Here is a 55,090-nt window from a genome sequence, read left to right as displayed (position 1 = left end):
ACCCCCGCCTCGATTTTCTGGCGTCCCTTTACCACCCTCGTAAAGTTACCCCGGCCACCCTGGAGATTATTGATGTACCGGGATTGACCCGTGGCGCCGGGGCAGCCTTCCTGGCTGCCGTCCGGGAGGTAGATGCCCTGCTTCATGTCGTCCGTGCCTTTCAACGGGAGGACGTGCTCCATGTGGAGGGAAGCCTCAATCCGGTGCGCGACCTGGAGATGATCAATGCAGAACTCCTGCTGGCCGACCTGCAACTGGTGGAAACCAGGCTGGAACGCATTGCCGCCAGCAAGAAGATTAAGGGCGACCTGCTGGCCGAACAAAGCGCCTTACGCCGCTGCCAGGAAGCCCTGGAGGCGGAAAAGCCTTTATTGGAAGCCGGTCTTACGGCCGAAGAATGGCAGGTTTTACGGCATATGGGGTTTTTAACCACCAAGCCCATGATCATTGTGGTCAATATTGACGAAGAGCAGTTACGGGGAGGTCATTATGAGGGCCAGGAAGAGGTTGAGGCCTATGCTGCCGCCAGGGGCATCCCGGTTTTAACCCTTTGTGCGGCCTTGGAAGCCGAAATAGCCCGTCTGGAACCCGCCGACCGGGAAGTATTCCAAGTATTCCTGCAAGAAATGGGCATTACCGAACCCGGCATTGACCGCCTGGCCCGGGCCATTTACCACCGCCTGGGGTTAATCTCCTTCCTCACGGCGGGGGAAGATGAGGTCCGCGCCTGGACCATCAAAGAGGGCACCAATGCCCGGGCCGCGGCCGGCAAGATTCACAGCGATATCGAGCGGGGCTTCATCCGCGCCGAGGTGGTGAACTTCAACGACCTGGAAAGGCTGGGCGACATGAATAAAGTGAAGGAGAAAGGCCTGGCCCGCCTGGAGGGCAAAGATTATATCGTCCAGGATGGCGATATTATCAACTTTCGCTTTAATGTTTGATGACAATTACCCAGCCAAATCCCCCATACGGGGGATTTTTTATTTGGTAACCACCAGTGCAGGAGATACATAAAATACCTGGAGGGATTAAAAAGCAGGGGGTAAAAGGCCCGCAGCCTGGAGTGGCATCTGGCGGCCAGTATCTATTTTCAGAGGGGGTGGCATCATGGCTGAAGTCCAGATCCAGCCTGAAGCCCAGGTACGGGACATCTTTGCCGATGGCGGCCTGGTATTCCTTTTCCTGTTCCTGTTGATCGCTTTATTTATCTTCGTTTAGCCCGGTAACCTGCCGGGCGTTTTTCCAGGAGTGTAACCTCCTGGCAGGCAATGGCATAAGTTAAAGTAAAACCAGAAGAAATTGGAGAGGGGGCCACAAGATGGCAGACGGATTTGTTTTTGGCAACTGGGCTTTTATCCTCTTCCTGGTACTGATTCTACTGTTCTTCGGTAATTAACCGCCTATAACTACCGGAGAAAGGAGGAATAATCATGGGCGGCTTCTTTGGACCAGGTTTCTCCGGCAGCTGGGCCTTGATCCTGTTCCTGGTTCTCATCCTGCTCTTCTTCGGCAACTAGCGACCGCGGGGGAGGGGGCGGCTAGCTCCCTCCTCGCATACCAACTGGCAGGGCGTTCGTTATGCGGATACCCTTCAACACGCTGCTGAGCCCCTGGTTACGCCAACAGGCGCGGCCAGGGGCTTTTTATTTATTTTATGAATGGTTAGCTGAACGCCCGGTAGCTCTGAGTATAAGCCCGGCCCCGTCTCTGCAATACCAGGAGTGATAAAGACCTTCTAGTTCAAGTTTAAATTTCCAGGGCTACCTGATAATACTAAGGAAATGGTGCAGGATCCGGGCGGTGAGCCCCCAGATAATCCACCCTTCAAACTCGTAGAACAGCTCAGGCCAGGTGGCCCGGCGCCAGCGGTATTCCCGGCCACCGAGAATCTTATGGAAGGGAAAATCTGCCGGTGTTTGTACCTGCAGCGTAATTTCATGATACTCAGGGGTGAGCCTTAGGAGGCGGTCCAGCGGTGCAGTAAAGACTTCCTCCACCTCCAGGGGGTTGGGCCTGATGTTCTGGGGCTCGTGCAAGAAGCCGGGGAAGGGATAAATGATCTGCTGGAAGGGAGTAACCAGGATGTCCAGGCCGCCCCAGATTTCAATAGAATCCGCGGCCAGCCCAAGTTCCTCACAGGTTTCCCTTAAGGCTGCTTCTTTCTCACTCCTGTCGCCGGGTTGAAGGCGCCCACCGGGGAAACAGATCTCTCCTGGCTGGGTTTTTAAATTGCGGGAACGTACTTCAAAAAGGAGCGAGAGGGAACCGTCATTTTCTTTTAGCAGGGGTAAAAGGACGGCGGATTGAGCATACAGGCGGGCATCCAGGAGCCCGCTTTTGTGCTGTTTTACTTTAGCCTTTATACCTTCCAAACAAAAATCCCGCATTTAAGTATCACCTGCCTGCTATTTATCCAGCCAAAGTGCCGCGCAAAACCCTGTAACGGGCTTTAATCTTAAAATCCGTAAAAATTAGCTCCGGGCAATAAGGAGGATGCCGCCGATAATCAAGGCCAGCCCCACGACCCGTAAGGCCGGCAGGCTTTCTCCCAAGTAGAGCCAGGAGAGCAAGAAGACAAAGACATAACCCAGGCTGACCATGGGATAGGCATAACTTAAAGGGACTTCGGCCAGGACTTTTAGCCAGAGGAGGAAACTGGCGGCAAAGGCTACCAGGCCTCCCAGGATGTAAGGGCTGAATAGCAAGCCGGTGATCCCCTGAATATTAAACTTGAGGCTATCCAGCTGCAGGACACCGACTTTAAATAATACCTGGGCGCCGGCCCCAAGGAAGACGGACAAAAGGATTAATACAAGGACGGGCACGGACAGGCTTTCTCCCTTCATAAATTATAGTCAGATTTAAGTCTATCATATCCTTGTTTATGGCAAAAGCAACCTGTTACCGGAATTATTTTACAGTGCCAGGGTAATAATATACAGAGTACAAGCAGGAAAAGGCTAACCAATGTAGAAATATCTTTTGCGGATAGTACGCCCGGCTACGTGAAAGAGGCGCGGCGCAAGGAAAACGAATAGTAATGCTATTCTAGGAGGAGGCAAAACCACCCATGGCCAAACAAAAATTTGAACGCAAGAAACCCCACGTCAACGTTGGAACCATCGGTCACGTTGACCACGGCAAGACGACTCTGACGGCAGCCATCACCTTCTGCCTGGCCAAAGCCGGGGGGGCCGTACCCACGGCGTACGACCAGATCGACAAGGCGCCGGAAGAGCGGGAACGGGGCATCACCATTGCCACAGCCCACGTCGAGTACGAGACAGAAAAGCGGCATTACGCCCACGTCGACTGCCCGGGCCACGCCGACTACGTGAAGAACATGATCACGGGTGCGGCCCAGATGGACGGCGCCATCCTGGTAGTATCGGCAGCGGACGGCCCCATGCCCCAGACGCGGGAACATATACTTTTAGCGCGGCAGGTAGGAGTGCCCTACATTGTCGTTTTCATGAACAAGGTGGACCAGGTAGACGACCCCGAGCTGTTAGAGCTGGTAGAGATGGAAGTGCGGGAACTGTTAAGCGAATACGAATTCCCGGGTGACGAGATACCCATTGTCAAAGGCAGCGCCCTGAAAGCCATGGAATGCGGCTGCGGCAAGCGGGAATGCGAATGGTGCAGCAAAGTATGGGAACTGATGGACGCGGTAGACAGCTACATTCCGACCCCGGAACGGGACGTCGACAAACCCTTCCTGATGCCCATCGAAGACGTGTTCACCATTACCGGCCGGGGCACGGTGACAACCGGCAGGGTAGAGCGGGGCAAGGTGAAGGTAGGGGATGAAGTAGAGATTATCGGGCTCAGGGACCAGGTACGTAAGACGGTAGTGACCGGGGTAGAGATGTTCAGGAAGATTCTGGACGAAGCGGTAGCCGGGGACAACATCGGCACGCTTCTGAGGGGTGTAGAGCGCAAAGAAGTAGAACGCGGGATGGTGCTGGCCAAGCCGGGGTCCATCAAACCCCACACCAAATTTAACGCGGAAGTATACGTGCTGACCAAAGAAGAAGGCGGGCGGCATACACCCTTTTTCAACGGTTACCGGCCGCAGTTCTACTTCCGGACGACGGACGTGACGGGGGTAGTCAAACTGCCGGAAGGGGTAGAGATGGTGATGCCTGGGGACAACATCCGCATGACCATCGAGCTCATTACCCCCATAGCCATTGAAGAAGGCTTACGGTTTGCCATCCGTGAAGGCGGCCGCACTGTAGGCGCCGGCGTCGTAACCGGGATTATCGAGTAAATAAATATTGACAGGGTTTTATATTTATGGCAAACTAATAAGAGTGTTTAGCCGCCCCGGGGTAAAAACCCTGGAGCGGTGGAGAAGAGTTTTCTAGCAGGGAAATTTAAAGAAGTGGGAAGTGGAATTGACCCCCGGGGCAATTTTCCACCTCCCCACTTCTATCATAATGGAGGTGGCCGGCAGTGCGGGTGGGGATTACCCTGGCATGTACCGAATGCAAGCGACGTAATTATACTTCCAGCAAAAATAAAAAGAATGACCCCGATCGCCTGGAACTGAAAAAGTACTGCAGTTACTGCGGCAGGCATACTGTGCACAAGGAAACGAAATAGGATAGGGGTTTTTAAATGGTAACCAAGACCGTGGCCAAAACAGTTAATACCAAAACCAGTTTTAAAGAACAGGTTACCAAATTTTTCCGGGGGTCCTGGGCTGAGTTAAAAAAGGTCCACTGGCCGTCCCGTAAGGAACTGGTAACCTATACTTCCGTGGTACTGGTTTCAGTGCTCATTGTGGCGGCCTTATTATGGCTTTTTGACTCTGTCTTTAGTTTTCTGCTGGGCAAATTGATTTTGCGGTAGAGGTTAACATGGAAAAGGCCTGGTTTGTCATCCACACTTATTCTGGTTATGAAAATAAGGTTAAAGCCAACCTGGAAAAGCGCGTCGAGTCCATGAACATGGGCGATAAAATCTTCCGGGTAGTAGTGCCCATGGAAGACGAGATCCAGGTTAAGGACGGCAAGCGTAAAATCGTCAAACGGAAAATATACCCTGGTTATGTGCTGGTGGAAATGATTTTAACCGATGCCTCCTGGTACGTAGTGCGCAATACACCGGGGGTAACCGGTTTTGTGGGTACGGGTAATAAGCCCATACCCCTCCGGGAGGAAGAGGCCCAGCAAATCCTGCAACAGATGGGTGTCGAAGAACCGCGGCCGCGGATTGATGTAGCCGTGGGTGAAAATGTACGCGTTACCAGTGGTCCCTTTGAAAACTTTATTGGTTCGATAGAAGAGATCCAGCCCGATAAGGGTAAAATAAAGGTCCTGGTTTCCATGTTCGGCCGGGAAACGCCCATTGAGCTGGATATTAACCAGATAGAGAAAATCGTTTGAAGGAGGTGTTAAAAATGCCACCCAAAGCCAAGAAAGTCACGGCAGTGGTTAAACTCCAGGTACCGGCAGGCAAGGCTACGCCGGCGCCGCCGGTAGGTCCGGCCTTGGGCCAGCACGGGGTTAACATTATGGCCTTTGTCAAAGAGTTTAACGACCGGACAGCCAACCAGGCTGGCCTGATTATCCCCGTGGAGATAACTGTTTACGAAGATCGTTCCTTTACTTTTATTACCAAAACGCCACCGGCAGCCGTTTTGCTGAAAAAAGCCCTGGGTATTGAGACGGCTTCCGGGGAGCCCAACCGCAAGAAAGTCGGCAAGGTTTCCCGGGAAAAGATCCGGGAGATTGCCGAACTCAAGATGAAGGATCTCAATGCCGCCAGTATTGAAGCAGCCATGCGCATGATCGAGGGTACCGCCCGCAGCATGGGTGTGGAAGTAGAGGCTTAACTTAAATAGAGGCTGGTGGGAGGAGTAATCCGCTAGAACCACGAGGAGGAATGCCCAAATGCCCAAGCATGGTAAAAGGTACCGCGAGGTTAGTAAACTGGTAGACAGGCAGCAACTTTACGAACCCGGCGAAGCTATAGCCCTGGCGAAGAAAACGGCCAGCGCCAAATTTGATGAAACCATTGAGGTGGCGGTAAAACTTGGTGTCGACCCCCGTCATGCCGACCAGCAGGTCCGGGGAACGGTAGTCCTGCCCAACGGTACCGGTAAAACCCGGCGGGTGCTGGTCTTTGCCAAGGGAGAAAAGGCCAGGGAAGCTGAGGAAGCCGGGGCAGATTTTGTGGGCGCCGAAGACCTGGTAGAAAAAATCCAGGGCGGCTGGCTCGACTTTGATGTGGCCATTGCTACCCCTGATATGATGGGTATGGTCGGTAAACTGGGCCGTATTTTAGGTCCCAGGGGGCTTATGCCCAATCCCAAAGCAGGCACGGTAACCATGGACCTGGACCGGGCCATTAAAGAAGTCAAGGCCGGTAAAATTGAATTCCGGGTAGATAAGACGGCCATTGTCCATGCTCCTATCGGCAAAGCCAGTTTTGCAGAAGATAAATTGAAAGAAAATTTCCAGGCCCTGATAGAAGCCCTGGTAAGGGCCAAACCGGCAGCGGCCAAAGGCCAGTATTTAAAGAGCATAAGTATTTCTTCGACCATGGGGCCGGGGGTCAAAGTTAACCCCCTGCGGGCCGTAAGGTAAATAGCTAATACAGTTTAAAAACTTCATACGGTATTTACCGTAGACAGCAGGTGCCAGGTAGGCTTAATATCCTGCCGAGGTAGTTAAAAATTAACCTTCCAGGTTAAGGTTAATTATAATTATCTTTTGCCCTCGTTTGTCTGCGGGGGCTTTTATTTTTGGCAGAACGGAGGTGGGGAAATGAACAAACAGAGGGAAGCCAAGGCGGCGGTAGTGGCCGAAATAAAGGAAAAGCTGGGTAACTCCATTGTAACCATCCTGGCCGACTACCGGGGAATGAATGTAGCTGAAATGACCAGCCTGCGCCGTCAGTTACGGGAAGCCGGAGTGGAATTTAAAGTAGTGAAAAATACCCTCACGCGCAGGGCCGCCCAGGAATTGGGCCTGGATGCCCTTGAACCTTTCCTGGAAGGGCCAACTGCCGCGGCCTTTAGCTTAAACGACCCTGCGGCACCGGCCAAAATCTTATCGGAAGTAATGCGCAACAGCAAGACCTTCCAGATTAAAGCGGGCGTTTTGCAGGGCAGGGTTATTGGCTTGGATGAAATCAAGGCCCTGGCCGACCTGCCCTCCCGCGAACAGCTCCTGGCCAAAGTGGTGGGCGGCTTCCAGGCTCCCCTGGCCGGGCTGGTTAACGTCCTGGCTGGCAATATCCGCAATTTGGTCTACGTCCTGGAGGCCATCCGCAAAAAGAAAGAAGAAGCAGCCTAAGAATTATTTTCAAAGGAGTGACTCTCAATCATGAGCAAAGTTCAAGAAATTATCGATGCCGTCAAAGGTTTGACAGTCCTGGAACTCGCCGAACTGGTGAAGGCCCTGGAAGAAGAATTTGGCGTCAGCGCTGCCGCGCCGGTAGCCATGGCCGTAGCCCCGGGAGCAGCAGCCCCGGCTGAAGCCCCGGCTGAAGAGCAGACCGAATTTGACGTCATCCTGAAGTCCGCCGGTGACAAGAAGATTAACGTCATCAAGGTGGTCCGCGAAATTACCGCCCTGGGCCTCAAAGAAGCCAAAGACCTGGTAGACAACGCTCCCAAGCCGGTTAAAGAAAAGGTCAGCAAAGAAGAAGCCGAAAGCATCAAGGCCAAGCTGGAAGAGGCCGGCGCCACTGTGGAAATCAAATAGTTGCCTGCTGCCAGAAGCCGGGGAACCGACGCTCCCCGGCTATAATTTTTGTCCTTGACATTAGTCTCCCTTTATGCTAACATAACAAAATGCCATTAATTTGCCGTCACATGATTAAGTGTTTCCTGGGACGGCAATAATAGGTAGCAGGAACTTTAGAGGTCAAAAGCGAGGTTTTCAACACCTTGCTTTTGAATTTCTTGTGGGGGGGACCCAAGTTGGCTTATCCGGTCAAGGTTGGGACCAGGGAACGGTGGACCTTTGCTAAAATCAAGGAGACCCTGGAGTTACCAAACCTGATTGAAATTCAGCGTAACTCCTACCAGTGGTTCATTGATGAAGGTTTGCGGGAAATTTTGCGGGATATTTCGCCAATCCAGGATTTTACCGGCAACCTGGTCCTGGAATTTGTTGATTATTCCCTGGGCGAGCCCAAGTATTCCCAGGAAGAATGCAAAGAGCGGGATATGACCTATGCTGCCCCCCTGCGGGTCAAGGTTCGGCTTATTAACAAAGAAACCGGCGAAGTTAAAGAGCAGGAAGTCTTTATGGGGGATTTCCCCCTCATGACGGAAAAGGGCACCTTTATCATTAACGGTGCCGAAAGGGTTATTGTCAGCCAGCTGGTCCGTTCACCGGGAGCCTATTATACGGAAAGTAAAGATGCTAGCGGGACAAATGTATACGGCGCCACCATTATTCCCAACCGGGGTGCCTGGCTGGAGTTCGAAACCGACAATACCGAAAGCATCTATGTCCGTATTGACCGGACGCGGAAGATCCCGGCCACCGTACTCCTGCGCGCCCTGGGCTATACGACTAATGCCCGTATCCTCGAACTTTTTGACTTTGACCCGCGTATCCAGAATACCCTGGAAAAGGATAACACTGATTCGGAAGAGGAAGCCCTGGTAGAGATCTATAAACGCCTGCGTCCAGGTGAGCCCCCGACTGTCGAGAGCGCCAGGAACCTGCTGGAATCCCTTTTCTTTGATCCCAAGCGCTACGATCTGGGCAACGTCGGTCGCTACAAGCTGAACAAAAAGCTGGGTCATGGCGTTTTGACTCAGGAAGTTAACGGCCGGCAGGAGTATATTCGCTGCCTTACCAAAGAGGATATTATCTACGCTATCAAATACCTCTTGCGCCTTATGGATGGCGAGGTTAAACCCGATGATATCGACCACCTGGGTAACCGCCGCCTGCGTTCCGTCGGCGAACTCCTCCAGAACCAGTTCCGTATTGGCCTGGCCCGCATGGAGCGGGTGGTGCGGGAACGCATGACCATCCAGGATGTGGATGTCATTACTCCCCAGGTACTGATTAATATCCGGCCGGTAGTGGCGGCCATCAAGGAATTCTTTGGTTCCAGCCAGCTGTCCCAGTTTATGGACCAGACCAACCCCCTGGCCGAGTTAACCCATAAACGGCGCCTCTCGGCCCTGGGGCCCGGAGGCTTGTCCCGGGAACGGGCCGGTTTTGAAGTGCGGGACGTGCATACTTCCCACTACGGCCGCATGTGTCCCATTGAGACCCCTGAAGGCCCGAACATTGGCCTGATTGGTTCTTTAAGTACCTATGCCCGCATCAATGAGTTTGGTTTTATTGAAACCCCCTACCGGCGGGTAGATAAAGAAAAGGGCGTCGTCACCAACGAAATTGATTACCTGACTGCCGATGAAGAGGACAAGTACGTCATTGCCCAGGCCAATGCTCCCCTGGATGAAGAAGGCCATTTCTTAGAGAAGCGGGTTAACGCCCGTCATGCGGGGGAAATTGTAGTCGTGCCGGCCGACCGGGTTGATTATATGGACGTCTCCCCCAAGCAGATGGTCAGTGTGGCCACGGCCCTTATCCCCTTCCTGGAGCATGACGACGCCAACCGGGCCCTCATGGGAGCCAACATGCAGCGCCAGGCCGTACCCCTCTTAAGGACCGAAGCGCCCGTAATAGGCACTGGTATGGAATGGCGGGCGGCCCATGATTCCGGGGTGGTCGTCCTGGCGAGAAACAGCGGCATTGTGGAAAGGGTTACGGCCCGCGAGATTGTCATCCGCACCGATGCCGGAACCCTGGATACCTACCGCTTGCAAAAGTTCGTCCGTTCCAACCAGGGAACCTGCATTAACCAGAAGCCTATTGTCCGCAAAGGGGAGCGGGTAACGGCCGGGCAGCCCATCGCCGACGGCCCTTCCACAAGTGAGGGCGAACTGGCCCTGGGCCGCAATATCCTGGTGGCCTTCATGACCTGGGAAGGATACAACTATGAGGACGCCATCCTTATTAGCGAGAAGCTGGTTAAGGAAGACATTTTTACTTCTATTCACATTGAAGAATATGAATGTGACGCCCGGGATACCAAGCTGGGACCGGAGGAGATCACCCGCGATATTCCCAACGTCAGCGAAGACGTTTTAAAGGACCTGGACGAGCGGGGCATCATCCGTATCGGTGCCGAGGTACGCCCGGGTGACATCCTGGTAGGTAAAGTTACTCCCAAGGGCGAGACGGAGCTGACCGCCGAAGAGCGTTTGCTCAGGGCCATTTTCGGCGAAAAGGCCCGGGAAGTTAGGGATACTTCCTTAAGGGTGCCCCACGGGGAATCCGGCATTGTCGTCGATGTCAAGGTCTTTTCCCGGGAAAATGGCGACGAGCTGGCCCCTGGCGTTAATGAGCTGGTCCGGGTTTACGTCGCCCAGAAACGGAAGATTTCCGTAGGTGACAAGATGGCCGGCCGCCACGGGAACAAGGGCGTTATCTCCCGCATCATGCCGGAAGAGGATATGCCCTTCCTCCCCGACGGTACGCCCATTGAGATTGTGTTAAATCCCCTGGGCGTGCCCTCCCGGATGAATTTAGGCCAGATCTTGGAAACACACCTGGGCTGGGCGGCTAAAGCCCTGGGGATTAATGTAGCCACGCCTGTTTTTGACGGAGCTTCGGAAGAGGAGATTAAGGCTAAACTAAGGGAAGCCGGCCTGCCCGAAGACGGCAAGACCATCCTTTATGACGGCCGTACCGGCGAGCCTTTTGACCGTCCCATTACCGTAGGCTATATGTATATGCTAAAACTGGCCCACCTGGTGGATGACAAGATCCATGCCCGGTCCACCGGCCCCTATTCCCTGGTTACCCAGCAGCCCCTGGGCGGTAAAGCCCAGTTTGGCGGCCAGCGTTTTGGGGAAATGGAGGTCTGGGCCCTGGAAGCTTACGGTGCGGCCTATACCCTCCAGGAGATCCTGACGGTAAAATCCGATGACGTCGTCGGCCGGGTCAAGACCTACGAGGCCATTGTGAAAGGGGAAAATGTCCCGGAACCCGGGGTGCCGGAATCCTTTAAGGTATTAATTAAAGAACTCCAGAGCCTGGGTCTGGATGTCAAAGTCCTCTCGGAGGAAAACGAAGAAATCGAAATTAAAGAAGACGACGATGATGGTGTCGAAGCAGCCCAGGACCTGGGCCTGGACATCCAGGGCCAGCCTGAAACAGAGCCGGGAGAGGCTGCCGATGAAGCTGAAGAAGAAGACCTGGACTTTGATCCTGCCGACCTTGATCCCGGCGAACTGGAACTGGAGGTTGAAGGAGAGGATTTTGACAGTGATTTTACAGTTATAAAACCACGGGCAAGGGTAGTCCCGGGCGGCAAATATGACGAAGAAGAAATTTAAGGTCTTCAAGGGGGGCAGGAATAATGCTGGATGTAAGCAACTTTGAGCGCATGCGTATCGGCCTGGCTTCACCGGAACAGATCCGGGCCTGGTCCAGCGGCGAGGTGAAGAAACCGGAAACCATCAATTACCGCACCCTGAAGCCGGAGCGCGACGGCCTTTTCTGCGAACGCATCTTTGGCCCCACCAAAGACTGGGAGTGTCACTGCGGTAAATACAAGCGGGTCCGTTACAAGGGCATTGTCTGCGATCGCTGCGGGGTGGAAGTAACCCGTTCCAAGGTGCGCCGGGAGCGGATGGGCCATATTGAACTGGCAGCCCCTGTCTCCCACATCTGGTACTTTAAAGGCATCCCCAGCCGCATGGGCCTCATCCTCGACATGTCACCCCGTGCCCTGGAGAAGGTCCTTTACTTCGTCTCCTACGTGGTTATCGATCCTGGCGATACCCCCCTCTTGAAGAAACAGTTGCTCACCGAGGCTGAGTACAGGGAGTACCGGGATAAGTACGGCAACCAGTTCCGGGCCGCCATGGGGGCCGAGGCCATTAAGGAACTCCTCCAGGAAATCGATCTCGACCAGCTGGCCGCCGAATTGCGGCAGGAACTAAAGGACAGCAGCGGCCAGCGCAAGATCCGGGCCATCCGCCGCCTGGAAGTGGTAGAAGCCTTCCGGGCTTCCGGCAACCGTCCCGAGTGGATGATCCTGGATGTCATCCCGGTGATACCCCCGGAACTGCGGCCTATGGTCCAGCTGGACGGCGGGCGTTTTGCCACTTCCGACTTAAACGACCTCTACCGCCGGGTAATCAACCGCAACAACCGTTTGAAGAGGCTCCTGGACCTGGGGGCGCCGGACATCATTGTCCGTAATGAAAAACGTATGCTCCAGGAAGCCGTGGACGCCCTGATTGATAACGGCCGCCGCGGCCGGCCGGTGACCGGACCCGGTAACCGGCCCCTGAAGTCCTTAAGCGACATGCTCAAAGGCAAGCAGGGCCGCTTCCGCCAGAACCTTTTAGGCAAGCGGGTCGACTACTCGGGCCGGTCGGTAATAGTTGTCGGGCCGGAACTAAAAATCCACCAGTGCGGCCTGCCCAAGGAAATGGCCCTGGAACTCTTCAAGCCTTTTGTTATGAAACGGCTGGTGGATAAAGGCCTGGCTCATAATATAAAAAGTGCCAAGCGCATGGTGGAACGGGTAAAGAATGAAGTCTGGGACGTCCTGGAGGAGGTTATCGCCGAGCACCCGGTCCTGTTAAACCGGGCGCCGACCCTGCACCGCTTAGGTATCCAGGCCTTTGAGCCGGTGCTGGTGGAAGGCCGGGCCATCCAGATTCACCCCCTGGTTTGCACGGCCTATAACGCCGACTTCGACGGCGACCAGATGGCCGTCCACGTTCCCCTCTCGGCCGAGGCCCAAGCCGAGGCGCGCCTTTTAATGATGGCCGCCCACCATATCCTGAACCCCAAGGACGGCAAACCGGTAGTTTCGCCGACCCAGGATATGGTGCTGGGGTCCTATTACCTGACTACCGTAAGCCACGGGGCCAGGGGCGAAGGGCGAGTATTTTGCAGCTACGAAGAGGCCTATATGGCTTATCTCAACAAGGACATTGACGTCCACGCCCTGATCAAAGTGCGCATGGAAGACGGCAAGCTCCTGGAGACAACCATCGGCCGCCTGATATTCAACAAGGAGATCCCCATCCCCAAAGAGTTGGGTTACTACAACTGCGAAGTCGACAAAAAGAAGCTGACGGAGATCATCGCCCGTTGCTATAAACTCCTGGGTACGGAAGCCACCGCTACCTTGCTGGACGGTATCAAAAAAGTAGGCTTCCATTACTCCACCCTGGCCGGCTTTACCATTGGCATCAATGATATCGTCGTACCGGAGGAGAAAAAGGAGATAATCGCCGAGACGGAAGCGGCAGTAGAGAAAATTGACCAGCAATACCGTAAAGGTTTAATCAGCGAGGAAGAGCGTTACCAGAGAGTCATCAGCCTCTGGAATAACGCCACCGATACCCTGACCAAACAGCTCATGGCGGGTATGGATAAATTCAACCCTGTCTTTATGATGGCTAATTCCGGTGCCCGGGGTAATGTCCAGCAGATTCGCCAGCTGGCCGGGATGCGGGGCCTCATGGCCGACCCGTCCGGCCGGATTATCGACCTGCCCATCAAGGCCAATTTCCGCGAAGGCCTGACGGTGCTGGAGTACTTTATTTCCACCCACGGCGCCCGGAAAGGCCTGGCCGATACGGCTTTAAGGACGGCGGACTCCGGTTACCTCACCCGGCGCCTGGTGGACGTGGCCCAGGATGTCATTGTCCGGGAAGACGACTGCGGTACCACGGCCGGTATTGAAGTGGAGGAGATCCATGAGGGCAACCAGGTAATCGAAAAGATGGAAGAACGCCTGACCGGGCGTTATGCCCTGGAGGATGTCTACCACCCGGAAACCGGTGAACTCCTGGTAGCCGCCGGCACCATGATTAGTGATGAGGCGGCCCGGGCCATTGTGGCTGCCGGTATTAAAAAGGTAAAGATCCGTTCTGTCCTCACCTGCCGGACGCGCTACGGCGTTTGCCGCAAGTGCTACGGCCAGGACCTGGCCACGGGTAAGGATGTAGAAATTGGTGAAGCCGTGGGGATTATTGCCGCCCAGTCCATCGGCGAGCCCGGTACCCAGCTGACCATGCGGACCTTCCATACCGGCGGTGTGGCTGGTGAGGACATCACCCAGGGCCTGCCGCGGGTAGAAGAACTCTTTGAAGCCCGCAAACCCAAAGGCCAGGCCATTATTGCCGAGGTTAGCGGCACCATCACCGCCATCAACGAGGTCAGGGGCCGGCGGGAGAGGGAGATTGTAATCACCGACGCCAATGGTGAAAAGTTCTCCTACCATGTTCCCTATGGTTCCCGCCCGAAGGTTAACGAAGGCGACCACGTGGAAGCCGGTGATGAGTTAACGGAGGGTTCCGTTAACCCCCACGACCTGTTAAAGGTAAAGGGTGTCCGTGGCGTCCAGCTTTATCTCCTGCGGGAAGTGCAGCGGGTTTACCGCCTGCAAGGGGTCGACATCAACGACAAGCATATCGAAGTGATGATCCGCCAGATGCTGCGTAAAGTGAAGGTGGAAGATGAGGGTGATACCGATCTCCTGCCCGGCACCCTGGTGGACGCCTTTGAATTTGAAGATGTAAACCTGAAGGTCCAGGCCAGCGGCGGCAAACCGGCCACGGCCCGGCCGGTGCTGCTGGGCATTACCAAGGCCTCCCTGGCGACGGATTCTTTCCTGTCGGCAGCCTCCTTCCAGGAAACGACCCGGGTGCTGACGGAAGCAGCCATCAAAGGGCGGGTAGATCCCCTCCTGGGCCTGAAAGAGAATGTAATCATCGGCAAGCTGATCCCGGCCGGTACCGGCATGAGCCGCTACCGGCAGCTAAGGGTAATAACCCCGGAAGCTGGAGGGGAAGGAGAGGCTACGCCAGAATCTGTTGACACGGCTACCGGAAAATGATAGTATAAGAAAGTGTGACTGCCCAGGGGAGGTTGAATTATGTCCTACGAGCGTTTGCGGGTGGCCAAAAAACGAGTGGTAGGCACCAAACAGGTCACCAAAGCGGTAATGAAGGGGACAGCCCGGGTGGTCTATATAGCTAAGGATGCCGAACCTCATGTAACCGGGCCGTTAATTCAGCTTTGCCGCGAACGGGGTGTAGAAATAGTCGAGGTAGACTCAATGAAAGAGCTGGGGCGGGCCTGCGGCATCGAAGTGGGTTCAGCCTCAGCCGTTATCCTGGAAGAATAGCCGGGGAAGGAGGTGGAAGGAATGCCGACAATCCAGCAGCTGGTGCGAGAGGCAAGGGAAAAGGTAGTCAAAAAGTCGACGGCACCTGCTTTAAAGGAATGTCCCCAGAAGCGGGGTGTCTGCACCCGTGTTTATACAACTACACCCAAAAAGCCCAATTCGGCCCTGCGCAAGGTGGCCCGGGTACGCTTGACCAATGGCATTGAGGTAACCGCCTACATCCCCGGTATTGGTCATAATTTGCAGGAACACTCGGTGGTCCTGGTAAGGGGGGGCAGGGTGAAGGACCTGCCGGGCGTCAGGTACCATATTATCAGAGGTACCCTCGATTCTGCCGGTGTCCAGAACCGTAACCAGGGCCGTTCCAAGTACGGGGCCAAACGGCCCAAAAAGTAGTGGTAAGGGGGGATAAGGGTTGCCACGGCGAGGCAGTGTTCCCCGGCGGGAGGTTTTACCGGACCCGCTTTATGGGAGTACCAAAGTTACCAAATTAATTAACCAGGTCATGCTCAATGGTAAAAAATCACTGGCCCAGCGGATTTGTTATGACGCCTTTGACACCATCAGGAAAAAAACCGGTAAGGACCCGGTGGAGGTTTTTGAACAGGCCCTCAAAAATGTAATGCCGCTCCTGGAAGTTAAGGCCCGCCGGGTGGGTGGTGCCAACTACCAGGTACCGGTGGAAGTGCGGCCGGAAAGACGGCAGACTTTGGGCATCCGCTGGCTGGTAAACTACGCCCGGACGCGTAGCGGCAAGAGTATGGCCGAAAAACTCGCTGCCGAGTTGATGGATGCCGCCAATAATACCGGCGGTGCCGTCAAGAAACGCGAAGATACACATAAGATGGCGGAAGCCAACAAAGCCTTTGCTCATTACCGGTGGTAGGTGTGGGGGTCAGGGGCCTAGGAACTGGAGGTCTCACCTCACAGCGACCTCCGGTACCTGAAACCTGATTACAAGAAGGGATGAAACTTTATGGCTAGAGAATACCCACTGGAAAAAACGAGGAATATCGGTATCATGGCCCATATTGATGCCGGTAAGACTACTACCACCGAGAGGATACTTTTCTATACTGGCCGCGTGCACCGTATGGGCGAAGTGCATGAGGGCAATGCAACTATGGACTGGATGGTCCAGGAACAGGAACGAGGTATCACCATTACCTCGGCTGCTACTACCTGCTTCTGGCGGGACCATCGTATTAACATTATCGACACGCCAGGCCACGTGGATTTTACCGTGGAGGTAGAACGCTCTTTGCGCGTCCTGGATGGGGCCATAGCCGTCTTCTGTTCTGTAGGCGGGGTTGAGCCCCAGTCGGAAACCGTCTGGCGCCAGGCGGATAAATACGGCGTACCCAGGATTGCCTATATCAATAAAATGGACCGGGTCGGGGCTGATTTTTACCGGGGCGTCAGGATGATTGCCGACCGCCTGGGAGCCAATCCGGTGCCCATCCAGTTACCCATTGGCGCTGAAGATAATTTCCGCGGCCTGGTAGATCTGATCCGGCTGAAGGCCATTTACTACACTGACGATTTAGGGACCGCCATTGAGGAAGGGCCTGTTCCAGCCGACATGGAAGACCTGGTGCGTGAATACCGGGAGAAGTTGCTGGAGGCGGTGGCCGAAAGCGATGAAGAATTAATGCTCAAGTACCTGGAAGGGGAAGAGCTGACCGAAGAGGAGATCAAGGCCGGTATTCGCAAGGCAACCATTGCCGTCAAGATGGTACCGGTTCTCTGCGGTTCTTCTTTTAAAAACAAAGGCGTTCAGCCCCTGCTGGATGCGGTGGTGGATTTCTTACCCGCGCCCACTGACGTGCCGGCCATCCAGGGCATTGACCCGGAAACAGGCTCCGAGGATGAGCGTCATTCCAGCGATAACGAGCCCTTTGCCGCTCTGGCCTTTAAAATCATGGCCGATCCTTACGTAGGCAAGTTAACCTTTTTCCGGGTCTATTCCGGGACCATCAAATCTGGCTCTTATGTTTACAATTCCACCAAGGGCCGCCGGGAGCGGATCGGCCGTATCTTACGCATGCACGCTAACCACCGGGAGGAAGTTGAAGAGGCCTACGCCGGTGATATAGCGGCAGCGGTGGGCTTGAAGGAAACGACCACCGGCGATACCCTGTGCGACGAGCAGCATCCCATTGTCCTGGAGGCCATGGAATTCCCCGAGCCGGTTATTTCCGTAGCCATTGAGCCCAAAACTAAAGCCGACCAGGAAAAGATGAGCCTGGCCCTCCAGAAACTGGCCGAGGAAGACCCGACCTTTAAGATGCATACCGACCCCGAAACCGGCCAAACCATTATCTCCGGCATGGGCGAACTGCACCTGGAGATTATCGTCGATCGCCTGCTGCGGGAGTTTAAAGTGGGTGCCAAAGTCGGCCGGCCCCAGGTGGCCTACAAAGAGACCATTCGCCGGCCGGTCAAGGCCGAAGGCAAGTTTATCCGCCAGACGGGTGGCCGCGGCCAGTACGGCCACGTGATTATTGAAGTAGAACCCCAGGAGCCCGGGAAGGGTTATGAGTTTGTTAATAAGATCGTCGGCGGGGTGGTACCCAAAGAGTATGTCCCGGCAGTCGACGCCGGCGTCCAGGAAGCCATGGCCAACGGTGTCCTGGCCGGTTACCCGGTAGTAGATGTGCGGGTATCCCTGGTGGACGGTTCTTACCACGAGGTCGACTCTTCGGAAATGGCCTTTAAGATTGCCGGTTCCCTGGCCTTCAAGGATGCCGCCAAAAAGGCCCAGCCGGTTCTCCTGGAACCGGTCATGAAGGTCGAAGTTGTGGTACCGGAAGAATATATGGGCGATGTTATCGGTGACCTGAACTCCCGCCGCGGCCGGGTGGAAGGGATGGAGCCCCGGTCTGGCGCCCAGGTCATCCGCGCCCTTGTCCCTCTGGCCGAGATGTTCGGTTATGCCACCGACCTGCGATCCCGGACCCAGGGCCGGGGTACCTACGTCATGCAGTTTGATCATTATGAAGAGGTACCCCAGAATATCGCCAGCGAGATTATCAGCAAACGCCAAGGAGCATAGGGAAAAAAATTTTTCTCAATAACGGAGGAGGCAAAACCACCCATGGCCAAACAAAAATTTGAACGCAAGAAACCCCACGTCAACGTTGGAACCATCGGTCACGTTGACCACGGCAAGACGACTCTGACGGCAGCCATCACCTTCTGTCTGGCCAAAGCCGGGGGGGCCGTACCCACGGCGTACGACCAGATCGACAAGGCACCGGAAGAGCGGGAACGGGGCATCACCATAGCCACAGCCCACGTCGAGTACGAGACAGAAAAGCGGCATTACGCCCACGTCGACTGCCCGGGCCACGCCGACTACGTGAAGAACATGATCACGGGTGCGGCCCAGATGGACGGCGCCATCCTGGTAGTATCGGCAGCAGACGGCCCCATGCCCCAGACGCGGGAACATATACTTTTAGCGCGGCAGGTAGGAGTGCCCTACATTGTCGTATTCATGAACAAGGTGGACCAGGTAGACGACCCCGAGCTGTTAGAGCTGGTAGAGATGGAAGTGAGGGAACTGTTAAGCGAATACGAATTCCCGGGTGACGAGATACCCATTGTCAAAGGCAGCGCCCTGAAAGCCATGGAATGCGGCTGCGGCAAGCGGGAATGCGAATGGTGCAGCAAAGTATGGGAACTGATGGACGCGGTAGACAGCTACATTCCGACCCCGGAACGGGACGTCGACAAACCCTTCCTGATGCCCATCGAAGACGTGTTCACCATTACCGGCCGGGGCACGGTGACAACCGGCAGGGTAGAGCGGGGCAAGGTAAAAGTAGGGGATGAAGTAGAGATTATCGGGCTCAGGGACCAGGTACGTAAGACGGTAGTGACTGGGGTAGAGATGTTCAGGAAGATTCTGGACGAAGCGGTAGCCGGGGACAACATCGGCACGCTGCTGAGGGGAGTAGAGCGCAAAGAAGTAGAACGCGGGATGGTACTGGCCAAGCCGGGGTCCATCAAACCCCACACCAAATTTAACGCGGAAGTATACGTGCTGACCAAAGAAGAAGGCGGGCGGCATACACCCTTTTTCAACGGTTACCGGCCGCAGTTCTACTTCCGGACGACGGACGTGACGGGGGTAGTCAAACTGCCGGAAGGGGTAGAGATGGTGATGCCTGGGGACAACATCCGCATGACCATCGAGCTCATTACCCCCATAGCCATAGAAGAAGGCTTACGGTTTGCCATCCGTGAAGGCGGCCGCACTGTAGGCGCCGGCGTCGTAACCGGGATTATCGAGTAATTATGAGGCCAGGGATCAGGCTTTATGCCTGATCCCGTGCCATGAAGGAGGGCAAATATCCCATGGCCAGGCAGAAGATCCGCATCCGCTTAAAGGCCTTTGATCACCGCCTGTTAGACCAGTCATCCCAAAAGATTGTCGAGACTGCCAGGCGCACCGGGGCGGTAGTATCCGGACCTATCCCGCTGCCGACGGAGAAGAATATCTTTACGATTTTACGCTCACCCCATGTTAATAAAGATTCCCGGGAGCAGTTTGAAATGCGGACCCACAAGCGTTTGATCGACATTCACGAGCCAACGCCCAAGACGGTAGACGCATTAATGCGCCTGGATCTCCCGGCAGGGGTTGACATTGAGATCAAGCTGTAGGGGGTAAGAGCAGGTGCGCAAGGGTATTTTAGGAAAAAAGATAGGCATGACCCAGATCTTTGATGAGGCCGGGCGGGCCATTCCGGTAACGGTAGTCCAGGCCGGGCCCTGTGTCGTCATCCAGAAAAAAACCGTAGCTACCGATGGTTATGAAGCCCTACAGGTGGGTTTTGAACCAGTCAAAGAAAAAAAGGTCAATAAACCTTTGCGGGGACATTTTAGCAAGGCCGGGGTAAACCCTTTCCGTTATGTCCGGGAACTCCGGTTAGAAGATATTAAGGATTATCAAGTGGGGCAGGAAATTAAAGCCGATATTTTTAGCCCCGGCGAAAAGGTTGACGTTACAGGTATATCCAAAGGTAAAGGTTTTGCCGGCGGCATTAAACGTCACGGCTTTCACCGTGGCCCCATGGAGCACGGTTCCAAGTATCACCGCCGTCCTGGGTCCCTGGCGGCCAAAGGACCGGCCCGGGTCTTTAAAGGGCGCCGCCTGCCCGGGCATATGGGCGCCGAAAGGGTTACCGTGCTGGGCCTGGAGGTTATCAAGAATGATCCCGAGCGCAATCTCCTGCTGATCAAGGGTTCCGTTCCGGGCCCGCGCCAGGGGCTGCTGGTAATTAAGAATTCGGTAAAGGGAGGCTAACAGGCAATGCCCAGAGTAGCCGTGTACAATATCCAGGGCCAGCAAGTAGGGGAAATTGACCTTGACGACCGCATCTTTGGTGGCGAGGTTAACGAAGCCGTTCTCCACCAGGCTGTGGTCATGCAGCTGGCCAGCCGGCGCCGGGGCACGGCAGCAACCCGCGGTTGGGCCGAAGTTAGCGGCGGTGGCCGCAAACCCTGGCGGCAAAAGGGAACCGGCCGGGCCCGGGCGGGCAGTATTCGCTCACCCCTGTGGCGTGGCGGGGCGGTAATTTTTGGTCCCCAGCCCCGGAATTATGGCTACAAGCTGCCCAAAAAAGTCCGCCGTTTAGCTCTACGTTCGGCCCTGGCGAGCAAAGTGCGCGAAGGCAACATCATTGTCCTGGATGAATTAAAGCTGGCTAAACCCCGGACGAAGGATATGGTCACTATTCTCAAGGCTCTGGATGTAGAGGATAAAGCCCTGGTAGTCACAGCAGGCAAAGATCCCAATGTCGAGTTATCGGCCCGCAATCTACCGGGAGTAACTTGTTTAACCTCTGCGGGGCTAAACGTCTATGATCTCCTGGCCCATGACAAACTGGTGATTACCAAAGACGCCGTGGCCCGGGTACAGGAGGTGCTGGCTTAATGCGGGCTCCCGAAGAAATTATCATTCAACCCCTGGTAACGGAAAAATCCACCGGCCTGATGGCGGAAAATAAATATACTTTTTTAGTTGATCCCGGGGCCAATAAGATTGAAATCAAGCATGCCATCGAGAAACTCTTCAACGTCAAAGTTTTGCAGGTCAATACCCTCATGGACCGCGGTAAAATGCGCCGGGTAGGTCGTTTCCAGGGACGGCAACCAGACCGGAAAAAAGCCATTGTCACCCTGAGACCCGGCGATAAAATCAAGGTCTTTGAAGGGCTGGAGTAGCTTAAAATTAAGGGGAGAAGTAAGATGGCCATTAAGAAGTTTAAACCCACGTCTCCCGGCCGGCGGCAGATGACGGTATCTTCCTTTGCCGAGATTACGGCAACGGAACCCTACAAACCCCTGCTGGCTCCTTTAAAGAAAACCGGGGGGCGCAATAACCAGGGACGGCTCACCGTCCGGCACCGGGGCGGGGGACATAAGCGCCTGTACCGGATAATCGATTTCAAACGTGATAAAGACGGCATTCCCGGCCGCGTGGCAACCATTGAGTACGATCCCAACCGTTCGGCCAATATCGCCCTGATTAATTATGCCGATGGGGAAAAGCGCTATATCCTGGCCCCGGAAAACCTGCAGGTTGGCGATAGGATCATCAGCGGTCCCGGGGCTGATATAAAAACCGGTAACGCGCTACCTTTAAGCGAGATACCGGTTGGCACCATGGTCCACAACATCGAGCTTAAACCCGGCAAGGGTGGCCAGATGGTCCGGGCGGCCGGGGCCAGTGCCCAGCTAATGGCCAAAGAAAACGGTTATGCCCTCCTGCGCCTGCCTTCCGGCGAATTGCGCAAGGTGCAGGAAGAATGCCGGGCTACTATTGGCCAGGTGGGCAACCTGGACTGGGAAAACATCACCCTTGGTAAAGCCGGGCGCAGTCGCTGGCTGGGCATCCGGCCAACGGTGCGCGGTGTGGTCATGAACCCGGTGGATCACCCCCATGGTGGCGGCGAAGGAAAAGCTCCGGTAGGCCGCAAGCACCCGCTAACACCGTGGGGTAAACCAGCCCTGGGCGTTAAAACACGTAAAAAGAGGAAGCCCAGCGATAAACTCATTGTCAAGCGCCGGAACAAATAAAGGGGTGGAAGGAGGTTCCTTTTTATGGGCCGCTCCCTGAAAAAAGGGCCATATTGTGATGGAAAGCTGCTCAAGAAAATTATTGAAATGAACGAGAAGGGCACTAAACGGGTGATTAAAACCTGGTCCCGCCGCTCAACTATCTTTCCGGAGATGGTGGGCCATACCATTGCCGTCCATGACGGCCGTAAGCACGTGCCAATTTATATTACCGAAGATATGGTCGGTCACAAGCTGGGCGAATTTGCTCCCACCCGTATCTTCCGGGGGCACGGCGCCCACACGGAGCGTTCCACAGCGCTGAAGTAGGGGGTAAACAGGATGGAAGCAAAAGCGGTAGCTAAATATATCCGGATTTCCCCACGGCGCGTCCGCCAGGTAGTTGATTTAATTCGCGGCAAAGGAGTGCGGGAGGCAGAGGCTATCCTGATGGTCACGCCCAAAAGGGGGGCCCGGGCCGTAGCCAAGGTTTTAAAATCGGCCGTCGCCAATGCCGAGCATAATTACGACCTGGATGCCAGCGAACTGGTTGTCACCCGCGCTTATGTTGACGAAGGGCCGACCCTGAAACGCTACCAGCCGCGGGCCATGGGGCGGGCCAATATCCGGCGGAAACGCACCAGCCATATAACTGTGGTGGTTGGGGAAAAGGAGGACTGATTTCGTGGGTCAAAAAGTTCACCCCAAGGGATTGCGTATTGGGATTATCCGCGATTGGGACTCCCGCTGGTATGCCGGCAAGGAATATAAAACCTTGCTCCATGAAGACCTGAAAATACGCGAGTTCATTAAAAAGCGTCTCTACCAGGCGGGGATTGCCAATGTGGAAATTGAACGGGCAGCCAATCGCGTCAAGGTGATAATCAATACCGCCAGGCCGGGGGTTATCATCGGCCGGGGTGGTACCGAAGTTGAGGCTCTGCGGAAGGAACTGGAGCGTTTAACCGGTAAACAGGTAAGCCTCAACATCGTCGAGATTAAAAAACCGGAACTCAATGCCCAGCTGGTGGCCGAAAATATTGCCGCCCAGCTGGAAAAAAGGGTTGCCTTCCGGCGGGCCATGAAGCAGGCCGTAAGCAGGGCCATGCGCCTGGGGGCTTTAGGCATTAAAATTGCCTGCGGCGGCCGCCTGGCCGGAGCCGAAATCGCCCGCACCGAGTGGTACAGCGAGGGCAAGGTACCCCTGCACACCTTAAGGGCTGATATCGACTATGGCTTTGCCGAAGCCAATACCACCTATGGTAAAATAGGTGTCAAGGTATGGATTTATAAAGGTGAAGTATTACCTGAACGGGCCAGGGTCCAGGAAGGGGGCCGTAAATAATGTTAATGCCCAAAAGGGTAAAATACCGCAAACCGCACCGGCCAGGCACCCGGGGTAAGGCTACCCGGGGGAATGAGATCCACTTCGGGGACTACGGGTTGCAGGCCCTGGAACCGGCCTGGATCACCAGCCGCCAGATTGAGGCTGCCCGTATTGCCATGACCCGCTATATTAAGCGTGGTGGCAAGGTGTGGATCAAGATCTTTCCTGATACCCCCATTACGGCCAAACCGGCTGAGACCCGGATGGGCAGCGGTAAGGGGGCACCGGAGTACTGGGTAGCCGTTGTTAAACCGGGGCGGATTCTTTTTGAGATGGCCGGAGTTACCGAAGAGGTAGCCCGCGAGGCAATGCGCCTGGCCTCCCACAAGCTGCCCATTAAAACCAAGTTCGTAAAACGGACGGAAGTGGGTGGTGAGGTCAATGAAAGCTAAAGAGATTCGCGAATTGACCACCGAAGAGCTACTGCAAAAGGTAGGCGAGCTGAAGCAGGAACTTTTTAACCTGCGTTTCCAGCTGGCTACCGGGCAGATAGATAATCCCATGCGCCTGCGGGAAGTTCGCCGGAGTATCGCCAGGGCCAAGACAATCTTGCGGGAACGGGAACTGCAACGGGAACGGGCATAAAGACAATCATGGTACAGGAAGGGGGCAGGCCCTTTGGAAAGAAACTACCGTAAAACCCGGATCGGCAATGTAGTTAGCGATAAAATGGACAAAACCGTGGTGGTGGCCGTGGAAAACCGGGTGCGCCACCCGTTACTTGGTAAAATTATCCGCAAAACCAGGAAATTCAAGGCCCATGATGAAAAAAACGAATGCCGCATCGGTGATAAAGTCAAGATTATGGAAACCCGTCCCTTAAGTAAAGATAAGAGATGGCGGGTAGTGGAGATCCTGGAGAAAGCCAAATAGCCTTATTTCCGCCGGGAAGGAGGTAAAGCATGATCCAGCAACAGACGATCCTCAAAGTCGGCGACAATACCGGCGCCAGGAAACTGATGTGCATTCGCGTCCTCGGCGGTTCCAAAAGGCGTTATGCCAGTGTGGGTGATGTGATTATTGCCTCCGTTAAAGAGGCAACGCCAGGGGGCGTGGTTAAGAAGGGCGACGTCGTCCGGGCGGTTGTGGTACGGACGACAAAGGCTTTAAAACGTGAAGATGGTTCCTATATCCGCTTTAATGAAAATGCGGCGGTAATCATCAACGAACAAAACAACCCGCGGGGCACGCGTATCTTCGGGCCTGTAGCCCGGGAACTACGCGACAAAGATTTCATGAAAATCATCTCTCTTGCTCCGGAAGTACTTTAAAGAGAGCGACCTTTGCGCAGGAGGTGGCACTAAATTGACCCCACCCAAGGTGCACGTCAAAAAGGGCGACCTGGTCATGGTAATTACCGGTAAAGATGCCGGGAAAAAAGGTAAAGTCTTAAGCGTCGATCGAGCTAAAGGCCGGGTTGTCGTCGAAGGGGTAAATATTGTCAAACGGCACACCCGTCCCACCCCCAAAATGCCCCAGGGCGGGATTATAGAAAAGGAGGCCCCGGTGGCCAGCAGCAATGTCATGCTGTTTTGCAGTAAGTGCAACCGGCCCACCAGAATCGGGAAACAGTTCCTGGCCGACGGGACCAAGACCCGGGTGTGTAAAAAGTGCGGCGAAGTAATTGATTAAGCCCAGGTAAAGGAGGGCTGGATGTGGCCAGACTGAAGGAAAAGTATCTTAAAGAGATTCGCAAACTCTTGCAGGATAAATTCGGCTACAAAAATGTCATGGAGATCCCCAAACTGGAAAAAATCGTCGTAAACATGGGTGTGGGCGAGGCTACACAGAATCCCAAAGCCATTGAGGGTGCCGTCCAGGACCTGATGGCCATTACCGGGCAAAAACCCATTGTTACCAAGGCCAAAAAATCTATTGCCGCCTTTAAACTTCGCCAGGGGAACAGTATCGGCTGCAAGGTAACCCTGCGGGGTGAAAGGATGTATGAGTTTCTGGACCGCCTGATCAACGTGGCCCTGCCCCGGGTCAGGGATTTCCAGGGAGTGTCGCCCAACTCCTTTGACGGCCGCGGTAACTACTCCCTGGGTCTGAAAGAACAGTTGATTTTCCCGGAGATTGAATACGACAAAATCGACAAAACCCGGGGCCTGGAGATAACCATGGTGACGACGGCAAAAAGCGATGAGGAAGCCCGGGAACTCTTGCGCAGTTTTGGTATGCCGTTCCGGGAACAATGATAAGGAGGAAATCCATGGCCAAGAAATCTTTACGAGTCAAACAAGCACGTCCCCAGAAGTTTAAGGTACGCGCATATAACCGTTGCCTGCGCTGTGGCCGTCCCCATGCTTACATGCGGAAGTTTGGCCTGTGCCGCATTTGTTTCCGCGAGCTGGCCTACAGGGGAGAGCTTCCTGGTATAGTTAAAGCCAGCTGGTAAGGGCGGGACGAGAAGGAAGGGGGTAGTTCAAGGTGATGACCGATCCCATTGCTGATTTCCTGACCCGCATTCGTAACGCCAACATGGTCTACCAGGAGAAGGTGGAAGTACCGGCTTCCAAAATGAAGCGGGCGATAGCTGAAATCTTGAAGAACGAAGGCTATATCAAGAACTACGAGTATATCGAAGACGGCAAGCAAGGTATCTTAAGACTCTATCTCAAGTATGGTCCCAACAAGGAAAAGGTTATTACGGGCATAAAGCGGATCAGCCGCCCGGGACTCAGGATCTATGCCAGGAAGGGAGAAATTCCCAAAGTCCTGGGGGGCCTGGGGGTGGCTGTAATCTCTACCAGCAAAGGGATACTCACGGATAAACAGGCCCGCCGGGAAGGCGTCGGCGGCGAAGTTATCTGTTATATCTGGTAAGGCTGGGAGGTGTTCAGGTGTCACGTATAGGCAGAAAGCCGGTACAAGTACCGGCAGGGGTAGAAGTAAGCATCGACGGTAATACGGTAACGGTAAAGGGGCCCAGGGGAAAACTTACCCGCCAGTTCCCGGCCGAAATTACCATTACCCGGGAAGGGGATGTATTGGAGGTCAGCCGGCCTTCGGATGCCAAGCCCCACCGCGCCCTGCATGGCCTTTCCCGGGCCCTGCTGCAGAATATGGTTGAGGGCGTCACCAAAGGCTTTCAAAAAAGCCTGGAGCTGGTAGGGGTAGGCTACCGGGCCGCCAAGCAGGGGAACAAACTGGTGCTGACGGTAGGCTATTCCCACCCGGTAGAAATAGTGCCGGGGGAAGGGCTGGAGATTGAAGTACCGGCCCCCAACAAGATAATCGTTAAAGGCATTGACAAAGAAGCGGTAGGGGCCCTGGCGGCCAATATTCGCGACGTCCGCCGCCCGGAACCCTATAAGGGTAAAGGTATTAAGTATGAAGATGAGTATATCCGGCGCAAAGTTGGTAAGACTGGCGCCAAGGGCGGTAAGAAATAGGGGGTAAAGGAATGTTCAAAAGGAAAGACCGCAAACTCACGCGGCAGCGGAAGCACCTGCGGGTGCGGCGGCATATAATGGGCACTCCTGAACGGCCCCGTTTGAGTGTCTACCGCAGCCTGCGCCATATTTACGCCCAGGTGGTGGACGATACTCGCGGTGTTACCCTGGTGGCTGCCTCAACCCTGGACCCGGCATTAAAAGACTTGGAAGCTACCGGGAATATAGCTGCTGCCAGGAAAGTGGGCGAACTCGTCGCCCAGAAGGCCCTGGCTAAAGGGATTAAGAAAGTTGTCTTTGACCGGGGTGGCAATATTTACCACGGTCGCATAGCTGCTGTAGCTGAAGGCGCCCGGGAAGCAGGGCTGGACTTTTAAGGGGGAAGGAGGGGAAAAATGGCGCGCATTGAAACCAAGGACCTCGAGCTGACGGAAAAAGTTGTCCATATCAACCGCGTAGCTAAAGTAGTAAAGGGCGGCCGGCGCTTTAGTTTTTCTGCCCTGGTAGTTGTTGGTGACGGTAAAGGCCATGTCGGCGCCGGCCTGGGCAAGGCCAGTGAAGTACCAGAAGCCATCCGTAAAGGCATTGAAGATGCCAAAAAGAATCTTATTAAAGTACCAATGGTGGGCACGACCATTCCCCATGAGGTTATGGGCCATTTTGGCGCCGGGAAAGTGTTGCTCAAGCCTGCAGCACCCGGTACCGGAGTTATTGCCGGGGGACCGGTACGGGCGGTTCTAGAGGCTGCGGGTATCAGGGATATCTTGACCAAGAGCCTGGGATCGGCCAACCCCAATAACGTCGTTTATGCCACCATGGAAGGTTTAAAGGGGCTGAAGAGGGCTGAAGAGGTAGCCCGTCTTCGGGGCAAAACTGTGGCCGAGTTGATTGGCTAGGAGGAGTTGGCATTGGCAAACTTGAAGATTACCCTGGTGAAAAGCTTGATCGGTCGACCAGAAACGGAAAGGAAGACGGCCCGTGCCCTGGGTCTTAAGAAACTCCATGCGGAAATAATCCGCCCTGATACACCGGTGATCAGGGGCCAGGTAAAGAAACTGGCCCACCTGGTGAAGTGCGAGGAAGTAGAATAGGAGGTGACAGGGGTGCGCCTGCATGAGTTACATCCAGCCCCGGGTTCCAGGATTAAAGCTACCCGGGTAGGGCGGGGTATCGGGTCCGGCCTGGGTAAAACCTCCGGTCGTGGCCATAAAGGGCAAAAAGCCCGCTCCGGTGGCGGAGTCCGCCGTGGCTTTGAAGGTGGCCAGATGCCCTTGAGCCGCCGCCTGCCTAAAAGGGGCTTCACCAATAAGTTTGCCCGCCAGTTAACGGCCATTAATGTCGGCGAACTGGAACGCTTTGAACCGGACACCGTGGTGACGCCGGAAGTCCTGGCCAGGGCCGGTCTGGTCAAGCAGGCCAGGCACGGTGTCAAAATCCTGGGCGATGGTGAACTAACCAAGCCCCTGACCGTCAGGGTTCAGGCTGCCAGCCGCCAGGCCATTGCCAAAATTGAGGCTGCCGGCGGCAAAGTAGAGGTGATGTAGGTGATAAATACCCTGGTTAGCGCCTGGAAGCTGGAAGACCTGCGGAAGAAGATATTCTTTACCCTGATGATGTTTATCGTCTTCCGCTTTGGCGCCCATGTGCCCCTCCCGGGGATCAATAATGCCGTCTTGCAGGAATTAGTTCGTAGCGGTACCATATTAGGGTTCTTTGATGTCATTTCCGGTGGGGCTTTCAAGCGTTTTACCGTCTTTGCCATGGGCATTATGCCCTACATCAATGCCTCGATAATCATGCAGCTCCTGACGGTGGTCATCCCGGCCCTGGAACGGCTGGCCAAAGAGGACATCGAAGGCCGCAAAAAGATCATCCAGTATACCCGTTACGGGACGGTCATTTTAGGCCTCCTCCAGGCTCTGGGTATGGCCCTGTATCTCGCTCGCTCGGGGGCCTTCTTAAGGCCGGGCCTGCATAATTACCTGGTGGTAGCGGTGATGCTTACGGCTGGAACGGCCTTCCTCATGTGGCTGGGGGAATTAATTACGGAAAGGGGTATTGGTAACGGTATTTCCCTGATTATCTTCGCCGGGATTGTTTCCCGTCTACCGGCTGGTGCCGTTAGCATCTACCAGTACCTCACTTCCGGGGAGGTAAGTATTATTTCCTTACTCCTCTTTGCCATTATTGCCGTGGTAATCATTGCTGCCGTTGTGGCCATGCAGCAGGGAGAACGCCGCATTACCGTGCAGTATGCCAAGCGGGTGGTGGGCCGGCGGATTTACGGCGGCCAGAGTACCCACATCCCGTTAAAGGTCAACCAGGCCGGGGTTATTCCCGTGATCTTTGCCATGTCCATCCTGCTCTTTCCCAGTACCCTGGCTTCCTGGTTCCCCCACAGCAGCCTGGCCCAGGCTATCGTCAGGTTCTTTGACCCGCGGTCGGTTTTTTATATGATCCTCTATGCGCTGCTGATTATCTTCTTTACCTATTTTTATACGGCCGTTACCTTTAACCCCCAGGATGTGGCCGATAACATGAAGAAGTATGGCGGCTTTATACCGGGCCTCAGACCCGGCCGGCCGACTGCCGAATATATTGAAAGGATCTTAACCCGGATAACCCTGGCAGGGGCGATTTTCCTGGCCTTTATCGCCGTACTGCCCAATATTCTCATGGCCATTACCGGCATTAACGTCTACTTTGGCGGCACTTCCCTCCTGATTGTGGTCGGCGTGGCCCTGGAAACCATGAAACAGCTGGAGTCCCACCTGTTGCTGCGGCACTACCAGGGCTTTATGAAGTAAATACCGGGAGGCTAAAAAGGATGCGTTTGGTATTGCTGGGGCCACCTGGGGCCGGCAAAGGTACCCAGGCCGGGGTAATCAGTGAACGCTTAGGTGTCCCTCATATTTCCACTGGGGATATGTTCCGCCGGGCCATCAAGGAAGGCACCGAATTAGGACGCCAGGCTGAAAAGTACCTGCAAAGTGGGGGCCTGGTACCCGATGCCGTAACCATTGGCCTGGTCCAGGAACGCCTGAGCCAGCCCGACTGCCGGCAGGGGTTCCTACTGGATGGTTTCCCGCGGACGGTGGCTCAGGCCGAAGCCCTTGATGCCTGGCTGGCCGGGAGGAAGGAAAAGCTGGACGCGGTTATTGATATTGAGGTGCCGCGGGAGGAACTCCTGGAGCGCCTGACAGGACGGCGGGTCTGCCGCCAGTGCGGGGCCACCTACCACCTCCAGTACAATCCACCGGCGGAAGCCGGCAAATGCGACGTCTGCGGCGGTGAACTCGTCCAGCGAGCCGACGACACCGCGGCTACCGTCAGCAAACGCCTGGATGTCTACAGGGAGCAAACGGCGCCCCTCATTGCCTATTACCGCCAGCGCGGCCGTTTAAAAGAAATTGACGGCAGCCAGGATATTGCGGCCGTAACCCGGGCCATCGGTACGGCCCTGGGAAGAGACTGGCAATGATTATTTTAAAGTCGCGCCGGGAAATAGCCCTGATGCGCGAGGCGGGACGGATCGTGGCCCGGACCCTGGCTAAACTCAAAGAGCATATCATCCCGGGGGTAACTACCGCCGAATTGGACCGGATTGCCGAGGATTATATCCGGGATAATGGTGCCGTGCCGGCCTTTAAGGGCTACCAGGGCTTCCCGGCCAGTATCTGCGCTTCTGTGAATGAAGAAGTCGTTCACGGCATCCCAGGTTTAAAGCAACTGGCAGAAGGGGATATTATTAGTATTGACATTGGCGCGGTAAAAAATGGTTACGTTGGTGATGCCGCGGTTACCTTTCCAGTTGGCGCTATTGACGCCGAGAAGCAACATTTACTGGCAGTTACTGAAGCCGCCCTTTATGAAGGCATCAAACAGGCAGTCGTGGGCAACCGGCTGACTGATATATCCCATGCTATCCAGACTTATGTAGAGAAAAATGGCCTCTCGGTAGTCCGTGATTATGTAGGCCATGGTATAGGCCGGGCGATGCATGAAGATCCCCAGGTGCCGAACTTTGGTTCCCCGGGTTATGGCCCCCGCCTCCGGGCGGGGATGGTCCTGGCCATCGAACCCATGGTTAATGCCGGTACCTATGAGGTTTATACCCTGGCCAACCGCTGGACAGTAGTGACCAGGGATAAGAAGCCTTCGGCGCACTTTGAGCATACGGTAGCAGTGACGGATAATGGACCGGAAATCCTGACGTTACTCTAACTGGCAGGTGGAGGCGAAGGTTATGGCAGCAGGGGAACTAAAGGTGGGGCAACTGGTATATTCCCGGGCCGGGCGCGACCAGGGGCGACCTTTCCTGGTCTGGCAGCTGGCCGGGCCCGGCCGGGTTTACCTGGTTGACGGTAAGCTTAGGCGCACCAGTAAACCCAAACTGAAAAACGTCCTCCATGTCCAGGCGGTTAACCGGGTAGCGACGGCTATTGCCAACCGGTTAAAACAGGGAGAAGTAGTTACCGATGCGGAAGTACGTCGGGCTATTGCCCAGCTCTTAGAGACTGAGCAGGCTTGAAAAGGAGGGGTTTATTTGGCCAAAGAGGATGTCATTGAAGTCGAAGGCAAGGTGATCGAACCCCTGCCCAATGCCATGTTTCGGGTAGAGCTGGCCAATGGGCACCGGGTGCTGGCCCATGTCTCCGGTAAGATCCGGATGAACTTTATCCGCATTTTACCTGGCGACCGGGTAATGGTGGAATTATCACCCTATGACCTGAACCGGGGACGCATCGTTTACCGCTATAAATGAGCTGGGAGGGTTTAGTTTGAAAGTCAAGCCTTCAGTGCGGACTATTTGTGAAAAATGCAAGATCATCAAACGCAAGGGTCGAATTATGGTCATTTGTGAAAATCCCAAGCACAAGCAAAAACAGGGATAGACAGGGGGTAAGGCGTAAATGGCAAGGATTGCCGGGGTAGACCTCCCCCGGGACAAACGGGTGGAAATTGCCCTGACTTATATTTATGGTATTGGCAGGCCGACGGCAAATAAGATCCTGGCTGCGACAGCCGTCAATCCTGATACCAGGGTAAGGGATCTAACGGATGAAGAAGTAAGCCGGCTACGCGAATATATTGATAAAAATTTAACGGTCGAAGGGGATTTGCGGCGGGAAGTAGCGTTAAATATCAAGCGGCTGATGGAAATTGGCTGTTACCGGGGCCTGCGTCACCGCCGGGGGCTGCCGGTACGCGGCCAGCGCACCAAGACCAATGCCCGTACGCGTAAGGGTCCGCGCAAGACTGTGGGCGTGCGACGGAAGAAGTAAGGGGGAAAAGCTATGCCAAGGAAAACTACCCGGCCACGCCGGCGCGAACGTAAAAATATTGAAAGCGGTGTGGCCCATATTAAATCAACCTTTAACAATACCCTGGTAACCATCACCGATAAAAATGGTAATACCATATCCTGGGCCAGTGCCGGTACCGTAGGTTTTAAAGGTTCCCGCAAGAGCACACCCTTTGCCGCCCAGATGGCGGCCGAAGCAGCCGCCAGGCAGGCCATGGAACATGGCATGCGCGAAGTTGAGTGCTACGTTAAAGGACCGGGAGCCGGCCGGGAAGCAGCCATTCGTTCCCTGCAGGCCGCAGGGCTCGAGGTCAGCGTCATCAAAGACGTTACCCCCATTCCTCATAACGGCTGCCGGCCACCCAAGCGGCGGCGAGTATAACAGGAGCTTCTAAGCGTCGCAGGGACATACTGGTGCTAAGCAGCATGCGACTTTCAGAGGAGGTAATACTTTGGCAAGGTATAAAGAGTCCACCTGTCGCCTGTGCCGGCGGGAAGGCATCAAGCTTTTCCTCAAAGGCGATCGCTGTTACTCGGATAAATGTGCCGTGGCCCGGCGGCCCTATGCCCCCGGCCAGCACGGCCAGGTAAAGAAAAAGCTTTCCGAATACGGCTTGCAGCTACGGGAAAAGCAAAAGGCCCGCCGCATTTATGGCATCCTGGAACGACAGTTCAGCAACTACTTTGAGAAGGCCGAGCGCATGAAGGGCGTTACCGGTGAAAACCTGCTCATCTTGCTGGAAAGGCGCCTGGACAATGTTGTTTATCGCCTGGGTTTTGCCGATTCCCGCGCTCAGGCCAGGATGTTAGTCCGGCAAGGCCATTTTACAGTAAATGGCCAGAAGGTAAATATCCCTTCCTACCTGGTCCGGCCGGGGGATGTCATTGCCGTCCGGGAAAAGAGCAAAGAGAGCCCGCTTTTCAAAGAGATTGCAGCGGCGGCAGCCCACCGGACGGTCCCGGCCTGGCTTAAAGCCGACCCGGCAGCTTTAGAAGGTCACGTCCTCGCCCTACCGACACGGGAGCAGATTGACGTGCCGGTGCAAGAACACCTCATCGTTGAGCTTTACTCCAAGTAAAACCCAGGCTGGATGAGCTCACGAGAAGGAGGGGAACAATGCTCGAAATTGAAAGGCCCAGGATTGAGTGCCTGGAAATGTCCAATAAGTACGGGCGGTTTGTAGTCGAGCCCCTGGAGCGAGGTTATGGAATCACCCTGGGTAATTCCCTGCGGCGGATACTCCTCTCCTCACTGCCGGGGGCCGCTGTAACCACGGTCAAAATTGAAGGGGTTCTCCATGAGTTTTCTACCATTCCCGGGGTGGTTGAGGATACCACGGAGATTATTTTAAACCTCAAGTCCCTGGCCCTGAAACTCCACACTGATGAACCCAAAGTAATCAGGATTGAGGCCGAAGGTGAAGGCGAGGTTACAGCTGCCGATATTATTACTGATGCTGATGTCGAGGTCTTAAACCCCGACCTGCACATAGCCACCGTAGAAAAAGGCGGTCGCCTGTTTATCGAAATGACGGTGGAAAAAGGACGGGGTTATGTCAGTGCGGAAAAAAATAAAAAAGAGGACCAGCCCATCGGGATTATCCCGGTCGATTCCCTCTTTTCGCCAGTCCATAAAGTGAATTACCAGGTGGAAAACACCCGGGTAGGACAGGTTACTGACTATGATAAACTCACCCTGGAAGTATGGACTGACGGTACTATTGCCCCTGATGAGGCAGTGAGCTCGGCAGCCAGGATTCTCATTGAACACATGCGTCTTTTTTTAGGTTTAACGGAGCGAGTCAGCGATGAAGTGACCATGGTAGAGAAGGAAGAAGAAAGCCGGGATCGCCTCATGGATATGTCCATTGAGGAACTTGATCTTTCGGTGCGTTCTTACAATTGCTTGAAGCGGGCGGGCATTAATACCGTTGGCGAGCTTTTACAGCGTACTGAAGAAGATATGATGAAGGTACGCAACCTGGGTAAAAAATCCCTGGAAGAAGTCACGCAAAAGCTCGCGGAACTGGGCCTGTCCCTGCGACAGAGCGATGGGTAAAGGGGGGTCCTTTAGATGGGTTACCGTAAATTAGGCCGCCTGTCCGGCCACCGGAAAATGATGCTGCGCAATATCGTAACTTCCTTTTTGCGGGAAGGTAAAATAGAAACCACGGAAATGCGGGCCAAAGAACTAAAAAGCCTGGCCGAGAAGATGATCACCCTGGGCAAAAGGGGTGACCTCCATGCCCGGCGCCAGGCCCTGGCTTACCTGCTGGATGAAGACGTGGTTACCAAATTGTTTAAAGAAATTGGCCCGCGCTATCAGGATAAAAATGGCGGCTATACCCGGATAATTAAGACCGGTTTCCGCCAGGGTGACGGCGCGCCCATGGTGCGCATTGAACTGGTATAAACCATGATCGAGGTCCAGGGCGTCACTTTTTCCTACCCGGGAACTACCGTACCGGCCCTGGAAAATATAAGTTTAATTATCAAGCCGGGGGAATTTCTGGCTATCACGGGCCCCAATGGTTCCGGCAAATCTACCCTGGCCAGGTTACTAAATGGCCTGCTACGGCCCGGGGAAGGCCGTGTCCTGGTAGATGGGCTGGACACCGGGGACGAAGCTTCCCTGGTAGACATTCGCCGCCGGGTAGGGATGGTCTTCCAGGACCCTGACAACCAGCTGGTGGCAGCTACCGTAGAAGATGATGTGGCCTTCGGGCTGGAAAATCTAGGCCTGCCGCCGGCTGAAATAAGGCAGCGGGTAGCAGCCGCCCTGGAGGTTGTGGAGCTGGCAAATTTAAGGACCAGGCCCCCCCACCGCCTCTCGGGGGGTCAGAAACAGCGCCTAGCCCTGGCCGGCGTCCTGGCCATGGAACCCCGCTACCTGGTCCTGGACGAGGCTACGGCCATGCTGGATCCGGTAGCCCGGGAGGAAATTCTCCAGAAGGTATTGGAATTACGCCGGGAAAAAGGGCTGGCCGTTATCCTCATAACTCACCTTATGGAAGAGGCAGCCCTGGCAGAACGGGTCCTGGTCCTGAAGGCGGGGCAGATACTTTTAGCCGGCCCGCCGGCGGAAGTGATGCAGCAGGAGGAGAAGCTGGCGGCAGCGGGACTTAAGGTGCCGGTAACAGTTGCCCTGGGCAAGGGTTTAAGGCAGGCGGGTTTAAAATTACCGGCCAACTTGGTCACAGTGGAGGAGATGGCCCGGGCCCTATGGAAATTGGCCTCCAGGAAGTAAGTTTTGCCTACCAGGTAGCCGGCCGGCAGTTGCCGGTGCTGGAAAACATCAATCTCAAAGTTTCCCCGGGCGATTTCCTGGCCATTACCGGGGCCGGGGGTTCGGGGAAATCAACCCTGGCCATGCTCATGGCCGGCCTGCTGGAACCCACAGCGGGCCGGGTTACCCTGGACGGGCAGCCGGCCAGGGGGCGGGGTAAAGGGAAAGGTTTAGCACCTTGGCAGAGGGTGGGTATGGTCTTTCAACAGCCGGAGCAGCAACTTTTTGCCGAAACGGTGGCTGAAGATGTAGCCTTTGGCCCCCGGAACCTGGGCCTTGGTGGGGCCAGGCTCGAAGCAAGGGTAAAGGCGGCCCTCCGGGCTGTAGGCCTGGACCCGCAAACGGTGGGCGGGCGTTCCCCCTTTACCTTAAGCGGGGGACAGCAGCGCCGGGTAGCCATCGCCGGGATCCTGGCCATGGAGCCGGAGGTTTTAATCCTGGATGAGCCGACGGCCGGGCTGGACCCGGCCGGCCGGGAACAGGTAGTTAACGTTATCCGGGCCTTTTACCGCCGGCCCGGGAAGGCAGTAGTCCTTATCTCCCATAATATGGCCGAGGTGGCCGAACTGGCCCGGGAGGTTATAGTTTTACACCGGGGACGGGTGGCTCTCCAGGGTACGCCCCGGGATATTTTTCGCCAGGGAGAAGCCTTAAGATCCTATGGACTTATCCCTCCGCCCCTGACCAGCCTGATGCAGGTTTTGCGCCGCCAGGGGGCCCCGGTACCCCTGGATGTCCTCACCCTGGCCGAGGCCCGGGACGCCATCCTGGCCTGGCTGGGGGTTTAGCTGTATGCTTATCGAGCTGGGGCAATATATCCCGGGGACAAGCAGCATCCATCACCTGGATCCCCGGTCTAAACTGCTGGGCCTGCTCCTTTACGGCATAGCCCTCCTTGCTGCGCCAACAGGTATGGCTGCAAGCCTTACCGGGGCAACTATTTTACCGGTAATAATCCTGGCCGGCCTGGCACCGGCCTTTATCTGGCGCCAGTTGAGGCCGCTAATTGTTTTCCTGTTAATTATCTTTATCTTCCAGGTGGCGTTCACACCGGGGGAAGTAATGGCTGCGGTGGGCCCGGTGAGGATTACCCGGGAGGGGCTTAACTACGGTTTACTGGCCCTGGCCAGGGTGTTTTTCCTGGTCCTGGCCGCGGCTGTACTCATGGCCACGACCGATCCCCTCGCCCTGGCTGACGGCCTGGAGCGGCTGCTAAGACCAGGGCAGAGGCTGGGCCTGCCGGCCGGTGAACTGGCCCTAATGCTGACCCTGGCCCTCAGATTTGTGCCTACCCTGCTAGAAGAGGCCGAGCGGATTATGCGGGCGCAGGTTGCCCGGGGAGCGACCTTCCAGGGCAACCAGATCAAAAACCTGATGCCCCTGGTCATCCCACTCTTTGTCAGTGCCTTTCGCCGGGCCGAAGGCCTGGCCGAAGCCATGGAAGCCCGGGCTTACCGGGGGGGCCAGGGCCGCACCCGGATGCGGGAGCTGCATTTCAGGGCGGCAGACTATATCTTCCTCCTGCTGGCCGGCCTCCTGGCGGCCGGGTCGGCGTATTACCGGCTAAGGTTCGGAAGTTAGGATAGAAGATGCCGCTAATGAAAGGGGAGGGATATGCCCCTCCCATATATTGGGAGGCTAACTTCCAGCCATGCCGCACCTGAAAATTACCCTGGCCTATGACGGTACCAATTATGCCGGCTGGCAGGTCCAGCCGGAAACTCACGGGCCAACCATCCAGGGTATCGTGGCCGCAGCCTTAAACCGGCTGACAGGGGAAAGGATCTGCCCGGTGGCTGCCGGGCGGACGGACGCCGGGGTCCATGCCCGCGGCCAGGTAATCAGCTTCAGTACTTCCAGCCGCATACCGGTGGATCGCTGGCCCCTGGCCTTGAACAGCCTGCTGCCAGAAGATATTGCGGCATTGGGCGCCGAGGTAGTATCACCTGAATTTCATGCCCGTTACAGTGCCCGGTGGAAATGGTACCGCTATACCATCTACAACCACAGCCTGCCCGATGTCTTTAGCCGCCGCTACAGCTGGCAGGTACGTTACCCGCTGGACTTTGCCGCCATGGCCCGGGGCGCAAGTTACTTTACGGGCCGCCATGATTTTCGTTCCTTTTGCGCCGCCGGTAGCCCGGTGCGCCAATTTGAACGCGAGGTACTGAAGGCGCACTTGCACCGCGAGGGTCACTTCATTTTTTTTGATGTGGTGGCCAACGGCTTTCTTTACCACATGGTAAGAATTATGGCCGGCACCCTGGTGGAAATTGGCAGGGGCCGGCTGCTACCGGAGGATGTCCCGGTTATACTTGCCGCCCGTTCACGGGAAAAGGCAGGCCCGACGGCCCCGCCCCAGGGGCTGTGCCTGGAAAGGGTAGAATACTAATTTTCTTGACTTGCCGGGTTTAATTGCTTAAAATAGTCTCGTGACAGGAACAGGAGGGAGAAAATGACCACCTTTATGGCCAAACCACATGAGGTGGAGCGGAAGTGGTATATTATCGACGCGGCCGGCAAAACTCTGGGTCGCGTAGCTACCGAAGCTGCCCGCCTCCTCAGAGGCAAGCATAAACCCATCTTTACCCCCCATGTGGATTGTGGCGATCACGTTATTGTTATTAACGCCGAAAAAGTACGCCTTACCGGCAAAAAGCTCCTGCAAAAGAAATATATCCGCCACAGCGGTTATCCTGGCGGCTTAAAGGTTATGAACTATGCCCAGCTCTTAAAGACTTTTCCCGAGCGAGCCATTGAGAAGGCCGTTAAAGGGATGATCCCCCATAATCGCCTGGGCCGGCAAATGGTCAAGAAACTCAAGGTCTACCGGGGCGACAGTCATCCCCATGCGGCCCAGCGGCCGGAAGTCTGGGAGATTAAGGATTAATCGAAGGAGGCGAAAATTTTGGCCCAGGTACAATTTTACGGTACGGGAAGGCGCAAAAATGCCGTGGCCCGGGTGCGCCTGGTTCCCGGCGAGGGCCGGGTGTTAGTTAACGACCGCCCCCTCGATGAGTATTTTGGCCAGCAGATCCTGGCCATGCAGGTACGCCAGCCCCTGGAAGTAACCAATAACACGGGCCGCTTTGATGTCCTGGCTAAAGTTGAGGGTGGCGGGATCAGCGGTCAGGCCGGTGCCGTCAGGATGGGCATTGCCAGGGCCCTGTTACAGGCCGATGCCGACCTGCGCCCGGTGCTAAAACGTAATGGCTTCCTTACCCGTGACCCGCGGATGAAGGAAAGAAGGAAGTACGGCTTAAAAAAGGCCCGCAAGGCACCGCAATTCTCCAAGCGTTAAGAAGGGGTGTTTCTGATGCACATTAAGACGGTTTTTACGCCCCGCCTGCAGGAGAGCATGAGGCAAGGCGGCTGCGGCAACTGCCATGTTTCCTGCCAGTCGGCCTGTAAGACATCCATTACCGTCAGCAACCAGCCCTGCGAACGTGAAGAAAAGAAGTAAGCCCCAAGGCCCGACTTTCCCGGTCGGGCTTTTGTTGTTAGGAGGAGACCAGCGTTGCCATCCCTAAATCTCCAAAACCTGGACTGGCAGGGGGATGTCCACTGGTTCGACTTTGAAGACCTCTGCCTGCTCCTGGACGTCAATAGCGGCGCCGTCCATATAATCGACGCTCCCACCCGGGCTGTTCTGGAAGAACTGCGGGCCGGGGAAGAACATGGCACCTTAACCGAAGCCGACTGGCTTGCGCTCTTGCCCCGGTCCACCCGGGAGTGGGGTGCCGGCACAGTCCTGGAAGTCTGCCAGGAACTGGCGGCCAAACAGGCCGGGGGAACCCTCTTTACCGTCGATGAGGCGGGCCGGGCCTACCGGCCACCTGAGCCCAGCCTCCAGGCCCTCTGCCTTCACGTCGCCCATGACTGCAACATGCGTTGCCGTTACTGCTTTGCCGGCGGGGGCCCCTTTGGCGGCGAGCGTGGCTTAATGAGCCGGGAGACGGGATACCAGGCCCTGGACTTGCTTTTTAATGAATCCGGCAGCCGCCCCCGGGTAGAAATCGACTTCTTTGGCGGCGAGCCCCTGCTCAATTTCGGCGTCGTTCAGGATCTGGTAGCTTACGGCCGGGAAAGGGCGGCAGCTACCGGGAAAAAGATCAGCTTTACCCTGACCACCAATGGCCTGGGCTTGACGCCGGCCATCGAGGAGTACCTCATTGAGAACCAGATCAGTGTCATTTTGAGCCTTGACGGTCGACCGGAAGTCCATGATCTTAACCGGCGGACCGTCTCCGGCCAAGGCACTTATCATTTAGTTGTCCCCAGGGAGCAGCATTTTGTCGCTGCCCAGGGGCACCGTGACTACTGGGTGCGGGGGACCTACACCAGCCAGAACCTCGATTTTACCAGGGACATCTTGCATATGGTAGAATTAGGATTTCGTTACCTGTCCCTGGAACCGGTGGTAGCCGCACCGGAGGCTGAATATGCTATTAAGGAGGAGGACCTGCCGCGTCTGGCCCGGGAATACCGCTACCTGGCCCGGGCTTACCTGGAGGCCAGGGCTAAAGGCAAGCCCTTTAACTTTTTCCATTTTAACATTGATGCGGCTGCCGGGCCCTGCCTCACCAAAAGGCTTACCGGTTGTGGTGCGGGCACCAGTTACCTGGCGGTAACCCCCGGCGGCGACCTTTACCCCTGCCACCAGCTGGTGGGGAGAAGGGATTACTGCCTGGGCAACGTCCGGGAAGGGATCTTGCGCCCTGATTTACGGGAAGATTTTCGCCAGGCCTACGTTTACAACCAGCCGGCCTGCAGCCGCTGCTGGGCTCGTTTCTACTGCAGCGGTGGATGCCATGCGGCCAACCTGGCTGCTACCGGGAATTTGCGGCAACCGGCGCCTGTACCTTGCGCTATCCAGAAGATGCGCCTGGAAGCGGCCCTCTACGTCCAGGTCAAGGAAGCTGTTGACGGCTGATTTTACCAGGGTTAAAGAAAGGGTAAAAATTTTCTAAGCGGGGAGGATTCCTGCTTACAGAGGTAGAATATAGATGGTAAAAGGCAGGAAAAAGTAAATCCTGGCGTATAAAGGGGGAAAGGAGGAATGTCATGCCGCCGCCAGGTAAGTTGCCCGATGTGGCGGCCGCAGCAGGTCGTTTCTTAAAGGAATGGCCAGCACGGTGGAAAGAAACAGACGGCAGGAAGAAAAAAAAGGTTTGCTTACTAAGCGGTATCCTGGCCGGGGGATTGCTGCTGCTGGCAGGATGGTACCAGTTTACCGCTCCCAACGCCTGGGCAGTAATAATTAACGGCCGGCAGGTGGCTGTAGTTACCAGCCGGGTTGATGTCAACCAGGTTATCCAGGATGTCCTCAAGGAACGCGGGGCAGGAAGTTACCAGGGATTACAGATCACCGACCAGGTTGACTATAAAAAAGTCCGGGTCAACCCGCGGGAAATCGTGGATGGCCAGCAATTGAAAAATATATTGCAAGGCACGCTACATTTCGTGGCGGCAGCGACGGTAATAACCATTAACGGTCAACCAGAGCTTATCGTGCGGGATGATAGTATTGCGGAAGCGGTACTGGCCGAATTAAAACAAGCCTACCTACCGCCGCCGGGGAACGGGGAGATCCAGGAGGTCAGGTTCCTGGAGCAGGTAGCCTATGAGCACCGCCCGGCCCGGCCAGAAGAAATTTTAAGCCCGGAGGCAGCCCTGGCCAGGCTCAAGGGAACTTCTACTGCAAGCCAGGAGTATATCGTTAAAGAAGGCGATTCCCTGTGGACCATCGCCCGGGAACACGGCTTGCTGGTCGACGATATTAGAGCAGCCAATCCGGAACTCAAGGGCGAACGCCTGGATATTGGCCAGCGGTTGCGACTCACGACAGAGAAGCCCCTTCTCCAGGTAATGGTCGTCTATAGACAGGAAGTGAAAGAGCCTGTTCCCTATGAAGTGAAAGTAGAAACGAATACCGACCTCTTACGAGGCCAGGAAAGAGTAAAACAGGCGGGGTCAGAGGGCGAACGGCTGGTTACCTACCAGGTAGTGACCAAAAATGGCGTCCAGGTTGAGAAAAAAGTTATCCAGGAGCAGGTACTCAAAGAACCTGTCACTAAAATAGTGGAACGGGGTACGCGGGTAGTCCTGGCTTCCCGCGGCGGTTCCGGCCGCCTGGCATGGCCCATCCGCGGCTCTATTACTTCCCCCTATGGTTATCGCGGCCGGGAGTTCCACTCGGGCATGGATATTGATGGTTACGTCGGGCAGCCGGTAGGGGCCGCCGAGGCCGGGACGGTAACCTTTGCCGGTTACGACGGCGGCTACGGCCGGATGATTGCCATTGACCACGGTGGGGGCCTGGTCACCCGGTATGCCCACTTATCGGACTTTAACGTCCGCGTGGGCCAGCGGGTGAGCCGGGGACAGGTCATCGGCTATGTAGGTGTTAGCGGCCGTACCACCGGATCCCACCTCCACTTTGAAGTCCTGGTCAATGGTAGTTTCCGTAACCCGTATGGATTTTTAAATTAGATTTTTATTGCCATCCCTGTGGACAAGTCCCAGGGATTTTTTCTTGTCCGCTCTTGCCTGGACTAAAGTGGGAGCGTATAATAACTATAGTTTAAACATAGAAGGAAGGCATGATGGACTTTAAGGGGGTGCATAATATAGCCATAGTCCCGGGAGCCCTGCCTAAGAGCGGGCGATCCGTAAGCCATTACTAAGACTTGAGGCGATATGTTACTTTGCAAAGGAGGTAGAGCAAGATGCCCCATGATTTGCTAATTATCGGTGGGGGGCCGGCCGGGCTGACGGCGGCTCTTTACGGCGCCCGGGGCGGGCTGGATACCGTGGTGCTGGAGATGGGTGCTCCTGGTGGTCAGGCCGGCCAGACGGACAGGATTGAAAATTATCCTGGCTTCCCCGAAGGCATTAACGGTATGGAACTCGCCATGAAGTTTGCCGAACAGGCCCAGCGTTTCGGTGCCAGGATAGAGATGACCACAGTCCAGAGAGTGGAGCTTAACGGGGAAATTAAAAAAGCCTTCACCGGGAGCGGCGAGTTTACGGCCAGGGCAATAATCATCGCCAGCGGTGCTCACCCGCGGCCCCTGGGAGTACCGGGGGAAGAGGAGTTTCGCGGCCGGGGCGTTTCCTACTGCGCCACCTGCGACGGCGCTTTCTTCCGGGACAAAAAGGTCGCTGTAGTCGGCGGGGGTGACTCGGCAGTGGAAGAAGCTCTCTTTCTGACCCGCTTTGCCAGCCAGGTGACCATTATCCACCGCCGTGACGCCTTAAGGGCAACGAAAGTACTCCAGGAACGGGCCCGGGATAACCCCAAGATTTCCTTCCATTGGAATACAGTTGTAACCAGGATCATGGGCCGGGAAAAGGTCAGCAGCCTGGAGTTAAAAGATGTAAAAAGCGGTACCACCAGGGAAGAAGCCTTTGACGGGATCTTTATCTTTATCGGCCTGGAGCCCAACACTGGTTTCCTGAAGGGGGCCCTGACCCTGGATTCCCAGGGGTATATTGTTACCCGCGAAAATCTGGCCACTTCCATCCCCGGTGTTTTTGCCGCTGGCGACGTCCGGTCCAAGGATTTCCGCCAGGTGAGTACGGCTGTAGGTGACGGGGCAGTGGCGGCCATGGCGGCCGAACGCTACCTGGCCGGCCTGTAGAAAGGAGGGGTGAAACAATGGCTGAAGCCACCCTGCAGGTTGAAGGGATGACCTGTAATCACTGTAAAATGAGCGTGGAAAAGGCCCTGAGGGGCCTGGAAGGCATCACGGCAGTAGCAGTTGACCTGGCGGCTAAAACGGCCCACGTTACTTATGATCCTGCTAAGGTAAACCTGGAAGCTATGAAAAAGGCTGTAGCTGAGGCTGGTTATGAAGTAAAGTAAACTTTCACCAGACCGGCCCGGCAATTTCCAGTAGACACCAAAAAGCGAACTACTTTTAAATCCGGAGCTAAACTGGCTCCGGATTTTTTACACTCATTACCAGTGAAGCTACAGCAGGAATATAGTATAATCCAGGCAGAGGAGCCCCTGGGGGAGGGGAGAAACATGTTCCAACACTGGTGGCAGGCAATCATTGCCATCTACCTGGCTATGCTGGTAGTTACGGGAGTTATCCTGGCCCGTACTACGGCATTACCGCGTACCCTGAGCTACAGCCTGGTCCGCCAGGTAGTGACGGGACATACCGCCTGGCAGACCCGCAACTGGCTGGAGATAGATAGCACCCATTTCCGCCTCCGCTACCGGCCGGAGGATGCAGCCATAGCCCCCTTGGTCCTGGAAACTGCCGAGGAGGCTTACGGGCCGGCGGGCGCCATGTTACAATACGAACCACAGGGTAAAACTTTAATTATCCTTTACCCGGACCGGGAGAGTCTCGCGCGCCAGTTTGGCTGGGCGGCCAGCGAAAGTGCCATGGGGGTTTACTGGGGCGGGGTTATTCGCGTCCTTTCGCCCTATGACTGGGTGGCCAGTCAGGACCCGGGAGAGATTGCCGGCATTTTTGCCGCCTCGGGACCTATGGCCCATGAATTGACCCACCTTTTGGTTGACGAGAAGGCCAGGGGTAATTACCCGCGCTGGCTGACGGAAGGTATTGCCCAGTATGTGGAAAAGGAACTTACTGGCTTTACCATGCCGGGTTCGCCGGGCGCTACCGGCTGGTATCCCTTAAAGGCTATGGATTACGGTTTTGATAGCCTGCCTGACCAGGCCCTGGCTTACCGCCAGTCGTTTTTAATGGTTGAATACCTGGTAGAACGCTGGGGCTTACCGGCCCTGCACCAAGTCCTGGAACGCCTCGGCCAGGGGGCCACCCTGGACCGGGCTTTCCAGGAAGTTCTGGGTACCAGTAGCGCTGGCTTTGAGGGTGCCTTTGCCAGGGAAATTCCCGTAAGCAAGTTTTCACAAAGCCTTTAACTTTCCTTCACAAAAATATCACATCTCCGGGTTATATTAAAACCATGGGAATATACCCTATAAGGGTATTATTTGCCAAAATGGAGGTGTGATTACATGCTCAAGCGCAAGAGGTACTTCCTGCGCCCGGTGGCCCACTGTTCCGGCGGTCACAGTAGGTAGTCCCGGGCATGACGTTAAACTGCCCAACCATCCTCCCTTATAGCTTTTTTCCTTAGCTCCTGGAATGGCTTCCGGGGGCTTTTTTTAACTTTTACATTATAAAGAAGGGGAGAGCAGGCAATATTAGAACTGAAAGAGGAGGGCATATTTTTGCGTTATCTTTCTTCCAGCAGCTTTAAGTACATGCGGGTCCTGGCAGTAGTCCTGCTATTTTTTCTCAGTGCGGCCCTTGGTGCCGGGATGGCCATTGTTTTGGCCCCGCGCCTGGTGCAGCGACCCCTGGCGCCGGCACCTGGACCTCCGGCCCAGTTAACCCCACCGGCAGGACAACCGGTCCAGTTTACGGCCAGTTCACCGGTAGTTACCATTGCCAGGCAGGTGGGCCCGACCGTCGTCGGGGTGGCGGCCTTGACGGGCCATAGTTTTACCGGTGATGCCGGGGTAAAACAGGGTTCCGGCGTCATTTTTGACGGTACCAACGGCTATATTGTCACCAATAACCACGTTATTGCCGGCGCCGAGAGGGTCACCGTCAGCCTCGATCATGACCAGGTTTACCCGGCCACATTGGTGGGAGCCGACGAGCGTAGCGACCTGGCAGTTCTGCAGATCAAGGGAACCAATTTGCCCCAGGCCCGCCTGGGGGATTCGGGCGCTGTGCAGGTAGGGGAGACGGTAGTGGCCATTGGTAACCCCCTGGGCCGGGCATTTGCCCGTTCAGTAACGGTGGGGGTTATCAGTGCCTTGAACCGGGAAGTGACCGTGCCCGGGCCCCACGGAGTAGAGATCACCCTGCGGACCCTGCAGACCGACGCTCCCATTAACCCCGGCAACAGCGGCGGCGCCCTGGTAAATTTAAGGGGGGAAGTTATCGGCATCAACAGCGTTAAAATAGCCGCGAGCGGGGTGGAGGGCATGGGGTTTGCCATCCCTATTAACGACGTCCGGCCAATTATCGACCAGATTTTAACCCGGGGCTATGTTACCCATCCTTTCCTGGGCGTTTATAACCTCCGGGAGATTACCCCGGAAATGGCCCGGTGGTATAATATACCGGAGGGGGTATATATCGGCGGCATCTTTAATGATGGCCCGGCGGCTAAGGCCAGGTTGCAGGTGGGCGATGTCATTATCGCCGTGGACAACAATAAGGTGGCGAGTTACGCCGACATCCAGCGCTTGATTAATAAAAAATCGCCGGGGGATAAAGTAACTTTAACTGTTGTCCGCCTGGCAAGCAAAAAGCAACTTAATTTTACGGTAACCCTGGGTGAAATGCCGTCGAAATAAGGAAGCATGCAGCACATTGACATTATAGCCGTTGGCCGTGTCCGGGAGCAATATTTAAGTGCCGGGATAAACGAATACTTAAAGCGCCTGCAGCCCTATGCCCGGGTGCGTATCCTGGAGGGGCCGGAAGAAAAGGTCCCGGATCATTTGTCCCCGGCCCGGGTCGAGCAGGTCCTGGCCGCTGAAGGAGCAGGGCTGAAGCGCCTCTTGCGGCCTGGCGCTTATACCATCGCCCTGGACCGGGAGGGCGTGATGCTGTCTTCGGAAGAGCTGGCCACGCGGCTGGCTGATCTAGCCTTGGACGGGCGCAATGACCTGGCCTTTGTCATTGGCGGTACCCTGGGCCTGGCTAGAGAACTCCTGGAGTTTGCTGACTTGCGCCTCTCCTTTTCCCGCTTTACCTTTCCCCACCAGCTCATGCGCTTAATCCTCCTCGAACAGCTCTACCGGGCTTATAAAATCCAGCGTGGAGAAACCTACCACCGTTAAGCAACCCTCCTTCCTCAACCCTTGTCTTTTCTTGCTACTTACAATAGAATTTATAGAGGCTAAAAATAAAAGGACGGGCTATTCGGAGGGTACCCTGCCCCGGGAACGAAGCTGTAAGAAAGTTTTTTTGAGGGAGAGATTAAGACCATGGGTAAAGAGATCCTGGTAATCGGGCACCAGCGACCGGATACGGATTCTATTGCCGCGGCCATCGGTTATGCCGCTTTAAAGAATGAGCTGCACCAGGGGGGCTTCCAGGCCGCCAGGTGCGGGAAGCTCAACAGGGAAACGGAGTTTGTCCTTTCTTATTTCGAGGTAACTGTACCGCCCCTAGTGGATGATGTCCGTACGCGGGTAAAGGATGTCCTGGACGGCGGGCTCCTCTTCATCCACCCGGAAGCGACGGTGCGCCAGGCCGGGATTTTTATGCGCCAGCACGGCGTTAAAACCCTGGCCGTCGTCGATAATGAGCGGCGCCTCCTGGGCCTCTTTACAGTGGGAGACCTGGCGCGGTTACTCCTGGAAGCCTGGGATACCGGCAACGTACCCATGGACGAGCCCGTCCAAAAGGTAATGCACAGGGATAACCTGGTGGTTTTTCACCAGGACGATCTCATTACGGAAGTCCGCCAGACCATGCTGGACACGCGTTACCGCAATTACCCGGTGGTTGACGACGACCACTGCCTGGTGGGTTTAATTGCCCGCTATCACCTGCTGGCCATGCGGGGCAAAAGGGTCATCCTGGTGGATCATAATGAAAAGAGCCAGGCCGTGCCCGGCATTGAAGAAGCTAAGATCCAGGAGGTTATTGATCACCACCGCCTGGCCGACATCGAAACGGCAGAACCCGTTATGGTCCGCAATGAACCGGTAGGGAGTACGGCCACCATTGTCAGCAAGATGTACCGGGAACAGGGCTTTGAGCCCGAAAAGGCTGTTGCCGGCATCTTATGCGCGGCCATCCTTTCCGACACCTTGCTTTTTAAATCACCAACAAGCACCTTAACCGATAAAGAGCAGGCGGAGTGGCTGGCCGGGATAGCAGGGATAGATGTTAATGAGTTCGGCCGGGAAATGTTCCGGGCCGGTTCTTCCCTGGCCGGCCGCTCGGGAAGGGAGATTATCCTGGAAGACTTTAAAAACTTCAACTTTGGCGGCACCATGGTCGGCATTGGCCAGATTGAGATTGTCGATCCCGGTACCCTACCGGTGGGGCGGGAAGAACTCCTGGCTGAACTGGAAAAGCTCCAGGTAGAAAGGAATTATGATCTCATTGTCCTGATGGTCACCGATTTGATGCGTAACGGCACGGAGCTGCTTTTCACCGGTCCCCAGGCGCGGGCCGTGGAGCGGGCCTTCAATGTTGCTCCGGGGGTGAGCAGGGTCTTTTTGCCCGGGGTTATGTCCCGCAAAAAACAGGTGGTACCGCCTTTACAGCGCCTTTTGCAGAAGTAAAAGGCAATGGCGCCTCCGGGTGCGGTAAAGTACCCGGAGGCGTTTTATATTTTACACCCCCCTACTGCCGGTTTCCTGGCCGGACACTTAGATCTCAGGCCCGTAATATGACTTTACACGTGTCTTTACATATGATAAGATAGGTAAAGGCAAAAGATCTTATCGTGGCAAAGAAAGGAGATGGTCCTTTGAGTATTGCCCGGCGTTTAGAGGGACTACCCCTGGGGGCCTTTCATTACCGGCTGCTTCTTATCTGCGGCATCGGCTGGCTTTTTGATGCCATGGATGTGGGCCTGGTCTCTTTTGTTTTGCCGGCAGTGGGTAAAGATTGGCACCTTTCTGCCGCCCAGATGGGGGCCCTGGGCAGTATTGGTCTTTTGGGGATGGGCCTGGGCGCAGTTGCAGGCGGCACTTTAAGCGATCTCCTGGGACGCAAAAAGGTCTTCACTTACACCCTGATTTTCTATGGTATAGCTACTTTCCTGGCGGGACTGGCAGTTAGTTATCCCTGGCTGATGTTTTGGCGCTTCCTGGTGGGCCTGGGCCTGGGAGCCGAGGTGCCGGTAGCCTTTACCCTGATGAGCGAATTTTCTCCTGCTAGATACCGGGGGCGCATGGTCGTCCTGCTGGAAAGCTTCTGGGCCTTTGGCTGGATCGCTGCGGCATTAATCGGCTACCTGGCCGTACCCAGATGGGGCTGGCGCACAGCCTTCTTTATCGGCGCCTTGCCGGCCCTGTATGCTGCCGTTTTGCGCCGCGCCCTGCCGGAATCTCCCCGCTACCTGGAGAAAACAGGTGAAGTTGAAGCGGCTGAAGCAATAGTGGCCATGGTGGAGAATAGCAGCGGCGGCCCTGCGGGAGAAATACTACCTGGCCCGGAAGGGGAGGGTGAAACTGCAGCCAGGGTAACCTTCAGCGATCTCTGGTCCCGGCGCTATTTCCGGCGCACCCTCTGCCTGTGGCTCTTATGGTTCGGGATTAACTTTTCCTATTACGGCATTGTCACCTGGTTGCCTTCCCTGATGGTGGGCAGGGGTTTTGCCATCATCAAGAGCTTTGAATACGTGTTAATCATGACCCTGGGCCAGGTACCGGGCTACTTCAGCGCCGCTTACCTGGTGGAGAAGATCGGCCGTAAAGCCACCCTGGTGACTTACCTGGCCTTGAGCGGTGGAGCAGCCTATATGTTCTCCCTCAGTACCACCACCAGCCAGCTTATTCTCTGGGGCCTGGCAGTCTACTTCTTTAACCTGGGAGCCTGGGGCGTCCTTTACGCCTATACGCCGGAACTTTACCCCACGGCCATCCGGGCTACCGGTTCCGGCTGGGCCTCCTTCTGCGGCCGCATTGGCGCCATCCTCGCTCCCCTGATTGTAGGGCAGATGCTGGTCCTTATGGGCCAGGCGGCAGCCTATCCGGTGATCTTCCTCCTCTTTACCGCTGTCTTTGTCGTCACGGCTCTGGGAATGCTTCTCTTAGGTATTGAAACAAAGGGTAAAACCCTGGAGGAACTTTCTTTTACCCCTTGACGCCGGGCCGGTCCTTCTGCTAAATTATCCTTACACAACCTGTAAAGAATAAATCCCATGACGGGGAAAAGTAGGCTTTAGCGGCCTGCCCAGCGAGCCGGTGGTGGTGGGAGACCGGCCGGGAAGCTAGAGCTGAAGTTCTCCCCGGAGGAGCAGGCTGAAGGCCGGTAACAACCGGCTGGGTAGGCCGGGCCGGAGCTTCCCGCCGTTAAAAGGGAGGGGGTATCGGAAGGGTTTCCAATGGAGACGCTTTTCCCGTACCCTGTAATGAGCGGGCTGCTTGCCGCAGCCAAATAGGGTGGTACCGCGGGTACAACTCCTCGTCCCTAAGACGGGGAGTTTTTATTTTGCCGTTATTTCCAGGAGGGAGGAATGGACTATGATCATCGTTATGAAACCGGGAGCAACCCGGGAACATATCGAGGCTGTAAGTGAACGCCTGGTAGAACTGGGCTTTAAGACCCACCCCATCTATGGCCAGGAAAAGACCGTTATCGGCGCCATTGGCGACAAGAAAGCCCTGAGTTCGGAAGCTATCATCAACCTGCCCGGGGTGGAAAAAATCGTCCCCATTATGAAGCCCTATAAACTGGTCAGCCGGGAACTGAAGGAGACGCCGACCATGGTGCGGGTCGGCGGGGTGCCGGTAGGGGGCCGCGGCCTGGTGGTCATGGCCGGGCCCTGTGCCGTGGAAAGCGAGGAACAGCTTTTGAGCGCGGCCCGGGCCGTCAAGGCCGCCGGAGCCCAGATCTTGCGCGGCGGCGCCTTTAAACCTCGCACCTCTCCCTATGCCTTCCAGGGCCTGGAGGAGGAAGGCCTTAAAATGCTGGCCCGGGTGCGGGAGGAGGTAGGGCTGCCCTTTGTCACCGAAGCCGTGGACACCCGGGATGTGGCCCTGGTGGCTGAATATGCCGACGCCATCCAGATTGGCGCCCGCAACATGCAGAACTTCCGCCTGCTAAAGGAAGCCGGTGCTACCGGCAAGCCCATCCTCCTGAAGCGGGGCCTGGCGGCGACCATCGAAGAGTGGCTCATGGCGGCCGAATACATCCTGGACAGCGGCAATCCCAATGTGATTTTGTGCGAGCGGGGGATCCGTACCTTTGAGACGGCCACCCGTTTCACCCTCGACCTGGCTGCCGTAGCTGTGGTCAAAGAAAACTCCCACCTGCCGGTGATAGTTGACCCCAGCCATGGTACGGGGAGCTGGCGCCTGGTCTTGCCCATGGCCCGGGCCGCGGTGGCTGCCGGCGCCGACGGGCTGATCATCGAGGTTCACCCCGACCCGGCCCGGGCCCTTTGCGACGGTCCCCAGTCCCTGCACCCGGAAACCTTTGACCGCCTGATGGGCGAGCTGGCGCCGGTAGCCCTGGCTGTCGGCCGCGGCCTGGCCCCCACAGGTGTATTCCTTGAAAAGGCTGCGGTCCTGGCGGGCGGGAAGTAGCCGGGCAATGGCCGGCCTATCACCTGGCAGTTTGATAAGCATAAGCTCCAAAGCGAGGAGCTTTCTTTTTTATCAAGGCAATATTTGCTATAGCAAGGTATAATTAACAACGAGAATTGTTAAATTATCGTTAAAAATAAAAAGGAGATCAGTCTTTTCTGGAGAATTATAACTTAAGGACCCCAAAAAATCCCGAAGGGATGTGCGAGGCTTGAAGAAGGACGTACTGGTAAAGGTCAAGGGCACCCAGACCAACGAGCTGGGGGAAAAGGATTCCATCGAGCTGGTTACCGAAGGTCGCTTCTTCATCCGGGATCAACACTACTACATCCTTTACAATGAAACCAGTCTATCGGGAATGGAGGGTACCACCACAACTTTAAAGGTCGAACCCCGGCGGGTTACCTTGAACCGCATGGGTACGGCCGAGCAAAAAACGACCTTTGAAGCAGGTATTTTAAATGCCGGCTTCTATGTAACTCCATACGGCACTATGAAGATTACCGTATTACCTTCTAAAGTGGAAGTCGACTTGACAGAACAGGGCGGAAGTATTAATCTAGAGTATGAATTGCAGGTCGGCCAGAAGAAAATCAGCGACAACCAGTTAGAGATCACGGTTGAGCACCTGGAGAGTTATGCTTAAAAACCATGAGCGTAAAACGCTAAGGGGAAGATTTTTTAGAGGTGGATAGCTGCTCCCCGGAGCGGGAGGGAAAGGCAGGCTTTCATCTTGCCGGGGGAGTAGAGGATTGAAATAATCAAGAAAAAGGAGTACAGGCAGGGCGTGAATATAGTCCAGGAAACCAGGAGGCGGCTGGCAGCGGCATTGAGGGATGCCGCTGCCGCCGCCCGGGCAGCCGGCGAGATAAGCTTTGAAGCGCTGCCTGATTTTGTAATTGAGGCGCCGCGGGATAAATCTCACGGCGACTTTGCTGCTAACCTGGCCTTGTTGCTGGCCAGGCAGGCCCGCCAGTCACCCAGGAACGTAGCGGAAGCACTGGTGCGACACCTGGAAATACCCCAACCCGGCGTGGCCAGGATCGAGGTGGCCGGACCGGGCTTTATTAATTTTACCCTGGACAACCAGTGGCTCTTGCCGGTATTGCCGGCCGTCCTGGCCGAAGACGAGCATTACGGCTGGTCCAATATCGGCCAGGGGGTTAAGGTCCAGGTGGAGTTTGTCAGCGCCAATCCTACCGGCCTCTTGCATATGGGCAATGCCCGGGGAGCGGCCCTGGGAGACAGTATTGCCAACCTCCTCACAGCCGTGGGCTACGACGTTACCCGTGAGTTTTATATTAACGACGCCGGCAACCAGATTGAGAACTTCGGCCTTTCCCTGGAGGCACGCTACCTGCAGGCCCTGGGCCAGGAGGCGACCATCCCCCCCGATGGTTACCACGGGGAAGACCTGGTGGAGACGGTGGGCCATTTTATCGACCGGTACGGGGACAAGTACCTGGACGCCGACCCGGCGTTACGCCGGGAAATGCTGGTCCGCTTTGCCCTGGAGGAAAAGCTGGCCGCCATCCGCCAGGTGCTGGAGGATTTTGGCGTTACCTATGACGTCTGGTTCAGCGAGCAGTCCCTGCATGATTCCGGGGCCGTTGCCCGCGCCATAGCCGACCTGGATAGGGCTGGCTATATTTATGAAAAGGACGGCGCCCTGTGGTTTAAAGCCACCCGCTTTGGCGAAGAAAAAGATGAGGTGCTGGTCCGCAAGAACGGCCTGCCCACCTATTTTGCCGCCGATATTGCCTACCACCGCAATAAATTCGAGCGGGGCTTTGAACGGGTCATCAATATCTGGGGTGCCGACCACCACGGCCATGTGGCCCGCCTGAAAGGGGCCCTCCAGGCCCTGGGTTACGACCCGGGGCGCCTGGAAGTGGTTCTCATGCAGCTCGTCCGCCTTTACCAGGGCGGCGAGGTTTTACGCATGTCCAAGCGTACCGGCCGTTACGTAACGTTGAATGAGTTAATTGAAGAGGTGGGCCGGGACGCCGCCCGTTATTTCTTTGTCATGCTGAAGAGCGACAGCCACCTGGAATTTGACCTCGACCTGGCCCGGTCGCAAACGGCCGACAACCCCGTTTTCTACGTCCAGTACGCCCATGCCCGTATTTGCAGTATCCTGCGCCTGGCAAAGGAAAGGGGCCTGGAAGTTCCCCCGGCCCGGGAGGCCCGCCTGGATCTTTTAAAAGAGCCGGCCGAACTGGAGTTAATCAAGCAGATTGCCGCCTTACCGGAAACGGTGGCCGGGGCGGCCCAGGCATTGGAACCCCATAGGCTCACCCGTTTTGCCCATGAACTGGCCAGCCTGTTCCACAGCTTTTATACCAGCTGCCGTGTCCTGGCCGACGACCCGGAAATAAGGAAGGCACGCCTGGTACTGGTGGAAGCTACGCGTATAACCTTGCGCAACGTCCTGCACCTCCTGGGGGTCAGCGCCCCGGAGAGGATGTAGGATGAACGAAAGAGCCATTTTACGGAGGAAATTATGCCTGCGAAATTTATCTTTGTTACCGGCGGTGTCACATCTTCTTTAGGGAAGGGGATAACCGCCGCTTCTTTAGGCAGACTTTTAAAGAGCCGGGGCCTGAAAGTCGCCATCCAGAAATTTGACCCCTATATCAACATTGACCCCGGCACCATGAGCCCCTACCAGCACGGTGAGGTTTTTGTCACCGATGACGGCGCGGAGACCGACCTGGACCTGGGTCACTACGAGCGCTTTATCGATATTAACTTGACCCGGGCCAGCAATGTCACCGCCGGCAAGATTTACTGGTCGGTCATTACCAAAGAACGCCGGGGCGACTACCTGGGGGGTACGGTCCAGGTCATACCCCATATTACCAATGAGATCAAAGAGCAGCTCTACCGGGTGGCCGAAGAAAGCGACCCGGATGTGGTAATCACCGAGATTGGCGGTACGGTGGGCGACATTGAGTCCCTGCCCTTCCTGGAAGCCATCCGCCAGATGAAAAGCGACATCGGCCGCGACCGCGTCCTCTATATCCACGTCACCCTTGTCCCTTACCTGCGGGCTGCCAGGGAAGCCAAAACCAAACCCACCCAGCACAGCGTCAAAGAATTGCGCAGCATCGGTATCCAACCCGATATCATCGTCTGCCGGACGGAACGTCCCTTTTCCCGGGAAATGGAGGAAAAAATAGCCCTCTTCTGCGACATCCACCCCGATGCCGTCATCCAGGCCTGGGATGCTGATTCCATCTATGAAGTCCCGTTGCTGATGGAAAAGGAAGGCCTGGATAGCATTGTGGTGGAACGCCTGAAGTTAAATTGTGGCCCCGCTCAGATGGATGACTGGCGGGCCATGGTAGAGCGCATGAAGAGCATCACCCGCCACCTGGAGATTGCCCTAGTGGGTAAATACGTAACCCTGCCCGACGCCTACTTAAGCGTTGTTGAGGCTTTGCGCCACGCCGGTTTCTACCACGGCGTCCAGGTGGATATCCGCTGGATCTACTCGGCCGAGCTGGAGCGGGGCGGGCTAGACCAGCTCCAGGGTGTGGCCGGTATCCTGGTGCCGGGGGGATTTGGTGACCGGGGCATTGAAGGGAAGATTTTAGCAGCCCGGTATGCCCGGGAAAAGAAGGTGCCTTACCTGGGTATCTGCCTGGGCATGCAGCTGGCGGTGGTAGAGCTGGCCCGCCATGTCTGCGGCCTTAAAGAAGCTCATAGCGCGGAAATTAACCCGGAAACGCCTCACCCGGTCATTGATTTATTACCGGAACAAAAGAATATAGCCGAAAAAGGCGGTACCATGCGCCTGGGGCTATATCCCTGCCGGCTGCAACCGGGGACGAAAGCCTATCAGGCCTACGGCGAGGAAGTGATCTACGAGCGCCACCGCCATCGCTACGAATTCAATAACAGCTACCGGGCGGAACTCACGGCCAGGGGTATGGTCATCAGCGGGACTTCCCCCGACAACCGCCTGGTAGAGATCATCGAGCTGGCCGACCATCCCTGGTTTGTCGCCAGCCAGTTCCACCCGGAATTTAAATCGCGGCCCAACCGGCCCCATCCCTTGTTCCGGGACTTTGTCGGGGCGGCCCTGGCTTATCAAGGGGGGCGAGGGGTATGAACCGCCAGGCAAGGCTCATCGGCCCGGAGGAGGAAAAGCGCTTTGACG

The 55,090-nt window shown here is 55.8% G+C and carries 71 protein-coding genes and 2 other annotated features (2 of these 73 running past the window's edge); of the genes, 69 read left to right on the top strand and 2 right to left on the bottom strand.

Annotation, left to right across the window (positions count from 1 at the left end; all coding sequences use genetic code 11):
• Positions 1 to 944: the 3' portion of a redox-regulated ATPase YchF gene (gene ychF, locus MOMUL_RS02045; RefSeq protein ID WP_084785400.1), read on the top strand. The gene continues 139 nt to the left of window position 1, outside the view; the window shows 944 of its 1,083 coding nt (coding positions 140-1,083); its start codon lies off the left edge, out of view; its stop codon occupies positions 942 to 944.
• A gap of 819 nt (positions 945 to 1,763) precedes the next feature.
• Here ychF and MOMUL_RS02040 read toward each other — a convergent pair.
• Both MOMUL_RS02040 and MOMUL_RS02035 read right to left on the bottom strand, forming a co-directional pair.
• Complete coding sequence (locus MOMUL_RS02040; protein ID WP_161484949.1) at positions 1,764 to 2,375, bottom strand: NUDIX hydrolase; 612 nt, start codon at positions 2,373 to 2,375, stop codon at positions 1,764 to 1,766.
• 99 nt (positions 2,376 to 2,474) lie between these two features.
• Positions 2,475 to 2,828 carry an SMR family transporter gene (locus tag MOMUL_RS02035; protein WP_062280849.1) on the bottom strand — a complete coding sequence of 118 codons (354 nt, stop codon included), beginning with the start codon at positions 2,826 to 2,828 and terminating at the stop codon, positions 2,475 to 2,477.
• Positions 2,829 to 3,073: 245 nt separating this feature from the next.
• Between MOMUL_RS02035 and tuf (MOMUL_RS02030) the strand changes: the two genes are divergently transcribed.
• The 68 genes from tuf (MOMUL_RS02030) to MOMUL_RS01700 all read left to right on the top strand — a co-directional run.
• Positions 3,074 to 4,276, top strand: a complete 1,203-nt coding sequence (gene tuf, locus MOMUL_RS02030) for an elongation factor Tu (RefSeq protein ID WP_062280827.1) — start codon at positions 3,074 to 3,076, stop codon at positions 4,274 to 4,276.
• Between the two features lie 185 nt (positions 4,277 to 4,461).
• On the top strand, positions 4,462 to 4,611 hold the full coding sequence (gene rpmG, locus MOMUL_RS02025; protein WP_054938427.1) for a 50S ribosomal protein L33: 150 nt from the start codon (positions 4,462 to 4,464) through the stop codon (positions 4,609 to 4,611).
• 15 nt (positions 4,612 to 4,626) lie between these two features.
• Entirely contained in the window at positions 4,627 to 4,860 is a 234-nt protein-coding gene (gene secE / locus MOMUL_RS02020) for a preprotein translocase subunit SecE (RefSeq protein ID WP_062280846.1), read from the top strand.
• A gap of 8 nt (positions 4,861 to 4,868) precedes the next feature.
• Positions 4,869 to 5,396, top strand: a complete 528-nt coding sequence (nusG, locus tag MOMUL_RS02015; RefSeq protein WP_062280843.1) for a transcription termination/antitermination protein NusG — start codon at positions 4,869 to 4,871, stop codon at positions 5,394 to 5,396.
• A 14-nt stretch (positions 5,397 to 5,410) separates the two neighbouring features.
• The gene (rplK, locus tag MOMUL_RS02010; RefSeq protein WP_054938430.1) at positions 5,411 to 5,845 is read left to right on the top strand and encodes a 50S ribosomal protein L11; all 435 of its coding nucleotides are present in this window, start codon (positions 5,411 to 5,413) and stop codon (positions 5,843 to 5,845) included.
• A gap of 58 nt (positions 5,846 to 5,903) precedes the next feature.
• Positions 5,904 to 6,599, top strand: a complete 696-nt coding sequence (gene rplA / locus MOMUL_RS02005) for a 50S ribosomal protein L1 (RefSeq protein WP_062280841.1) — start codon at positions 5,904 to 5,906, stop codon at positions 6,597 to 6,599.
• A gap of 19 nt (positions 6,600 to 6,618) precedes the next feature.
• Positions 6,619 to 6,765 (top strand) — a sequence feature (ribosomal protein L10 leader region).
• Positions 6,766 to 6,779: 14 nt separating this feature from the next.
• Positions 6,780 to 7,310: a 50S ribosomal protein L10 gene (gene rplJ, locus MOMUL_RS02000; RefSeq protein WP_062280839.1), complete on the top strand. Its 531-nt coding sequence runs from the start codon at positions 6,780 to 6,782 to the stop codon at positions 7,308 to 7,310.
• 30 nt (positions 7,311 to 7,340) lie between these two features.
• Positions 7,341 to 7,721 carry a 50S ribosomal protein L7/L12 gene (gene rplL, locus MOMUL_RS01995; protein ID WP_054938433.1) on the top strand — a complete coding sequence of 127 codons (381 nt, stop codon included), beginning with the start codon at positions 7,341 to 7,343 and terminating at the stop codon, positions 7,719 to 7,721.
• A 218-nt stretch (positions 7,722 to 7,939) separates the two neighbouring features.
• On the top strand, positions 7,940 to 11,389 hold the full coding sequence (gene rpoB, locus MOMUL_RS01990) for a DNA-directed RNA polymerase subunit beta (protein ID WP_169802146.1): 3,450 nt from the start codon (positions 7,940 to 7,942) through the stop codon (positions 11,387 to 11,389).
• Positions 11,390 to 11,412: 23 nt separating this feature from the next.
• A complete protein-coding gene (gene rpoC, locus MOMUL_RS01985) occupies positions 11,413 to 14,916 on the top strand; it encodes a DNA-directed RNA polymerase subunit beta' (protein ID WP_062280836.1) in 3,504 nt (1,167 codons plus the stop codon).
• A 39-nt stretch (positions 14,917 to 14,955) separates the two neighbouring features.
• Positions 14,956 to 15,207 carry a ribosomal L7Ae/L30e/S12e/Gadd45 family protein gene (locus MOMUL_RS01980; RefSeq protein ID WP_062280834.1) on the top strand — a complete coding sequence of 84 codons (252 nt, stop codon included), beginning with the start codon at positions 14,956 to 14,958 and terminating at the stop codon, positions 15,205 to 15,207.
• Between the two features lie 21 nt (positions 15,208 to 15,228).
• Entirely contained in the window at positions 15,229 to 15,603 is a 375-nt protein-coding gene (gene rpsL, locus MOMUL_RS01975) for a 30S ribosomal protein S12 (protein ID WP_054938436.1), read from the top strand.
• A gap of 19 nt (positions 15,604 to 15,622) precedes the next feature.
• The gene (gene rpsG / locus MOMUL_RS01970) at positions 15,623 to 16,093 is read left to right on the top strand and encodes a 30S ribosomal protein S7 (RefSeq protein ID WP_054938437.1); all 471 of its coding nucleotides are present in this window, start codon (positions 15,623 to 15,625) and stop codon (positions 16,091 to 16,093) included.
• Between the two features lie 90 nt (positions 16,094 to 16,183).
• The gene (gene fusA / locus MOMUL_RS01965) at positions 16,184 to 18,262 is read left to right on the top strand and encodes an elongation factor G (RefSeq protein WP_062280831.1); all 2,079 of its coding nucleotides are present in this window, start codon (positions 16,184 to 16,186) and stop codon (positions 18,260 to 18,262) included.
• Between the two features lie 42 nt (positions 18,263 to 18,304).
• A complete protein-coding gene (gene tuf / locus MOMUL_RS01960; RefSeq protein ID WP_062280827.1) occupies positions 18,305 to 19,507 on the top strand; it encodes an elongation factor Tu in 1,203 nt (400 codons plus the stop codon).
• A gap of 62 nt (positions 19,508 to 19,569) precedes the next feature.
• Positions 19,570 to 19,878 carry a 30S ribosomal protein S10 gene (gene rpsJ / locus MOMUL_RS01955; RefSeq protein ID WP_054937170.1) on the top strand — a complete coding sequence of 103 codons (309 nt, stop codon included), beginning with the start codon at positions 19,570 to 19,572 and terminating at the stop codon, positions 19,876 to 19,878.
• A gap of 13 nt (positions 19,879 to 19,891) precedes the next feature.
• Positions 19,892 to 20,521: a 50S ribosomal protein L3 gene (gene rplC / locus MOMUL_RS01950; RefSeq protein WP_062280824.1), complete on the top strand. Its 630-nt coding sequence runs from the start codon at positions 19,892 to 19,894 to the stop codon at positions 20,519 to 20,521.
• Positions 20,522 to 20,527: 6 nt separating this feature from the next.
• Complete coding sequence (rplD, locus tag MOMUL_RS01945; RefSeq protein WP_062280821.1) at positions 20,528 to 21,151, top strand: 50S ribosomal protein L4; 624 nt, start codon at positions 20,528 to 20,530, stop codon at positions 21,149 to 21,151.
• The gene (rplW, locus tag MOMUL_RS01940) at positions 21,151 to 21,441 is read left to right on the top strand and encodes a 50S ribosomal protein L23 (protein ID WP_054937167.1); all 291 of its coding nucleotides are present in this window, start codon (positions 21,151 to 21,153) and stop codon (positions 21,439 to 21,441) included. Before rplD ends, rplW begins: the two co-directional genes overlap by 1 nt.
• A 24-nt stretch (positions 21,442 to 21,465) precedes the next feature.
• The gene (rplB, locus tag MOMUL_RS01935; protein WP_062280818.1) at positions 21,466 to 22,296 is read left to right on the top strand and encodes a 50S ribosomal protein L2; all 831 of its coding nucleotides are present in this window, start codon (positions 21,466 to 21,468) and stop codon (positions 22,294 to 22,296) included.
• Positions 22,297 to 22,320: 24 nt separating this feature from the next.
• Entirely contained in the window at positions 22,321 to 22,605 is a 285-nt protein-coding gene (gene rpsS / locus MOMUL_RS01930) for a 30S ribosomal protein S19 (RefSeq protein ID WP_054937165.1), read from the top strand.
• Positions 22,606 to 22,617: 12 nt separating this feature from the next.
• Entirely contained in the window at positions 22,618 to 22,956 is a 339-nt protein-coding gene (gene rplV / locus MOMUL_RS01925; RefSeq protein ID WP_054937164.1) for a 50S ribosomal protein L22, read from the top strand.
• A gap of 4 nt (positions 22,957 to 22,960) precedes the next feature.
• Positions 22,961 to 23,620: a 30S ribosomal protein S3 gene (rpsC, locus tag MOMUL_RS01920; protein WP_062280815.1), complete on the top strand. Its 660-nt coding sequence runs from the start codon at positions 22,961 to 22,963 to the stop codon at positions 23,618 to 23,620.
• A complete protein-coding gene (rplP, locus tag MOMUL_RS01915) occupies positions 23,620 to 24,054 on the top strand; it encodes a 50S ribosomal protein L16 (RefSeq protein WP_054937162.1) in 435 nt (144 codons plus the stop codon). Before rpsC ends, rplP begins: the two co-directional genes overlap by 1 nt.
• Positions 24,044 to 24,247, top strand: coding sequence for a 50S ribosomal protein L29 (gene rpmC / locus MOMUL_RS01910; RefSeq protein ID WP_062280814.1), 204 nt, complete (start codon positions 24,044 to 24,046; stop codon positions 24,245 to 24,247). Before rplP ends, rpmC begins: the two co-directional genes overlap by 11 nt.
• Before the next feature lie 33 nt (positions 24,248 to 24,280).
• Positions 24,281 to 24,535 (top strand): 30S ribosomal protein S17, encoded by a 255-nt coding sequence (gene rpsQ, locus MOMUL_RS01905; protein WP_062280811.1) that lies wholly within the window; start codon positions 24,281 to 24,283, stop codon positions 24,533 to 24,535.
• A gap of 29 nt (positions 24,536 to 24,564) precedes the next feature.
• The gene (gene rplN, locus MOMUL_RS01900) at positions 24,565 to 24,933 is read left to right on the top strand and encodes a 50S ribosomal protein L14 (RefSeq protein WP_054937159.1); all 369 of its coding nucleotides are present in this window, start codon (positions 24,565 to 24,567) and stop codon (positions 24,931 to 24,933) included.
• A 34-nt stretch (positions 24,934 to 24,967) separates the two neighbouring features.
• On the top strand, positions 24,968 to 25,294 hold the full coding sequence (gene rplX / locus MOMUL_RS01895) for a 50S ribosomal protein L24 (protein WP_084785399.1): 327 nt from the start codon (positions 24,968 to 24,970) through the stop codon (positions 25,292 to 25,294).
• A gap of 23 nt (positions 25,295 to 25,317) precedes the next feature.
• Positions 25,318 to 25,860 carry a 50S ribosomal protein L5 gene (gene rplE / locus MOMUL_RS01890; protein ID WP_062280808.1) on the top strand — a complete coding sequence of 181 codons (543 nt, stop codon included), beginning with the start codon at positions 25,318 to 25,320 and terminating at the stop codon, positions 25,858 to 25,860.
• Between the two features lie 14 nt (positions 25,861 to 25,874).
• Complete coding sequence (locus MOMUL_RS01885; protein WP_054937157.1) at positions 25,875 to 26,060, top strand: type Z 30S ribosomal protein S14; 186 nt, start codon at positions 25,875 to 25,877, stop codon at positions 26,058 to 26,060.
• Positions 26,061 to 26,095: 35 nt separating this feature from the next.
• Positions 26,096 to 26,488 (top strand): 30S ribosomal protein S8, encoded by a 393-nt coding sequence (rpsH, locus tag MOMUL_RS01880; RefSeq protein ID WP_054937156.1) that lies wholly within the window; start codon positions 26,096 to 26,098, stop codon positions 26,486 to 26,488.
• A 17-nt stretch (positions 26,489 to 26,505) separates the two neighbouring features.
• On the top strand, positions 26,506 to 27,057 hold the full coding sequence (gene rplF / locus MOMUL_RS01875; protein WP_062280805.1) for a 50S ribosomal protein L6: 552 nt from the start codon (positions 26,506 to 26,508) through the stop codon (positions 27,055 to 27,057).
• A gap of 11 nt (positions 27,058 to 27,068) precedes the next feature.
• The gene (gene rplR, locus MOMUL_RS01870) at positions 27,069 to 27,434 is read left to right on the top strand and encodes a 50S ribosomal protein L18 (RefSeq protein ID WP_054937154.1); all 366 of its coding nucleotides are present in this window, start codon (positions 27,069 to 27,071) and stop codon (positions 27,432 to 27,434) included.
• 18 nt (positions 27,435 to 27,452) lie between these two features.
• The gene (gene rpsE / locus MOMUL_RS01865) at positions 27,453 to 27,953 is read left to right on the top strand and encodes a 30S ribosomal protein S5 (protein ID WP_062280802.1); all 501 of its coding nucleotides are present in this window, start codon (positions 27,453 to 27,455) and stop codon (positions 27,951 to 27,953) included.
• Between the two features lie 12 nt (positions 27,954 to 27,965).
• Positions 27,966 to 28,148: a 50S ribosomal protein L30 gene (gene rpmD, locus MOMUL_RS01860; RefSeq protein WP_062280799.1), complete on the top strand. Its 183-nt coding sequence runs from the start codon at positions 27,966 to 27,968 to the stop codon at positions 28,146 to 28,148.
• A 12-nt stretch (positions 28,149 to 28,160) separates the two neighbouring features.
• A complete protein-coding gene (rplO, locus tag MOMUL_RS01855) occupies positions 28,161 to 28,601 on the top strand; it encodes a 50S ribosomal protein L15 (protein ID WP_054937151.1) in 441 nt (146 codons plus the stop codon).
• Complete coding sequence (gene secY / locus MOMUL_RS01850) at positions 28,602 to 29,864, top strand: preprotein translocase subunit SecY (protein WP_062280797.1); 1,263 nt, start codon at positions 28,602 to 28,604, stop codon at positions 29,862 to 29,864.
• A 20-nt stretch (positions 29,865 to 29,884) separates the two neighbouring features.
• A complete protein-coding gene (locus MOMUL_RS01845) occupies positions 29,885 to 30,538 on the top strand; it encodes an adenylate kinase (protein WP_062280794.1) in 654 nt (217 codons plus the stop codon).
• Positions 30,535 to 31,281, top strand: a complete 747-nt coding sequence (map, locus tag MOMUL_RS01840; RefSeq protein ID WP_062280791.1) for a type I methionyl aminopeptidase — start codon at positions 30,535 to 30,537, stop codon at positions 31,279 to 31,281. The genes MOMUL_RS01845 and map overlap by 4 nt, the downstream gene beginning before the upstream one ends.
• A gap of 7 nt (positions 31,282 to 31,288) precedes the next feature.
• Positions 31,289 to 31,588 carry a KOW domain-containing RNA-binding protein gene (locus MOMUL_RS01835; RefSeq protein WP_201786441.1) on the top strand — a complete coding sequence of 100 codons (300 nt, stop codon included), beginning with the start codon at positions 31,289 to 31,291 and terminating at the stop codon, positions 31,586 to 31,588.
• A 15-nt stretch (positions 31,589 to 31,603) separates the two neighbouring features.
• Positions 31,604 to 31,822 carry a translation initiation factor IF-1 gene (gene infA, locus MOMUL_RS01830; protein WP_054937146.1) on the top strand — a complete coding sequence of 73 codons (219 nt, stop codon included), beginning with the start codon at positions 31,604 to 31,606 and terminating at the stop codon, positions 31,820 to 31,822.
• Positions 31,823 to 31,838: 16 nt separating this feature from the next.
• Entirely contained in the window at positions 31,839 to 31,952 is a 114-nt protein-coding gene (rpmJ, locus tag MOMUL_RS15515) for a 50S ribosomal protein L36 (RefSeq protein WP_083476682.1), read from the top strand.
• Positions 31,953 to 31,970: 18 nt separating this feature from the next.
• Positions 31,971 to 32,342: a 30S ribosomal protein S13 gene (gene rpsM, locus MOMUL_RS01825; RefSeq protein WP_062280786.1), complete on the top strand. Its 372-nt coding sequence runs from the start codon at positions 31,971 to 31,973 to the stop codon at positions 32,340 to 32,342.
• 12 nt (positions 32,343 to 32,354) lie between these two features.
• Positions 32,355 to 32,744, top strand: coding sequence for a 30S ribosomal protein S11 (gene rpsK / locus MOMUL_RS01820; protein WP_054937144.1), 390 nt, complete (start codon positions 32,355 to 32,357; stop codon positions 32,742 to 32,744).
• A 70-nt stretch (positions 32,745 to 32,814) separates the two neighbouring features.
• The gene (gene rpsD / locus MOMUL_RS01815) at positions 32,815 to 33,441 is read left to right on the top strand and encodes a 30S ribosomal protein S4 (protein ID WP_062280783.1); all 627 of its coding nucleotides are present in this window, start codon (positions 32,815 to 32,817) and stop codon (positions 33,439 to 33,441) included.
• Between the two features lie 38 nt (positions 33,442 to 33,479).
• The gene (locus MOMUL_RS01810) at positions 33,480 to 34,421 is read left to right on the top strand and encodes a DNA-directed RNA polymerase subunit alpha (protein WP_062280780.1); all 942 of its coding nucleotides are present in this window, start codon (positions 33,480 to 33,482) and stop codon (positions 34,419 to 34,421) included.
• A 15-nt stretch (positions 34,422 to 34,436) separates the two neighbouring features.
• Complete coding sequence (rplQ, locus tag MOMUL_RS01805; protein ID WP_054937141.1) at positions 34,437 to 34,775, top strand: 50S ribosomal protein L17; 339 nt, start codon at positions 34,437 to 34,439, stop codon at positions 34,773 to 34,775.
• 3 nt (positions 34,776 to 34,778) lie between these two features.
• Positions 34,779 to 35,609: an energy-coupling factor transporter ATPase gene (locus MOMUL_RS01800; protein ID WP_062280777.1), complete on the top strand. Its 831-nt coding sequence runs from the start codon at positions 34,779 to 34,781 to the stop codon at positions 35,607 to 35,609.
• Positions 35,585 to 36,436, top strand: coding sequence for an energy-coupling factor transporter ATPase (locus tag MOMUL_RS01795; protein ID WP_054937139.1), 852 nt, complete (start codon positions 35,585 to 35,587; stop codon positions 36,434 to 36,436). Before MOMUL_RS01800 ends, MOMUL_RS01795 begins: the two co-directional genes overlap by 25 nt.
• A gap of 4 nt (positions 36,437 to 36,440) precedes the next feature.
• Entirely contained in the window at positions 36,441 to 37,229 is a 789-nt protein-coding gene (locus MOMUL_RS01790; protein ID WP_062280774.1) for an energy-coupling factor transporter transmembrane component T family protein, read from the top strand.
• A gap of 70 nt (positions 37,230 to 37,299) precedes the next feature.
• Positions 37,300 to 38,040 (top strand): tRNA pseudouridine(38-40) synthase TruA, encoded by a 741-nt coding sequence (truA, locus tag MOMUL_RS01785; protein ID WP_062280771.1) that lies wholly within the window; start codon positions 37,300 to 37,302, stop codon positions 38,038 to 38,040.
• Positions 38,041 to 38,103: 63 nt separating this feature from the next.
• Positions 38,104 to 38,538: a 50S ribosomal protein L13 gene (gene rplM, locus MOMUL_RS01780; protein WP_062280767.1), complete on the top strand. Its 435-nt coding sequence runs from the start codon at positions 38,104 to 38,106 to the stop codon at positions 38,536 to 38,538.
• A gap of 18 nt (positions 38,539 to 38,556) precedes the next feature.
• The gene (rpsI, locus tag MOMUL_RS01775; protein WP_062280764.1) at positions 38,557 to 38,949 is read left to right on the top strand and encodes a 30S ribosomal protein S9; all 393 of its coding nucleotides are present in this window, start codon (positions 38,557 to 38,559) and stop codon (positions 38,947 to 38,949) included.
• Between the two features lie 12 nt (positions 38,950 to 38,961).
• Entirely contained in the window at positions 38,962 to 39,111 is a 150-nt protein-coding gene (gene scfA / locus MOMUL_RS01770) for a six-cysteine ranthipeptide SCIFF (RefSeq protein WP_062281428.1), read from the top strand.
• A 54-nt stretch (positions 39,112 to 39,165) separates the two neighbouring features.
• Positions 39,166 to 40,581, top strand: coding sequence for a thioether cross-link-forming SCIFF peptide maturase (scfB, locus tag MOMUL_RS01765; protein ID WP_084785398.1), 1,416 nt, complete (start codon positions 39,166 to 39,168; stop codon positions 40,579 to 40,581).
• Positions 40,582 to 40,712: 131 nt separating this feature from the next.
• Positions 40,713 to 42,140 carry a M23 family metallopeptidase gene (locus MOMUL_RS01760; protein ID WP_062280761.1) on the top strand — a complete coding sequence of 476 codons (1,428 nt, stop codon included), beginning with the start codon at positions 40,713 to 40,715 and terminating at the stop codon, positions 42,138 to 42,140.
• Between the two features lie 236 nt (positions 42,141 to 42,376).
• Positions 42,377 to 43,291, top strand: coding sequence for a thioredoxin-disulfide reductase (gene trxB / locus MOMUL_RS01755; RefSeq protein ID WP_062280758.1), 915 nt, complete (start codon positions 42,377 to 42,379; stop codon positions 43,289 to 43,291).
• A gap of 17 nt (positions 43,292 to 43,308) precedes the next feature.
• Positions 43,309 to 43,515: a copper chaperone CopZ gene (copZ, locus tag MOMUL_RS01750; protein WP_062280756.1), complete on the top strand. Its 207-nt coding sequence runs from the start codon at positions 43,309 to 43,311 to the stop codon at positions 43,513 to 43,515.
• A 165-nt stretch (positions 43,516 to 43,680) separates the two neighbouring features.
• Complete coding sequence (locus MOMUL_RS01745; RefSeq protein WP_062280754.1) at positions 43,681 to 44,553, top strand: peptidase MA family metallohydrolase; 873 nt, start codon at positions 43,681 to 43,683, stop codon at positions 44,551 to 44,553.
• A 312-nt stretch (positions 44,554 to 44,865) separates the two neighbouring features.
• Positions 44,866 to 46,005 (top strand): S1C family serine protease, encoded by a 1,140-nt coding sequence (locus tag MOMUL_RS01740; RefSeq protein ID WP_062280752.1) that lies wholly within the window; start codon positions 44,866 to 44,868, stop codon positions 46,003 to 46,005.
• Between the two features lie 6 nt (positions 46,006 to 46,011).
• Complete coding sequence (gene rlmH, locus MOMUL_RS01735; protein WP_062280750.1) at positions 46,012 to 46,494, top strand: 23S rRNA (pseudouridine(1915)-N(3))-methyltransferase RlmH; 483 nt, start codon at positions 46,012 to 46,014, stop codon at positions 46,492 to 46,494.
• 147 nt (positions 46,495 to 46,641) lie between these two features.
• Entirely contained in the window at positions 46,642 to 47,952 is a 1,311-nt protein-coding gene (locus tag MOMUL_RS01730) for a putative manganese-dependent inorganic diphosphatase (protein ID WP_062280748.1), read from the top strand.
• 188 nt (positions 47,953 to 48,140) lie between these two features.
• Positions 48,141 to 49,481 carry an MFS transporter gene (locus tag MOMUL_RS01725; RefSeq protein WP_062280745.1) on the top strand — a complete coding sequence of 447 codons (1,341 nt, stop codon included), beginning with the start codon at positions 48,141 to 48,143 and terminating at the stop codon, positions 49,479 to 49,481.
• Positions 49,482 to 49,529: 48 nt separating this feature from the next.
• Positions 49,530 to 49,812 (top strand) — a binding site (T-box leader).
• 48 nt (positions 49,813 to 49,860) lie between these two features.
• A complete protein-coding gene (aroF, locus tag MOMUL_RS01720; RefSeq protein WP_062280742.1) occupies positions 49,861 to 50,925 on the top strand; it encodes a 3-deoxy-7-phosphoheptulonate synthase in 1,065 nt (354 codons plus the stop codon).
• Between the two features lie 211 nt (positions 50,926 to 51,136).
• A complete protein-coding gene (locus MOMUL_RS01715; RefSeq protein WP_054937458.1) occupies positions 51,137 to 51,571 on the top strand; it encodes a YwiB family protein in 435 nt (144 codons plus the stop codon).
• 141 nt (positions 51,572 to 51,712) lie between these two features.
• On the top strand, positions 51,713 to 53,395 hold the full coding sequence (argS, locus tag MOMUL_RS01710) for an arginine--tRNA ligase (protein WP_062280739.1): 1,683 nt from the start codon (positions 51,713 to 51,715) through the stop codon (positions 53,393 to 53,395).
• 33 nt (positions 53,396 to 53,428) lie between these two features.
• On the top strand, positions 53,429 to 55,042 hold the full coding sequence (gene pyrG / locus MOMUL_RS01705; RefSeq protein WP_062280736.1) for a CTP synthase: 1,614 nt from the start codon (positions 53,429 to 53,431) through the stop codon (positions 55,040 to 55,042).
• Positions 55,039 to 55,090, top strand: partial view of a lipid II:glycine glycyltransferase FemX gene (locus tag MOMUL_RS01700; RefSeq protein WP_062280733.1) — the 5' portion only. It continues 1,037 nt past the right edge of the window; only the first 52 of its 1,089 coding nucleotides appear in the window; it begins with the start codon at positions 55,039 to 55,041; the stop codon falls past the right edge of the window. The genes pyrG and MOMUL_RS01700 overlap by 4 nt, the downstream gene beginning before the upstream one ends.

The sequence above is a fragment of the Moorella mulderi DSM 14980 genome, assembly GCF_001594015.1.
Taxonomy (GTDB): Bacteria; Bacillota; DSM-521; order Neomoorellales; family Neomoorellaceae; genus Neomoorella; species Neomoorella mulderi.
This window is presented reverse-complemented; position numbering and strand designations above follow the sequence as displayed.

Bases quoted from the DNA above. Each gene is read 5' to 3' on its own strand.
- tuf (WP_062280827.1), top strand. From the start codon at position 3,074: ATGGCCAAACAAAAATTTGAACGCAAGAAACCCCACGTCAACGTTGGA.
- secE (WP_062280846.1), top strand. From the start codon at position 4,627: ATGGTAACCAAGACCGTGGCCAAAACAGTTAATACCAAAACCAGTTTT.
- nusG (WP_062280843.1), top strand. From the start codon at position 4,869: ATGGAAAAGGCCTGGTTTGTCATCCACACTTATTCTGGTTATGAAAAT.
- rplK (WP_054938430.1), top strand. From the start codon at position 5,411: ATGCCACCCAAAGCCAAGAAAGTCACGGCAGTGGTTAAACTCCAGGTA.
- rplA (WP_062280841.1), top strand. From the start codon at position 5,904: ATGCCCAAGCATGGTAAAAGGTACCGCGAGGTTAGTAAACTGGTAGAC.
- rplJ (WP_062280839.1), top strand. From the start codon at position 6,780: ATGAACAAACAGAGGGAAGCCAAGGCGGCGGTAGTGGCCGAAATAAAG.
- rplL (WP_054938433.1), top strand. From the start codon at position 7,341: ATGAGCAAAGTTCAAGAAATTATCGATGCCGTCAAAGGTTTGACAGTC.
- rpoC (WP_062280836.1), top strand. From the start codon at position 11,413: ATGCTGGATGTAAGCAACTTTGAGCGCATGCGTATCGGCCTGGCTTCA.
- MOMUL_RS01980 (WP_062280834.1), top strand. From the start codon at position 14,956: ATGTCCTACGAGCGTTTGCGGGTGGCCAAAAAACGAGTGGTAGGCACC.
- rpsL (WP_054938436.1), top strand. From the start codon at position 15,229: ATGCCGACAATCCAGCAGCTGGTGCGAGAGGCAAGGGAAAAGGTAGTC.
- fusA (WP_062280831.1), top strand. From the start codon at position 16,184: ATGGCTAGAGAATACCCACTGGAAAAAACGAGGAATATCGGTATCATG.
- tuf (WP_062280827.1), top strand. From the start codon at position 18,305: ATGGCCAAACAAAAATTTGAACGCAAGAAACCCCACGTCAACGTTGGA.
- rpsJ (WP_054937170.1), top strand. From the start codon at position 19,570: ATGGCCAGGCAGAAGATCCGCATCCGCTTAAAGGCCTTTGATCACCGC.
- rplD (WP_062280821.1), top strand. From the start codon at position 20,528: ATGCCCAGAGTAGCCGTGTACAATATCCAGGGCCAGCAAGTAGGGGAA.
- rplW (WP_054937167.1), top strand. From the start codon at position 21,151: ATGCGGGCTCCCGAAGAAATTATCATTCAACCCCTGGTAACGGAAAAA.
- rplB (WP_062280818.1), top strand. From the start codon at position 21,466: ATGGCCATTAAGAAGTTTAAACCCACGTCTCCCGGCCGGCGGCAGATG.
- rpsS (WP_054937165.1), top strand. From the start codon at position 22,321: ATGGGCCGCTCCCTGAAAAAAGGGCCATATTGTGATGGAAAGCTGCTC.
- rplV (WP_054937164.1), top strand. From the start codon at position 22,618: ATGGAAGCAAAAGCGGTAGCTAAATATATCCGGATTTCCCCACGGCGC.
- rplP (WP_054937162.1), top strand. From the start codon at position 23,620: ATGTTAATGCCCAAAAGGGTAAAATACCGCAAACCGCACCGGCCAGGC.
- rpmC (WP_062280814.1), top strand. From the start codon at position 24,044: ATGAAAGCTAAAGAGATTCGCGAATTGACCACCGAAGAGCTACTGCAA.
- rplN (WP_054937159.1), top strand. From the start codon at position 24,565: ATGATCCAGCAACAGACGATCCTCAAAGTCGGCGACAATACCGGCGCC.
- MOMUL_RS01885 (WP_054937157.1), top strand. From the start codon at position 25,875: ATGGCCAAGAAATCTTTACGAGTCAAACAAGCACGTCCCCAGAAGTTT.
- rpsH (WP_054937156.1), top strand. From the start codon at position 26,096: ATGACCGATCCCATTGCTGATTTCCTGACCCGCATTCGTAACGCCAAC.
- rplR (WP_054937154.1), top strand. From the start codon at position 27,069: ATGTTCAAAAGGAAAGACCGCAAACTCACGCGGCAGCGGAAGCACCTG.
- rpsE (WP_062280802.1), top strand. From the start codon at position 27,453: ATGGCGCGCATTGAAACCAAGGACCTCGAGCTGACGGAAAAAGTTGTC.
- MOMUL_RS01845 (WP_062280794.1), top strand. From the start codon at position 29,885: ATGCGTTTGGTATTGCTGGGGCCACCTGGGGCCGGCAAAGGTACCCAG.
- map (WP_062280791.1), top strand. From the start codon at position 30,535: ATGATTATTTTAAAGTCGCGCCGGGAAATAGCCCTGATGCGCGAGGCG.
- rpsM (WP_062280786.1), top strand. From the start codon at position 31,971: ATGGCAAGGATTGCCGGGGTAGACCTCCCCCGGGACAAACGGGTGGAA.
- rpsK (WP_054937144.1), top strand. From the start codon at position 32,355: ATGCCAAGGAAAACTACCCGGCCACGCCGGCGCGAACGTAAAAATATT.
- MOMUL_RS01810 (WP_062280780.1), top strand. From the start codon at position 33,480: ATGCTCGAAATTGAAAGGCCCAGGATTGAGTGCCTGGAAATGTCCAAT.
- rplQ (WP_054937141.1), top strand. From the start codon at position 34,437: ATGGGTTACCGTAAATTAGGCCGCCTGTCCGGCCACCGGAAAATGATG.
- MOMUL_RS01800 (WP_062280777.1), top strand. From the start codon at position 34,779: ATGATCGAGGTCCAGGGCGTCACTTTTTCCTACCCGGGAACTACCGTA.
- MOMUL_RS01795 (WP_054937139.1), top strand. From the start codon at position 35,585: ATGGAAATTGGCCTCCAGGAAGTAAGTTTTGCCTACCAGGTAGCCGGC.
- MOMUL_RS01790 (WP_062280774.1), top strand. From the start codon at position 36,441: ATGCTTATCGAGCTGGGGCAATATATCCCGGGGACAAGCAGCATCCAT.
- truA (WP_062280771.1), top strand. From the start codon at position 37,300: ATGCCGCACCTGAAAATTACCCTGGCCTATGACGGTACCAATTATGCC.
- rplM (WP_062280767.1), top strand. From the start codon at position 38,104: ATGACCACCTTTATGGCCAAACCACATGAGGTGGAGCGGAAGTGGTAT.
- MOMUL_RS01760 (WP_062280761.1), top strand. From the start codon at position 40,713: ATGCCGCCGCCAGGTAAGTTGCCCGATGTGGCGGCCGCAGCAGGTCGT.
- trxB (WP_062280758.1), top strand. From the start codon at position 42,377: ATGCCCCATGATTTGCTAATTATCGGTGGGGGGCCGGCCGGGCTGACG.
- copZ (WP_062280756.1), top strand. From the start codon at position 43,309: ATGGCTGAAGCCACCCTGCAGGTTGAAGGGATGACCTGTAATCACTGT.
- MOMUL_RS01745 (WP_062280754.1), top strand. From the start codon at position 43,681: ATGTTCCAACACTGGTGGCAGGCAATCATTGCCATCTACCTGGCTATG.
- rlmH (WP_062280750.1), top strand. From the start codon at position 46,012: ATGCAGCACATTGACATTATAGCCGTTGGCCGTGTCCGGGAGCAATAT.
- MOMUL_RS01730 (WP_062280748.1), top strand. From the start codon at position 46,642: ATGGGTAAAGAGATCCTGGTAATCGGGCACCAGCGACCGGATACGGAT.
- aroF (WP_062280742.1), top strand. From the start codon at position 49,861: ATGATCATCGTTATGAAACCGGGAGCAACCCGGGAACATATCGAGGCT.
- pyrG (WP_062280736.1), top strand. From the start codon at position 53,429: ATGCCTGCGAAATTTATCTTTGTTACCGGCGGTGTCACATCTTCTTTA.